Annotated in this window: 51 protein-coding genes and 1 riboswitch (1 of these 52 only partly in view); of the genes, 21 read left to right on the top strand and 30 right to left on the bottom strand. The window is 74.2% G+C overall.

What is annotated here, in order from left to right; genetic code table 11:
• From IE124_RS06535 to IE124_RS06525, 3 genes are all read left to right on the top strand, one after another.
• Window positions 1–318 carry the 3' end of an alkaline phosphatase PhoX gene (locus tag IE124_RS06535; protein WP_189505744.1) on the top strand. 1110 nt of this gene lie to the left of the window's left edge, so the window shows 318 of its 1428 coding nt (coding positions 1111–1428); its start codon lies beyond the left edge, outside the window; its stop codon occupies window positions 316–318.
• Window positions 319–424: 106 nt separating this feature from the next.
• Window positions 425–1120, top strand: coding sequence for a GntR family transcriptional regulator (locus IE124_RS06530; protein WP_189505743.1), 696 nt, complete (start codon window positions 425–427; stop codon window positions 1118–1120).
• Window positions 1121–1289: 169 nt separating this feature from the next.
• Window positions 1290–2309 carry a 1-aminocyclopropane-1-carboxylate deaminase gene (locus tag IE124_RS06525; protein ID WP_189505742.1) on the top strand — a complete coding sequence of 340 codons (1020 nt, stop codon included), beginning with the start codon at window positions 1290–1292 and terminating at the stop codon, window positions 2307–2309.
• Between the two features lie 196 nt (window positions 2310–2505).
• Here the strand turns inward: IE124_RS06525 and IE124_RS06520 are convergent, their stop codons facing one another.
• A complete protein-coding gene (locus IE124_RS06520) occupies window positions 2506–3732 on the bottom strand; it encodes a TerD family protein (RefSeq protein WP_189505741.1) in 1227 nt (408 codons plus the stop codon).
• A 36-nt stretch (window positions 3733–3768) separates the two neighbouring features.
• Window positions 3769–4008 (bottom strand): hypothetical protein, encoded by a 240-nt coding sequence (locus tag IE124_RS06515; protein WP_189505739.1) that lies wholly within the window; start codon window positions 4006–4008, stop codon window positions 3769–3771.
• 55 nt (window positions 4009–4063) lie between these two features.
• Between IE124_RS06515 and IE124_RS06510 the strand changes: the two genes are divergently transcribed.
• Window positions 4064–5038: an AraC family transcriptional regulator gene (locus IE124_RS06510; RefSeq protein WP_189505738.1), complete on the top strand. Its 975-nt coding sequence runs from the start codon at window positions 4064–4066 to the stop codon at window positions 5036–5038.
• A 298-nt stretch (window positions 5039–5336) separates the two neighbouring features.
• On the opposite strand, the gene IE124_RS06505 is transcribed toward IE124_RS06510, so the two are convergent.
• Window positions 5337–6146, bottom strand: coding sequence for an NAD-dependent epimerase/dehydratase family protein (locus IE124_RS06505; protein WP_189505737.1), 810 nt, complete (start codon window positions 6144–6146; stop codon window positions 5337–5339).
• A gap of 249 nt (window positions 6147–6395) precedes the next feature.
• On the opposite strand from IE124_RS06505, the gene IE124_RS06500 reads away from it, so the two are divergent.
• Entirely contained in the window at window positions 6396–7328 is a 933-nt protein-coding gene (locus IE124_RS06500) for a 5-dehydro-4-deoxyglucarate dehydratase (RefSeq protein ID WP_189505736.1), read from the top strand.
• On the top strand, window positions 7325–8506 hold the full coding sequence (locus IE124_RS06495) for a hypothetical protein (protein WP_189505735.1): 1182 nt from the start codon (window positions 7325–7327) through the stop codon (window positions 8504–8506). Before IE124_RS06500 ends, IE124_RS06495 begins: the two co-directional genes overlap by 4 nt.
• Window positions 8507–8611: 105 nt before the next feature.
• Here IE124_RS06495 and IE124_RS06490 read toward each other — a convergent pair whose 3' ends face one another.
• From IE124_RS06490 to IE124_RS06460, 7 genes are all read right to left on the bottom strand, one after another.
• On the bottom strand, window positions 8612–9286 hold the full coding sequence (locus IE124_RS06490; protein WP_189505734.1) for a GntR family transcriptional regulator: 675 nt from the start codon (window positions 9284–9286) through the stop codon (window positions 8612–8614).
• 74 nt (window positions 9287–9360) lie between these two features.
• The gene (locus tag IE124_RS06485) at window positions 9361–9585 is read right to left on the bottom strand and encodes a hypothetical protein (RefSeq protein WP_189505733.1); all 225 of its coding nucleotides are present in this window, start codon (window positions 9583–9585) and stop codon (window positions 9361–9363) included.
• Between the two features lie 145 nt (window positions 9586–9730).
• Window positions 9731–12490 carry a SpoIIE family protein phosphatase gene (locus IE124_RS06480; protein WP_189505732.1) on the bottom strand — a complete coding sequence of 920 codons (2760 nt, stop codon included), beginning with the start codon at window positions 12488–12490 and terminating at the stop codon, window positions 9731–9733.
• Window positions 12487–14553, bottom strand: coding sequence for a SpoIIE family protein phosphatase (locus IE124_RS06475; protein ID WP_189505730.1), 2067 nt, complete (start codon window positions 14551–14553; stop codon window positions 12487–12489). The genes IE124_RS06480 and IE124_RS06475 overlap by 4 nt, the downstream gene beginning before the upstream one ends.
• 20 nt (window positions 14554–14573) lie before the next feature.
• On the bottom strand, window positions 14574–15815 hold the full coding sequence (locus IE124_RS06470) for an MFS transporter (protein ID WP_189505728.1): 1242 nt from the start codon (window positions 15813–15815) through the stop codon (window positions 14574–14576).
• A gap of 49 nt (window positions 15816–15864) precedes the next feature.
• Window positions 15865–16251 (bottom strand): hypothetical protein, encoded by a 387-nt coding sequence (locus IE124_RS06465; RefSeq protein WP_189506402.1) that lies wholly within the window; start codon window positions 16249–16251, stop codon window positions 15865–15867.
• Between the two features lie 159 nt (window positions 16252–16410).
• Window positions 16411–17859, bottom strand: a complete 1449-nt coding sequence (locus IE124_RS06460) for a peptidoglycan D,D-transpeptidase FtsI family protein (protein ID WP_189505726.1) — start codon at window positions 17857–17859, stop codon at window positions 16411–16413.
• Window positions 17860–17959: 100 nt separating this feature from the next.
• On the opposite strand from IE124_RS06460, the gene IE124_RS06455 reads away from it, so the two are divergent.
• Window positions 17960–18349, top strand: coding sequence for a hypothetical protein (locus IE124_RS06455; RefSeq protein WP_189505724.1), 390 nt, complete (start codon window positions 17960–17962; stop codon window positions 18347–18349).
• Window positions 18350–18404: 55 nt separating this feature from the next.
• Here the strand turns inward: IE124_RS06455 and IE124_RS06450 are convergent, their stop codons facing one another.
• Genes IE124_RS06450 through IE124_RS06440 form a run of 3 tightly spaced genes read right to left on the bottom strand, consistent with a single transcriptional unit; the run spans window position 18405 to window position 21285 of the window.
• Window positions 18405–19019: a response regulator gene (locus IE124_RS06450; RefSeq protein ID WP_229832273.1), complete on the bottom strand. Its 615-nt coding sequence runs from the start codon at window positions 19017–19019 to the stop codon at window positions 18405–18407.
• Window positions 19020–19069: 50 nt separating this feature from the next.
• Window positions 19070–20323 (bottom strand): sensor histidine kinase, encoded by a 1254-nt coding sequence (locus IE124_RS06445; protein ID WP_189505722.1) that lies wholly within the window; start codon window positions 20321–20323, stop codon window positions 19070–19072.
• On the bottom strand, window positions 20320–21285 hold the full coding sequence (locus tag IE124_RS06440; protein WP_189505721.1) for a hypothetical protein: 966 nt from the start codon (window positions 21283–21285) through the stop codon (window positions 20320–20322). The genes IE124_RS06445 and IE124_RS06440 overlap by 4 nt, the downstream gene beginning before the upstream one ends.
• A gap of 164 nt (window positions 21286–21449) precedes the next feature.
• On the opposite strand from IE124_RS06440, the gene IE124_RS06435 reads away from it, so the two are divergent.
• A complete protein-coding gene (locus IE124_RS06435; RefSeq protein WP_189505720.1) occupies window positions 21450–21947 on the top strand; it encodes a cupin domain-containing protein in 498 nt (165 codons plus the stop codon).
• A 64-nt stretch (window positions 21948–22011) separates the two neighbouring features.
• On the opposite strand, the gene IE124_RS06430 is transcribed toward IE124_RS06435, so the two are convergent.
• On the bottom strand, window positions 22012–22782 hold the full coding sequence (locus IE124_RS06430; RefSeq protein WP_189505719.1) for an IclR family transcriptional regulator: 771 nt from the start codon (window positions 22780–22782) through the stop codon (window positions 22012–22014).
• Between the two features lie 143 nt (window positions 22783–22925).
• On the opposite strand from IE124_RS06430, the gene IE124_RS06425 reads away from it, so the two are divergent.
• Entirely contained in the window at window positions 22926–24485 is a 1560-nt protein-coding gene (locus IE124_RS06425) for an aldehyde dehydrogenase (NADP(+)) (RefSeq protein WP_189505718.1), read from the top strand.
• A gap of 3 nt (window positions 24486–24488) precedes the next feature.
• Here IE124_RS06425 and IE124_RS06420 read toward each other — a convergent pair whose 3' ends face one another.
• Entirely contained in the window at window positions 24489–25505 is a 1017-nt protein-coding gene (locus IE124_RS06420; RefSeq protein WP_189505717.1) for a zinc-dependent alcohol dehydrogenase family protein, read from the bottom strand.
• Between the two features lie 101 nt (window positions 25506–25606).
• On the opposite strand from IE124_RS06420, the gene IE124_RS06415 reads away from it, so the two are divergent.
• The gene (locus tag IE124_RS06415) at window positions 25607–26518 is read left to right on the top strand and encodes an AraC family transcriptional regulator (RefSeq protein WP_189506399.1); all 912 of its coding nucleotides are present in this window, start codon (window positions 25607–25609) and stop codon (window positions 26516–26518) included.
• Window positions 26519–26671: 153 nt separating this feature from the next.
• Here the strand turns inward: IE124_RS06415 and IE124_RS06410 are convergent, their stop codons facing one another.
• The gene (locus IE124_RS06410; RefSeq protein ID WP_229832219.1) at window positions 26672–28075 is read right to left on the bottom strand and encodes an MFS transporter; all 1404 of its coding nucleotides are present in this window, start codon (window positions 28073–28075) and stop codon (window positions 26672–26674) included.
• Window positions 28076–28388: 313 nt separating this feature from the next.
• On the opposite strand from IE124_RS06410, the gene IE124_RS06405 reads away from it, so the two are divergent.
• The 4 genes from IE124_RS06405 to IE124_RS06390 all read left to right on the top strand — a co-directional run bounded on the left by IE124_RS06405 (window position 28389) and on the right by IE124_RS06390 (window position 32005).
• Complete coding sequence (locus tag IE124_RS06405) at window positions 28389–29309, top strand: GlxA family transcriptional regulator (RefSeq protein ID WP_229832271.1); 921 nt, start codon at window positions 28389–28391, stop codon at window positions 29307–29309.
• 211 nt (window positions 29310–29520) lie between these two features.
• Window positions 29521–30045 (top strand): GNAT family N-acetyltransferase, encoded by a 525-nt coding sequence (locus IE124_RS06400; RefSeq protein ID WP_189505712.1) that lies wholly within the window; start codon window positions 29521–29523, stop codon window positions 30043–30045.
• 67 nt (window positions 30046–30112) lie between these two features.
• Entirely contained in the window at window positions 30113–30823 is a 711-nt protein-coding gene (locus tag IE124_RS06395) for a DsbA family oxidoreductase (RefSeq protein ID WP_189505710.1), read from the top strand.
• A gap of 123 nt (window positions 30824–30946) precedes the next feature.
• Window positions 30947–32005, top strand: coding sequence for an aminotransferase class V-fold PLP-dependent enzyme (locus tag IE124_RS06390; RefSeq protein ID WP_189505708.1), 1059 nt, complete (start codon window positions 30947–30949; stop codon window positions 32003–32005).
• A gap of 70 nt (window positions 32006–32075) precedes the next feature.
• Here IE124_RS06390 and IE124_RS06385 read toward each other — a convergent pair whose 3' ends face one another.
• Window positions 32076–32621 carry a MarR family winged helix-turn-helix transcriptional regulator gene (locus tag IE124_RS06385; RefSeq protein ID WP_189505705.1) on the bottom strand — a complete coding sequence of 182 codons (546 nt, stop codon included), beginning with the start codon at window positions 32619–32621 and terminating at the stop codon, window positions 32076–32078.
• 113 nt (window positions 32622–32734) lie between these two features.
• Between IE124_RS06385 and IE124_RS06380 the strand changes: the two genes are divergently transcribed.
• The gene (locus IE124_RS06380) at window positions 32735–33802 is read left to right on the top strand and encodes an alkene reductase (RefSeq protein ID WP_189505703.1); all 1068 of its coding nucleotides are present in this window, start codon (window positions 32735–32737) and stop codon (window positions 33800–33802) included.
• A gap of 169 nt (window positions 33803–33971) precedes the next feature.
• On the opposite strand, the gene IE124_RS06375 is transcribed toward IE124_RS06380, so the two are convergent.
• Together IE124_RS06375 and IE124_RS35300 are read right to left on the bottom strand one after the other, a co-directional pair.
• On the bottom strand, window positions 33972–35072 hold the full coding sequence (locus IE124_RS06375; RefSeq protein ID WP_189506396.1) for a pyridoxal-phosphate-dependent aminotransferase family protein: 1101 nt from the start codon (window positions 35070–35072) through the stop codon (window positions 33972–33974).
• Window positions 35073–35074: 2 nt separating this feature from the next.
• Window positions 35075–35200, bottom strand: a complete 126-nt coding sequence (locus IE124_RS35300) for a hypothetical protein (RefSeq protein ID WP_268246707.1) — start codon at window positions 35198–35200, stop codon at window positions 35075–35077.
• Here IE124_RS35300 and IE124_RS06370 point away from each other — a divergent pair.
• The gene (locus IE124_RS06370) at window positions 35199–36284 is read left to right on the top strand and encodes an amidohydrolase family protein (protein WP_189505701.1); all 1086 of its coding nucleotides are present in this window, start codon (window positions 35199–35201) and stop codon (window positions 36282–36284) included. The genes IE124_RS35300 and IE124_RS06370 overlap by 2 nt on opposite strands.
• Window positions 36285–36296: 12 nt before the next feature.
• On the opposite strand, the gene IE124_RS06365 is transcribed toward IE124_RS06370, so the two are convergent.
• Window positions 36297–36866, bottom strand: coding sequence for a GNAT family N-acetyltransferase (locus tag IE124_RS06365; protein WP_189505700.1), 570 nt, complete (start codon window positions 36864–36866; stop codon window positions 36297–36299).
• Window positions 36863–39052 carry a penicillin acylase family protein gene (locus IE124_RS06360; protein WP_189505698.1) on the bottom strand — a complete coding sequence of 730 codons (2190 nt, stop codon included), beginning with the start codon at window positions 39050–39052 and terminating at the stop codon, window positions 36863–36865. Before IE124_RS06360 ends, IE124_RS06365 begins: the two co-directional genes overlap by 4 nt.
• Before the next feature lie 90 nt (window positions 39053–39142).
• Between IE124_RS06360 and IE124_RS06355 the strand changes: the two genes are divergently transcribed.
• Window positions 39143–39862, top strand: a complete 720-nt coding sequence (locus tag IE124_RS06355) for a siderophore-interacting protein (RefSeq protein WP_189505696.1) — start codon at window positions 39143–39145, stop codon at window positions 39860–39862.
• Window positions 39863–40182: 320 nt separating this feature from the next.
• Window positions 40183–41190, top strand: a complete 1008-nt coding sequence (locus IE124_RS06350) for an SCO1860 family LAETG-anchored protein (RefSeq protein WP_189505694.1) — start codon at window positions 40183–40185, stop codon at window positions 41188–41190.
• 134 nt (window positions 41191–41324) lie between these two features.
• On the opposite strand, the gene cobC is transcribed toward IE124_RS06350, so the two are convergent.
• Window positions 41325–42998 carry an Rv2231c family histidinol phosphate aminotransferase CobC gene (gene cobC, locus IE124_RS06345; protein WP_189506394.1) on the bottom strand — a complete coding sequence of 558 codons (1674 nt, stop codon included), beginning with the start codon at window positions 42996–42998 and terminating at the stop codon, window positions 41325–41327.
• A 42-nt stretch (window positions 42999–43040) separates the two neighbouring features.
• Here cobC and IE124_RS06340 point away from each other — a divergent pair, with 42 nt between their 5' ends.
• Window positions 43041–43769 carry a ZIP family metal transporter gene (locus IE124_RS06340; RefSeq protein WP_189505692.1) on the top strand — a complete coding sequence of 243 codons (729 nt, stop codon included), beginning with the start codon at window positions 43041–43043 and terminating at the stop codon, window positions 43767–43769.
• Window positions 43770–43771: 2 nt separating this feature from the next.
• Here IE124_RS06340 and IE124_RS06335 read toward each other — a convergent pair whose 3' ends face one another.
• The 7 genes from IE124_RS06335 to IE124_RS06305 all read right to left on the bottom strand — a co-directional run bounded on the left by IE124_RS06335 (window position 43772) and on the right by IE124_RS06305 (window position 52268).
• A complete protein-coding gene (locus IE124_RS06335) occupies window positions 43772–45190 on the bottom strand; it encodes a cobyrinic acid a,c-diamide synthase CobB (RefSeq protein WP_189505689.1) in 1419 nt (472 codons plus the stop codon).
• A complete protein-coding gene (gene cobO / locus IE124_RS06330) occupies window positions 45184–45792 on the bottom strand; it encodes a cob(I)yrinic acid a,c-diamide adenosyltransferase (protein ID WP_189505687.1) in 609 nt (202 codons plus the stop codon). The genes IE124_RS06335 and cobO overlap by 7 nt, the downstream gene beginning before the upstream one ends.
• Window positions 45792–47867: a putative cobaltochelatase gene (locus IE124_RS06325; protein ID WP_189505685.1), complete on the bottom strand. Its 2076-nt coding sequence runs from the start codon at window positions 47865–47867 to the stop codon at window positions 45792–45794. Before IE124_RS06325 ends, cobO begins: the two co-directional genes overlap by 1 nt.
• 76 nt (window positions 47868–47943) lie before the next feature.
• Window positions 47944–49491, bottom strand: coding sequence for a cobyric acid synthase (locus tag IE124_RS06320; RefSeq protein ID WP_189505683.1), 1548 nt, complete (start codon window positions 49489–49491; stop codon window positions 47944–47946).
• The gene (locus IE124_RS06315; RefSeq protein ID WP_189505681.1) at window positions 49488–50462 is read right to left on the bottom strand and encodes a cobalamin biosynthesis protein; all 975 of its coding nucleotides are present in this window, start codon (window positions 50460–50462) and stop codon (window positions 49488–49490) included. The genes IE124_RS06320 and IE124_RS06315 overlap by 4 nt, the downstream gene beginning before the upstream one ends.
• 35 nt (window positions 50463–50497) lie before the next feature.
• Window positions 50498–50637: riboswitch (cobalamin riboswitch) on the bottom strand.
• Window positions 50638–50765: 128 nt separating this feature from the next.
• A complete protein-coding gene (locus tag IE124_RS06310) occupies window positions 50766–50987 on the bottom strand; it encodes a hypothetical protein (protein ID WP_189505679.1) in 222 nt (73 codons plus the stop codon).
• Window positions 50988–50999: 12 nt separating this feature from the next.
• A complete protein-coding gene (locus IE124_RS06305; RefSeq protein ID WP_189505677.1) occupies window positions 51000–52268 on the bottom strand; it encodes an inorganic phosphate transporter in 1269 nt (422 codons plus the stop codon).
• Window positions 52269–52630: 362 nt separating this feature from the next.
• Between IE124_RS06305 and IE124_RS06300 the strand changes: the two genes are divergently transcribed.
• On the top strand, window positions 52631–53758 hold the full coding sequence (locus tag IE124_RS06300; protein WP_189505675.1) for an alpha/beta hydrolase: 1128 nt from the start codon (window positions 52631–52633) through the stop codon (window positions 53756–53758).
• Between the two features lie 125 nt (window positions 53759–53883).
• Window positions 53884–55320 carry a hypothetical protein gene (locus tag IE124_RS06295; RefSeq protein ID WP_370468736.1) on the top strand — a complete coding sequence of 479 codons (1437 nt, stop codon included), beginning with the start codon at window positions 53884–53886 and terminating at the stop codon, window positions 55318–55320.
• 64 nt (window positions 55321–55384) lie between these two features.
• Here IE124_RS06295 and IE124_RS06290 read toward each other — a convergent pair whose 3' ends face one another.
• Entirely contained in the window at window positions 55385–55786 is a 402-nt protein-coding gene (locus tag IE124_RS06290; protein ID WP_189505673.1) for a VOC family protein, read from the bottom strand.
• Window positions 55787–55824 lie beyond the last annotated feature (38 nt).

Below are 55824 nucleotides of genomic sequence, written 5' to 3'. Positions count from 1 at the left end.
CGCCGCACCCTCACCCTCAAGGTGCTGTTCGGTGTGAACGCGGCGCCCGGCGAGGACGGCGCCTTCGACGGCCCCGACAACATCACCGTCTCCCCGCACGGCGGGATCGTCATCGCCGAGGACGGCCGCGGCCTGCAGCACCTCTTCGGTGCGACCGACTCCGGCCGGACGTACCCCATCGCCCGCAACGACCTGAACGAAGCCGAGTTCACCGGGGTCTGCTTCTCGCCCGACGGCGGGACGCTCTTCGCCAACATCCAGGAGCCGGGCATCCTGCTCGCGATCACCGGCCCCTGGCGCCGCCAGCCCCGCCGCTGAGCCGACGGCGGGCCTTCGAGGGGCTCCGAGGTGCCCTTCAGGACCTCTCGGTCTGCCCCTCTGACCCCTGGTCAGGTCCATGGGCTGACATCTAACATGTCAGCCCATGGACGCACTGCGGCCCGTGGGCCGGACCCTTCTGCGCGACCGGGCGTACGAGGCACTGCGCGAGGCCATCGTGCGCGGCGACCTCGCCCCCGGCGCCCTCCTGAAGGACGCCGACCTCGCCGACCTCCTCGGGCTCTCGCGCGCGCCCGTGCGCGAGGCCCTGGCCCGGCTCTGCATCGAGGGGCTCGTCGAGACCAAACCACAGAGCTACACCCGGGTCACCCGGCCGGTCAGCCGGGTGGTCCGGGACGCCGCGTCCGTCGTGCGCGTGATGCACGAGCTCGCCGCCCGCACCGGGGTGCCGCTGCTCGGCCCCGAGGGCGTCCGGACCATGCGCGAGGCCAACGCGCGCTTCGCGGCGGCCGTCCGCGACTCCGACGTCGAGGCCGCGCTCCGCGCCGACGACGAGCTCCACCAGGTCCTCGTCGTCGCCAGCGGCAACCACGCCGCCGCCGCCACCATCGCGCGCTACACCCCACTCATCCGCCGCGTCGAGCGGCGGCTCTTCGGCGACTCCGGCAGCTGCGGCTCAGCCGAACTGCACGCCCGGCTGATCGACGCGTGCGAGAGGGGGGACGCGGAGGCCGCGGTCAGGATCACCACCGAGATCTGGGCGGCGCTCGAACAACTCGCGGACGACGCCGTCGAGGTGGCCGAGGTCACCGGCATCCCGGCGCCGGAGGACCTCCCCTAGGTCCTGTCGTCAAACTCCCGTCGTCCGCCCGCAGGGCAGGCGGGAGTTTGACGACAGGGCCTAGGGGGTGTCGTCACCTTCCCGTCTGCCCGGCGGCGTCCGGCACACGCCCCAGCGCCGTCCGGAGCGTCGACCAGCCAGCCCATCCACCGGACCACCGGGAGCCGTCTTGCCGATCACCGATTTCGCCCGCTACCCGCTCCTCTTCGGGCCCTCCCCGGTCCACCCCCTGGAACGGCTCACCCACCACCTCGGCGGCGCCACGCTCTGGGCCAAGCGCGAGGACTGCAACTCCGGTGTCGCGTACGGCGGGAACAAGACCCGCAAGCTGGAGTACCTGGTCGCCGACGCCCTCGCCCAGGGCTGCGACACCCTCGTCTCCATCGGCGGGGTCCAGTCCAACCACACCCGCCAGGTCGCCGCCGTCGCCGCCCGTGCCGGCCTGCGCTGCGTCCTCGTGCAGGAGAGCTGGGTCGACTGGCCCGACTCCGTCTACGACAAGGTCGGCAACATCCTGATCAGCCGCCTCGCCGGCGCCGACGTGCGCCTCGTGCGGGCGGGCTTCGGCATCGGCTTCAAGGAGAGCTGGGAGCAGGCCCTGCGGGAGGTCGAGGAGGGCGGTGGGAAGCCGTACGCGATCCCGGCGGGCGCCTCCGACCACCCGCTCGGCGGGCTCGGCTTCGCGAACTGGGCGTACGAGGTGGCCGAGCAGGAGAGCGAGCTCGGCGTCCACTTCGACACCGTGGTCGTCTGCTCGGTGACCGGCTCCACGCAGGCCGGGATGGTCGCGGGCTTCGCCGCGCTCGCCGAGGAGGGCGGACCGGCCCGCCGGATCATCGGCGTCGACGCCTCGGCGAAGCCCGGTCCCACGCACGAGCAGATCACCCGGATCGCCCGCGACACCGCCGCGCTCATCGGCGTCGAGCGCGAGGTGACGGCGGCCGACGTCGTACTCGACGAGCGCTACCACGCCGGCGTCTACGGCCTCCCGGACGAGGCCACCCTCGACGCGATGCGGCTCGCCGCCCGCACCGAGGGCATGATCACCGACCCCGTCTACGAGGGGAAGTCGATGGCGGGTCTGATCGACCTGGTGGAGCGGGGAGAGATCGGCCGGGACTCGACCGTTCTCTACGCCCACCTCGGCGGCCAGCCCGCCCTCAACGGTTACAGCGCCCTGTTCTCGTAAGGGAGGGACAGGGCGGGGAGCCCGCCGCTCTCGGCGACGGGCGGGGAGCCTGCCGCTCTCGGCGACGGGCGGGGAGCCTGCCGCTCTCGGCGACGGGCGGGGAGCCTGCCGCTCTCGGCGACGGGCGGGGAGCCTGCCGCTCTCGGCGACGGGCGGGGAGCCTGCCGCTCTCGGCGACGGGCCGGGAGCCCGCCGCTCAGAGCGACTGGGCGGCGGGCTTCACCATGCCCCGGACCGTCCGCGACTTCACGAACTCGCCCATCGCCGTCATCTCCCACTCACCGCTGAACTGCTTGATCAGCTTGGCCATCATCACGCCCGTCTGCGGCTCGGCGGTGGTGAGGTCGAAGCGGACCAGCTCCTCGCCGGTCGCCGCGTCCATGAGCCGGCAGTAGGCCTTCGCGACCTCGGTGAACTTCTGGCCGGAGAAGGAGTTGACCGTGAAGACCAGGCCCGTGGCGTCGGCGGGCAGCCGGCCGAGGTCGACGACGATCACCTCGTCGTCACCCGCGCCCTCGCCCGTGAGGTTGTCGCCGGAGTGCTTGATCGATCCGTTGAGGATCGACAGTTTGCCGAAGTAGCAGCTGTCCAGGTGGTTGCGCTGCGGTCCGTACGCGATGACGGAGGCGTCCAGGTCGATGTCCTTGCCGCGGTAGGCCGGCTCCCAGCCGAGGCCCATCTTGACCTGGGAGAGCAGCGGCTGGCCGCCCTTGACCAGGGACACCGTCTGGTTCTTCTGGAGGCTGACCCGGCCCTTGTCGAGGTTGATCTTGCCGGTGGAGACGGGGGCGGCGGCGGGGGCGGCCGGGGGTGCGGCCGGGGCCGGCGGCGCCGAGGCCGCGATCCGCGGGTCCTGCGGGGCGGTGACGGGCGGCGCGGGCGGGGCCGGCGGTGCGACGGGCGCCGGGGCGGCGGCGGGTTCGTCGTCCACGGAGACGCCGAAGTCCGTCGCGATGCCGGCCAGCCCGTTCGCGTAGCCCTGGCCCACGGCTCGGGCCTTCCACGCGCCGTTGCGCAGATAGATCTCGACGACCACCAGCGCGGTCTCCGTGGCGAGCCGCGGCGGGGTGAAGGTGGCGAGGACGGTGCCGTCGTCCGCGTTCCGCACGGTCGCCGTGGGCTCGATGCCCTGGAAGGTCTGGCCCGCGGCGTCGGGGCTCGCCGTGACGACGATCCTCTCGATGCCGGCCGGGAGCGCGCCCGTGTCCACCACGATCGCGTCGGGCGCGGTGCCGCCGCCGGAGCGGTAGGCCACACCGGGCCCGGCGGGCTGGTTGTAGAAGATGAAGTCGTCGTCCGAGCGCACCTTGCCGTTGGCGCCGAGCAGCAGGCCCGAGACGTCGAGCCGCACCGGGGCGGCGACGTCCACCGCCACGCGCGCGGCGGTGAGAGGGATGTTCGAGCCGGGGGTCATAGCGGTCATGCCAGGGGTAACGATCCGGACGGCTTTGCCGTTCCCTTACCCTCGCCGGGTTCGGCCACCTTGGTTACGCGGGTGGTTCCTGGCCTGCCGCTCGTTGCCGAAGCGGTACGCGCCCGTCCACCGGGCCATGACCAGCTGGGCGTCGCCCGCCTCCACCTCCGCGAGGAACTTCTCCGCCCGCCCGCCGCGCAGCACGCCCGCGGCGCGGCCGTGGTGGGTGAGGACGACGGAGCCGTCGCGGCGGCGCTCGTAGGTGAATCCCTGGGGTCTCGGCATGCCGGGCATCCTGCCGTTCCCGGTCAGATCCGTCATATGAATATTCTTTCGATCCATGGGGACAGTGGGCGGGAGTTCGTTCCGCACGGAGGACGTCGACGAGGCGCGCGAGGAGCTCGACGCGCGCTACTACGCGAACCGCATGGACGTGGTCGACCGGCAGAGGCCCTTCGCGGCGCGCTTCGACACCGTCGCCCTCGGTCCGCTGGTCATCGGCGACCTGAGCTGCGGGACCGACGTGCGGATGAGCTTCGGGGAGCTCGGCGCCTACCACCTGAACGCCCCGCTCAGCGGCCGGATGGAGATGCGCCAGGGCAGCCGTACCGGGATCGTCGCGACGGCCACCGAGGCCCTGCTCCTCGACCCGGCGGGCGACACCTTCCTCGACCGCTGGAGCGGGGACTGCCGGACCCTCTCCGTGAAGATCGGCGCGGCCGAGCTGCGCGACCGCCTGGAGCGCCTCCTCGGCCGCCCGGTGAGCGGCCCGCTCACCTTCGCGCCCCGCCTGGACATCTCGCGCGGCCCCGGTCTCAGCTGGGTCCGCTTCGCCCGCCAGGTCGCCTACGAGGCGCTCGCGGGGGAGGGGCTCGCGCACCACGAGCTGGTTGCGCGGCCGCTCCAGGAGGCGCTGCTCAACGGGCTGCTCCTGGCCGCCGAGCACCCCTGGCGCGAGGCGCTCGCCCACCCGGGGGAGGCGCGCCGCCCGGCCCCGGTCAAACGGGTGATGGACGCGGTGCGGGAGCGCCCGGAGCACCCCTTCACGACCACCGAACTCGCGGCCCTGGCCCGGGTGAGCGTGCGCCGCCTCCAGGAGTCCTTCCGGGAGTACGTGGGGATGTCCCCGATGGCGTACGTGCGGGAGGTCCGTCTCGACCGGGTCCGCGAGGAGCTGCGGGCGGCCGCGCCGGACGAGGTGACCGTGAGCGAGGTGGCCTGGCGCTGGGGCTTCGCCCACCAGGGCCGTTTCGCTGCGCGCTACCGCGAGAAGTACGGCGAGTCCCCGTCCCTGACCTTGCGGGCGGGCGACTGACCGGCGTCCGGGCGTGCGGGCGTCCGAGTGATCGGGCGTCCGGGTGATCGGGCGTGCGGGCGGCCCGGTGTCCGAATGGCCTGGGCGTCCGGGTGAAGGCCCGCAGGTGAGGGGCGTGCGGGGCGCCGCGTGAGCGCGCCGCGCAATCCGGACAGGGGCCGCGTTCAACGGCTCGCGATGATCTTCGTACGCGCTTACCGTGGACACGTCCGGTCTGCCAGCGCGCGACCCGTGACCCGGGCCCCGGCCGGCTCCCCCGTTCAAGTCCGGCCGGGTCCTGCGTACGTCCCCCTCCCCGTCAGTGCGGCCAGCGCGGCGGGTTCACGCAGAAGTGGCCGCCCACGTAGAGGTCGTCGGCACTGCCCTCCGCGGGGAGCCCCTTGTCGGCGATGAGCTTCTCCGCATACGGCTCCGAGTCGTCCTGCGGATCGAAGCCGAGGGCCCGGGCCGTCGAGAGGTCCCACCACGCACGGGTGTTGGCCGAGGAGCCGTACACCACGGTGTGGCCCACGGACCCGGCGGTGAGCGAGGCGTGCAGGAGGCGGGCGCAGTCCGCGGGGCTGAGCCACATCGAGAGCATCCGCACGGACGTGGGTTCGGGGAAGCAGGAGCCGATGCGCACGGAGACCGTCTCGACGCCGTGCAGGTCCCAGTAGAGCTGGGCCAGGTCCTCGCCGAAGCACTTGGAGAGGCCGTAGAAGGTGTCGGGGCGGTGCGGGGTGTCCACCGGGACGAGCGGCTCGCCCTCGTGCGGGCGGCGGGTGAAGCCGACGGCGTGGTTGCTGGAGGCGAGGACGACCCGCCGGACGCCCTCCTCGCGGGCGGCCTCGTAGAGGTTGTACGTCCCGGCGATGTTCGCGGCCATGATCTTCTCGAAGTCGGCCTCCAGGGAGATCCCCGCCAGGTGGACGACCGCGTCGACGCCCCGGACCGCCTCGCGCAGCGCCGTGCGGTCCGCGAGGTCGGCGACGATCGCGTCCGGGGCCCCCTGCACGGGGACGACATCCAGGAGGCGGAGCTCGTAGCCGTACGGGGGCAGCAGCTCCCGCATCAGCGTGCCGACGCCGCCGGCGGCGCCGGTGAGGAGGACGGTGCGGGGTGCGGACATGGAGTGGTTCTCCTCCGTCGAGTGGCGGCGGGCGCCATACAGATGGTTTCTGTTCACAACCGTGGACACGCTAGGGAGCGGTCCGACGGAGCGTCAAGACTCCGTGATGCGACGTGTTCTCCTCTTGACCGGCCCTTCCGGGCTGTTCTAGCGTGCAGCACGTCGGTGTTCAAGAATATGGATGACAGTCAGAACTGTGCACGACTGTGCAGAGGGCCGGCTGTACGCGACGGACTCCTGGGAGCGCCCGTGACCACTGCCCCGCTCGCCGGCCGGCTCGACGGCCTGCTCTTCTTCCCCGTCACCGCCTTCGGGCCGGACGGCTCCCTCGACCTCGACGCCTTCCGCGCCCACGTCCGCGCGGGCGTCGACGCGGGTGCCGCGGCCGTCTTCGCCTGCTGCGGCACGGGCGAGTTCCACGCCCTCACCCCGGAGGAGTTCCGCGTCTGCGTCGCCGCCGCCGTCGAGGAGGCCGCGGGCCGCGTCCCCGTCGTCGCCGGAGCCGGCTACGGCACGGCGCTCGCGGTCCAGTACGCGCGGCTCGCCGAAGAGGCCGGTGCCGACGGACTCCTCGCCATGCCCCCGTACCTGGTCGTCGCCGACCAGGCCGGACTGCTCCGCCACTACACCGAACTCGCCGCCGCCACCTCGCTCGACGTCATCGTCTACCAGCGGGACAACGCGATCCTCACCCCCGAGACCGCCGTCGCCCTGGCCCGCACCGACGGCGTCATCGGCCTCAAGGACGGCCTCGGCGACCTCGACCTCATGCAGCGCATCGTCAGCGCCGTCCGCTCCGAGGGCCTCGACCTGCTCTACTTCAACGGCCTGCCGACCGCCGAACTCACCGGCGCCGCCTACCGGGGCATCGGCGTCACCCTCTACTCCTCCGCCGTGTTCTGCTTCGCCCCCGACCTCGCGCTCGCCTTCCACCGGGCCCTCACCACCGGCGACGACGCGACGGTGGACCTGCTCGTCGACGGCTTCTACCGGCCGCTCGTCGAACTCCGCGCCCAGGGCCGGGGATACGCCGTCTCGCTCGTCAAGGCGGCGGTACGGATGGAGGGTCTCGACGTCGGAGGCGTACGGCCGCCGCTGAGCGAGCCCGCCCCCGAACACCTCGCGGAACTCGCCCGGCTCATCGAGCACGGCCGGGCCCTCCTGAAGGAGGCCGGGGCGTGAGAGCGGCAGCCTTCCTCTACCCCTGGGACGTCGACGGTGACCCCGCCGCGCCCGGACTCCTCGCGGAGCTGGGCGCCGCGCAGGTCACGCTCGCCGCCGCCTACCACTCCACCAGGGCGCTGAGCCCCCGCCACCCGGCCCACCGGATCGTCACCGCCGAGCACGCCGCCGTGCTCTACCTGCCGGACCCGGACCGCTGGGCGGGCCGCGCGCTCCGTCCGTACCCGGCGGGGGACTGGGCGTCCGGCGACTCCTTCGGCCGGGCCGCCGAGGCGCTCGCCGGCACCGGACTCGACGTGCACAGCTGGGTCGTCCTCGCCCACAACTACCGGCTCGGCGCCGAGCACCCCGAGACCTCCGTCGTCAACGCCTACGGCGACCGCTACCCCTGGGCGCCCTGTATCGCCCGCCCCGACGTCCGCGCCCTGCTCGTCGACCTGGCGGCCGAGGCGGCCGTACGCCCCGGAGCGGCCGGCACCGAGCTGGAGTCCTGCGGCTGGTACGGCCTCGCCCATCTGCACGCCCACGACAAGACGTCCGGGGTCCCGCTGGGCGACCGCGAGCAGTACCTGATGTCCCTCTGCTTCTGCCCCTCCTGCCGTGAGGGGTACGGGAACGGCGGCGCCGACCCCGACGAACTGGCCGCCTCCGTCCGCCGGGCCCTCGCCCCCGTCTGGGCCGGCTCCGGCCCGGCGCTCGGCCTCGGCGACCTGGAGGCCCCCGTCCTGGCCTGGCGCGCCGGCACCGCCCGCTCCTTCCAGGAAGCCGCCGTGGCCGCCGTTCGGGCCGCAGCCCCGCCCGGCTTCCGCGTCCTGCTGCACGCCGACCCGGACCCGTACCGCTGCGGCGCCGACGCCGGCACGGACCCGGCACACGTCCTCGCCCTCGCGGACGGCGTGGTCGCCCGCCTCCCGAAGGTCGCCGCCTTCGCTGCCCACGCCGGCCCCGGCACGGTCGTCGCCGCCAACCTCTCCGTCGTCAGCGGCATGGGCGGCGCCCCGGACCACCTGGCCCACGACGCCGAACGGGCCCGCGACGAAGGCGCGACCGAACTGCGGCTCTACCACGCGGGACTGGCCTCGGACACGGACCTGGCCGCGGTCCGGGCGGCCCTGCGGAAGCTCGGCCAGGGGATGTCTTGTCGATCAGCCCGGCATGATCGACAAGACACCCCCTAGGACCCGGCGGGAAAGGTCGGACGGGCCCTGGGGCCGCTCCGCGCGGGCGGCGAGGAGCGGTCGCCCGTCGGCCGGCGCGGCATCCGCGCGCCCTGGCCGGACGGGTCAACCAGCCTGGTTCCAGCGGTCCTTGAGTACGCGCAGCGCCGAGGTGCGGGTGGCCGCGACGTGCGCGCGGGCCAGGGACTCCGCGCCGTCCTCGTCGCGGTCGCGGACGGCCTCGTAGAGCTGCTCGTGGGCCCCGCACATCGGCTCGCCGTCCGACTGCTCCGAGGTGAGCCGGAAGAGCCGGCGCAGCCGGGAGTCGAGCGGGGCCATCAGGTCCATCAGGAGGGGGTTGCCGGAGAGTTCGACGACGGCCCGGTGGAAGTCGGCGTTGAACGAGACGGCCTCGCGGAGACGTCCGGACTCCGCCGCCCGCCGCGCCCGGGTGAGGAGCTCCTCCAGCTCGCGCAGGGCCTCGGGGCTCGCGTGCCGGGCGGCGAGGCGCGCGGCCAGGCCCTCCAGGTTCTCCCGTACGGCGAAGAGGTGCGCGGCGTCCTCCGGGCCGAACTCCGTCACCACCGCACCCCGGCGCGGCTGCACGGCGAGAAAACCCTCCGACTCCAGCCGCTGCATCGCCTCCCGCACCGGCACCCGGGAGACCCGCAGCTCGTCCGCGATCTCCCGCTCCACGAGCCGCGTCCCCGCCGGGTACTCCGCCTCGATGATCCGCTCGCGCAGCTGCACATACACCTGCTCCCGCAGGGACGTACGGGCGTCGGGGCGAGGGGCGGTCATGGGGAGGACTCCAGTCCGGCGGGGTCGGGGCTGCCGTCGCCCGATCTTCGCAGATGGGCGCACCGCCCTCGCCGTCAGACCAGGCGGCCGTCCCTCGCCACCACCCGGCCCCCGCGGACCACCAGGTCGCGGCGGGCCGGTCGGCCGCCCCCGTCGACCCGCTCGACGACTGCGCCCTGCGGCACCTCGTCCACGAGCAGGCCGGCCACGGCGATCAGCTCACGGGCCGGGCCCCCGGAGGGCAGCCGTACGTCGTGGAACACGGTCGCGGTGCCGGTCGGCTGGGGCGGGGTGGTCACGGGGGCTCCTCGGGGCTTCGATGGTGGGCTCGGCCGGTGGTGGCAGCCGTAAGGCGCCGACGCGGCGGCGTCGCCCATCGCGACTGCTGGTATACCGCGAGTCCTGGTATACCGCGGAGCGCTCGGCGGGCATCGGGCCCGCCCCTCACCAGGCCAGGTCCTCCAGCGCGTCCAGGTCCGGCACCACCGTCGCCGCCATCGGCTCCGCGTCCGTGTCGTCCGTTCGCAGCTCGGCCCAGATCGTCTTGCCGCGCCGGCCGTACCGTGTGCCCCAGCGCTCCGCGTACTGCGCCACCAGGTACAGCCCGCGTCCGCCCTCGTCGGTCGTCGTCGCGTGCCGCAGGTGCGGGGAGGTGCTGCTGCCGTCCGAGACCTCGCAGATCAGCGTGCGGTCGTGGAGCAGCCGCACCCGGACCGGGTCGGCGCCGTACCGCACCGCGTTCGTGATCAGCTCGCTGAGGATCAGCTCCGCCGTGAAGGCGAGCCCGTCGAGCCCCCACTCCGAGAGCTTCGCCGCCGCCGCGTTCCGCACGGGCGAGACCGCCGACGGGTCCCGCACCACCTCCCACTCCGCGATCCGTTCCCGGTCGAGCAGCCGGGTCCGCGCCACGAGCAGCGCGATGTCGTCGCGCGGCGAGGGCGAGAGCAGCGTCGCCAGGACGTCCGCGCAGGTCTGCTCCGGGCTCCGGTCCGGGCGCGCGAGCGTGGACCCCAGCAGCGTGAGCCCCGTGTCCAGGTCCCGCCCCCGGTCCTCCAGGAGCCCGTCCGTGAAGAGCACCAGCTTGCTGCCCTCCGGCAGTCGCAGCTCCGTCGTCTCGAAGGGCACGTCTCCCAGTCCGAGCCCCAGCGGCAGCCCCGGCGCCAGTTCCGGGAACTCCACCTGTCCGTCCGGGCCGACGAGCGCCGGTCCCGGGTGCCCCGCGCTCGCCACCGTGCACCGACCGGAAGCCGGGTCGTAGATCGCGTACAGGCAGGTCGCGCCCGTGATGCCCTCTTCCCGCCGCCGCCCCTCGGCGTCCGGGCCCTCCGTCTCGCGGTGGTCGATCCGGCCCGTCAGCTCGTCGAGATGACCCAGGAGCTCGTCCGGGGGCACGTCGAGCGTCGAGAAGTTGTGCACGGCCGTCCGCAGCCGCCCCATCGTGGCCGCCGCGTGCAGCCCGTGCCCCACCACGTCGCCCACCACCAGCGCCACCCGCGCCCCCGGCAGCGGGATCACGTCGAACCAGTCGCCGCCCACCCCCGCCTTCGCCGGGAGGTAGCGGTACGCCACTTCCACCGCGCTCTGGTCCGGCAGCACCCTCGGCAGCAGGCTCCGCTGGAGCGTCACCGCCATGGCGTGCTCCCGCGTGAACCGGCGCGCGTTGTCGATCGCCACCGCCGCCCGCGCCGCCAGCTCCTCCGCGAAGGACAGGTCCTCGTCCCCGAACGGCTCCGGGGTGTCCGCCCGCCAGAAGTTCGCCATCCCGAGGACGACCCCGCGCGCGAGCAGCGGCACCGTGAGCAGCGAGTGCATCCCGTACGCGAGGGCCCGCGCGGCCCCCTCGGGATCCTGCGCCCGCCAGGCCTCCGCCGCGGCCAGCCCGGGCTGAACCACCGCGTGCCCGGCGTCCAGCGCGACCGCCATCGGGGCACCGGTCACGTCGAAGTGGATGGTGTCGCCGACCGGCTGGAGCGGCTGGTCCGGCCGCAGCCCGCTCAGCGCCGTCCGCCGCATCTCCGTCATCGCGGCCGCGTCGCCCGGGGGCTCCTCCCCGCGCAGCACGGGTTCGAGGAGTTCCACCGTCGCGAAGTCCGCGAACCGCGGCACCGCCACCTCCGCCAGCTCCTCCGCGGTGCGCACGACCTCCAGCGTCGTCCCGATCCGCACCCCCGCCTCGTACAGCAGCTGGAGCCGGCCGCGGGCCACCGCCGCCCGGCCGGTCACGGCGGCCAGCTCGGTGGTGTCCCGCATCGTCATGACGCTCCCGGACTCGGTGCCGGCGGTGAGCGTGGGGCGCACGCTCACCGCGAGCAGCCGGTCGCCCGCCCGGTGCACCTCGTCGGTGGCCGCCCGCCCCGAGGTGAGGAGCTCGACCGTACGGGGGTCGAGGCCGAGCTCCGAGACGTGCCGCCGCTCCGCGTCCGCGGAGAGACCGAGCAGCCGGCGCGCCTCGTCGTTGGCGAGCAGCAGCCGGTGGTCGGGGCCCACGATCAGCACTCCTTCGCGCACGGCGTGCAGGACCGCCTCGTGGTGCTCCTTCATCCGGGTCATCTCGGCGGGCCCGAGGCCGTGCGTCTGCCGCCGCAGCCGCCGGCTCACCAGACCCGCCCCGCCCACGGCGAGCGCCAGCGCTCCGACCGCCGCGCCGACGAGCAGCGGCAGCCGCCCCTGCAGCGCGTCCGTGATGCTCTGCACCTCGATGCCGCTGCTGACCATGCCGACGACCTTGCCCTGCTCGTCCACCACCGGGACCACGGCCCGCACCGCGTCGTTCGGCGCGCCCCGGAAGAGCTCGGTGAAGGACTCGCCGTCGACCGTCGCGCGGGTGAGGTCCCCGGTGGCCTTGACGCCGATGAGCTCGGGCTGCGAGTCCGTGTACCGCACCCCGGCCGGGCTCAGGACCGCGATGAAGTCGACGCCCGTCGCCAGGCGGGTGGCCTCCGCCCTGGCCTGGAGCTCCGCCGTCGGATCCGGCGAGGTCAGTGCCTCGTCGAGGCCCGGGGCGTGCGCGAAGGCCTCCGCGACCGAGAGCGACCGGATCCGGGCGTCCCGCTCGGTGTCGCGCTGTGCCTGGTGGAAGATGACGAAGACCGCCGCCGCGATCACCAGGAGCGCGATCAGCGCCTCCAGGGCGAAGACCTGGCCCGCGACGCTCCGCAGCCCCGTCCCGCCGTCCCGGGGCGTCCGGGCCGCCCGCGCGTTCATGCCGTGCTCCGCGCGACGAGCAGCGCCACGTCGTCCGGTGCGCCCGGCCGCCGCAGCGCCTTGAGCAGCATGTCGCAGGTCTCCTCCAGCGGCCCGCGGGCCCCGTCGAGCAGCCCCACGAGCACCGCGAGCCGGTCGTCGATCGCCGCGTCACGGGTCTCGACGAGACCGTCCGTGTAGAGCACGAGGACGTCCCCGGGGCGGAAGGGGATCCGGGCCGTCCGGAAGGTGCCGCCGCCCACCCCCAGCGGCACCCCCGTCGAGAGCCGCACCAGCTCGGCCGGGCCGTCCGCCGGGATCCGCACGGGCGGCAGATGGCCCGCGTTCGCGATCCGGCACCGGCCCAGGCGTGGGTCGTGCACCGCGAAGAGGCAGGTGGCGATGTAGTGCTCCAGGCCCGCCGTGATCCGGTCCAGGTGCCGCAGAACCTGCGCCGGCGACAGGTCGAGGTCCGCGAACGCGCAGGTGGCCGTCCGCAGCCGCCCCATCGTCGCCGCCGCGTCGATCCCGCTGCCCATCACGTCCCCGACGACGAGCGCCGTCTTGTCGTCGGGCAGCGGGATCACGTCGTACCAGTCGCCGCCGACCTCGCTCGACGCCTGCGCGGGCTGGTAGCGGGAGGCGACCTCCAGGCCCGCGCGCTCCGGCGGCGTACCGGGCAGCAGGCTGCGCTGGAGCGTCACCGCCGAGTTCCGCACGCTCTGGTACCAGCGGGCGTTGTCGATGCTGACCGCGGCGCGGGCGGCGAGCTCCGTCGCGAGCAGCACGTCGTCGCCGTCGAAAGGCAGCGGATTGCGGTCGCGCTTGAGGTCGAGCGCGCCGAGCACCTCCCCGCGCGCGATCAGCGGCACCGCCAGGTACGAGTGCACCCCGGCCCGCCGGAGCTGCTCCGCCGCCTCCGGGCTCCGGGCGATCCGGGGCAGGTCGCCGGGCCCGACGTGCTCGACGAGGACCGGCAGCCCCGTGTGCACACAGCGGGTGACCAGCCGGTCCGCCCCGTACATCGCCACCGCCCCGGGCGGGTCCGCGGCCGGCAGCGCCTCTGTCGGCCCCGAGGACTTCACCGCGAGCGCGCGGAACAGCTCGGGGCCCGCCTCGGGCGCCCCGGGCCTGCGCAGCGCCAGGACGGAGTCGAGGACGTCGACGGCCGCGATGTCCGCGAGCTCCGGCACCACGACCCCGGCGAGTTCGTCCGCCGTGCGGTCCACCTCCAGGGTGGTGCCGACCCGCGCCGAGGCGTCCGCGACGAGCGCGAGCCGCCGCCGGGACCGGTCCGCCTCCGCGTCGGCGTCCTGCCGCGCGGTCACGTCGATCACCGAGACCGCGACCCCCAGGACCTGGCCCTCGGGCCCGTCCAGGCGGTAGAGGGACACCGACCAGGCGTGCTCGTGCTCGGGGTCCGCCGGGGTCCGTCCCGTCGTCGGGTGGTCGAGCAGCGGGCGGCCCGTGGCGAGGACCTCGCGCAGCGCCGCCTCCAGCGCCGCCGCGTCGACCCGCGGCAGCATGTCGGCGATCCGGTGCCCGATGTGCAGCTCGGCCGGGACGCCGTTGATCCGCTCCAGGGCCGGGTTCACGAGGACGTACCGCAGGTCGGTGTCGAGGACGGCGAGACCTATCGGCGACTGGGAGACGAGCCGGTCGGAGAGGGCGAGGCCGGTCTCCACGCGCTCGACGACGGCGCGGTCGGCGGCGATCCCCAGGGCGTACAGACCCCCGAGGTCGTCGGTGAGCCGCATGTTCCGGAACTCCACCTCGCGGGTGCTGCCGTCCTTGTGCCGTACGGGGAAGGTGCCCGCCCAGGTCGCGCCGCCGCGCAGCACCTCGCCGAAGAGGCGCAGCGCCTCCTCGCGGTGCTCGGCGCCGACGATCAGCCGGGCGATGTACCTGCCGAGGGCCTCGTCCGCGCGGTAGCCGAAGAGGGTCTCCGCCTGCGGGCTCCACAGCACGACCCGGCCGCGCGCGTCGATGACGATGGCCGCGACCCCGAGCACGTCGAGGAGCCCCTTGGCATCGAACGGCACACTCGCCCGCCCCGCCGTCTCCGGGAAGGAACCGGCCGTCACCCTGCCCTCCTCCCGCCGCCCTATGCGCCTCCCTCCATGCTCCCCGCCCCCTGCCCACCCCGCACCGCGAGCCCGTCCGTCCGGCCGCGGCAGCCGCCCCGGCCCTCTCCGGTGTCGCGCCGGCCCCGCACCGCGAGGCCGGCGGCCCAGGCCGTTCCGGCGAGCGCGAGGACCGGCAGGAGGATCCGGACGTCGAGCACCGCGACCAGCCCGGCACCGAACGCGATGGACAGCGCGTTCGGGGCGAAGACCAGGGTGTTCGCGGTCGCCGTCAGCCGGCCCGCCGCCTCCGCCGGGGCCTCCCGCTGGACCGCCGTCATGACGGCGACGAGCACCCACGGCATCCCCAGCCCGATCACCGCGCTCGCCGCGAGCGCCGTCGCCCCGTACGGCAGCGCCCGCACGCCCACCGCCACCGCGAACAGCCCGAGACCGACGGCGGCCAGCGCCCGCTCCGGGACGCGGCGCAGCAGCGGCCCGGCGAGCAGGCCCGCGAGGACCGAGCCGGCGCCCTGGACCGCGTACAGCACACCGGCGTACGCGGGGGAGCGCCCGAGCCCGCTGTCCACCACGGCGTAGATCGCGGCCCCGTTGACCCCCGCGAGCAGCATCGTGAAGCCGCCCGTCGCCAGCAGCGGCCGCAGCACCGGCGAGGCCCGCAGCAGCCGTACGCCCTCGGCCGTCTCCCGCCACCACTTCCGGCGCCCGGACCGCGCGTGGCGCTCCTCGCGGACCGGCATCAGCGCGAAGAGGACCGCCGCGAGAGCGAAGCTCGCCGCGTCGAGGAGGGCGACCGGGCCGCCTCCGTACCGGGCGAAGAGTCCGGCCGCCACGAGCGGCGCGACGAGCTTCATCGACTCGTTCGCGGTCATCCGGAGCCCGTTGAAGGTGCCGAGCCGGCCCGCGTCGAGCGTCGTCGCGGCGAGCGCCTGCTCGGCGGCCTCGTGGACGGCGCCCTGGGCCCCGTACAGCACGAGCACGGCGAACAGCAGCCACACCCGGTCCGCCGACTCCACCCACAGGAGAACGGGCAGCAGGAGCGCCATCGCCGCGTTCAGGACGACGAGCAGCGGCCGCCGCCGCACCCGGTCGGCGAGCGTGCCGAGCAGCGGCCCGAGCAGGACCGGCGCCCACAGGGCGAAGGCGGCGAGCGCCGCCAGGCTGTCCGAACCCGTCAGGGACTTGACCCAGATCCCCGAGACCAGCCACATGGCCGTCGTACCGAACCCGGACACGACGACGCCTGTCAGATACCAACGCATGACCCGCAGCCTGGTCTCTGAGGAGGCCCTGAAGGATCGGGCGCCTGCCCTATTCCGCCGCTGCGGCGCCCCGCTTCTCGTACCGCAGCGCCGCGCCCGTCACCACGGCCCCGAGCCCCTCCCACAGGCCCACGCCGAGGAAGCCGGCCGGGGCGCGGCCCGTGACGACGGCGAGGGTGAAGACCGCGCAGGTGAGGAGCCGGAAGGGGACCGTCCAGCGGAAGAAGGGCTTCCAGTCGGCGAGCGCGGCCAGGACGTAGTAGACGCCCATGTTGAGCGCGGCCATCGAGGAGGCGGTGAGGAAGACCAGGGTGTGGTCGCCGTCCGCCCGCTCGCCCTCGGGCACCGGGGCGAAGCCCATGACCGTGAGCAGGGCGTCCGGGGCGACCAGGCCCACCACGCCGAGCGCGGCGGCGAGCACGCCGAAGACCGCCATGGTCCAGCCGGACAGGGAACGGGGCAGGCGCACGGCGGTCCTCCGCGAGGGGAAGCAGGGTCAGCGACTCGATGGCGTTCGAATGCGTGCTCGGACGGGCGAGCGTGACCTTGCATATCGTGCGACGGGGGCCCGGAGCCAATCGGACCCCCCTTCACGTCACTTCAGCGCCGCGGCCATCATCTTCTGCGCCACCGGGGCCGCCAGGCCGTTGCCGCTGACCTCGGAGCGGGCCGCGCCCGAGTCCTCGATCATCACCGCGACGGCGACCTGCTTCCCGGTCGAGGGGTCCTTCGCATAGGAGGTGAACCAGGCGTACGGCGTCTTGCTGTTGTTCTCGCCGTGCTGGGCCGTGCCCGTCTTGCCGCCGACCTCGGCCCCGGCGACCGCCGCGTTGGTGCCGGTGCCCTTGTCCACCACCGTCCGCATCGCGCTCCGCAGCTGCTCCGCCGTCGAGGAGGAGACGATCCGCGTGGTGTCCCCGTCGTCGAAGGAGGTGAGGGCGTCGCCGTCGGAGTCGACGACCTCCGAGACCATGTGCGGGGCGGCCAGGAGGCCGTCGTTGGCGATCGCGGCCGACACCATGGCCATCTGGAGCGGGGTGGCCGTCACGTCGAACTGCCCGATGCCGGTGAGCGCCGTCTGCGCCGCGTCCATGCCCGAGGGGTAGACGCTCGCGTAGGCGCGGACCGGGACGTCGAGCTCGGCGTGGTTGAAGCCGAACTTCTCCGCCATCGCCTTCACCTTGTCCTGCCCCAGGTCTGCGGCCATCTTGGCGAAGACGTTGTTGCAGGAGTACTGGAGCGCGGTACGGATCGTGGCGTTCTCACAGGGCGCGGAGGCGTTCTCGTTCTTCAGCACGGTCCGGGTGTTCGGCAGGGTGTACGGGTCGGGGCTCTCCGTCGCCGTGTCCACCGAGCCGTACAGGCCGTTCTCCAGGGCCGCCGCCGCGACGACCAGCTTGAAGGTGGAGCCGGGCGGGAGCGGCTGGCGCAGGGCGCGGTTGACCAGCGGCTTGTCCTCGTCGGCCATCAGCTCCTGCCAGGCGGCACCGTCCGTCGTCCCGGCGATCTTCGACGGGTCGTACGAGGGGGTGGACACCATGGCCAGGACCCGGCCGGTGGCCGGGTCGACCGCCACGGCCGCGCCCTTCTTGTTCCCGAGGGCCTCGTAGGCGGCCTTCTGCACGTCCGGGTCGATCGTGGTGACGACCGTGCCGGGCTTCTGCTGTGCGCGGGTCACCGCGTCCACCGGGTTCTTCAGCCGGTCGTCGGTGCCGTCGAGGACGTCGTCGTAGATGCCCTCCAGCTGCGTGGCGCCGTACGCCTGCGAGCTGTAGCCCGTGACCGCCGCGTACAGCTCGCCGTCCGTGTAGGTGCGCTTGTACGCGAGATCGCCTCCCTCCGTCTTCTTCGAGCCGGTGACCGGCGAACCGGCCACGACGATGTTGCCCAGCGGCTGCGCGTACTGCGCGATGGTCTTCCGCCGGTTCTTCGAGTCGTCCGCCAGCGCCTTGCCTTCGTACGCCTGCACCCAGGTGGCCCGGCCCAGGAGGGCGAGCACCAGGACGAGGACGAAGACCGACGTGTGCCTGATCGTCTTGTTCATCGCACCAAGGGGGACGAACGGGCCGGTGGCGACCGTTCCGGATGTGTCCGGATTCTCAGGGAACCTTCATGCCGGCGGAGGGCGCCCCTACAGTGCGGGCATGATCGAAGACGCGGTACCCGAGGAGTACGTGGCGTGGGCCGTCCTGGTCGAGGAGGAGACCTGCGTGGGCCGTGACGACCACCGCTGGCAGCTCACCCAGCGCCACCTGGTCAAGACGGGCGGCCGGGCCGCCGCCGACGAGCTGGCGCGGAAGCTGGCCATGGAGCACGTGCCCGCCGAGGTGTACCTGCCGTCGGGGGCCACCGCAGGCCGACGGGTGTTCCGGGTCGCCGACGGCTCGTGGCTCATGGAGGTGCGGGGCGGCGGCTCGCCGGTGCTGTGCAAGGTCACCACCGCCGAGCAGGTCCACGTCCAGCCCTACACGGCCACGCTCCAGGAGGAGGTCGCGCCGCCCGCCAAGGGGCGACGACTCTTCGGCCGGAGCTGACGCGCCGGCCTGATGCCCGCGCGCTTCCGTCCTCGGCCCGCCCGCGGTCCCGCCCTCACCCTGCCCGCACGAACCCCGACTCGTACGCCAGGATCACCGCCTGCGTGCGATCCCGGGCGCCCAGCTTCGCGAGGAGCGCCGCCACGTGCGACTTGACCGTCGCGGGGCCGACGCCGATCCGCTCGGCGACCTCGGCGTTCGTCAGGCCCGTCGCCACGTGCCGCAGCACCTCCGCCTCCCGCTCGGTCAGACGCGCCACCCAGGGCGCCGCCGCCGGCGTGCGCCGGGCGTGCTCGGCCGCCAGGCCCCGTACCGCCGCCGGGTAGAGCAGCGAGTCGCTCCGGGCGACCAGGCGGACCGCGCTCACCAGTTCCTCCGCCGCCGCCCGCTTCAGCAGGAAACCGGCCGCGCCGACGCGCAGCGCGTCGTACACGTAGGAGTCGTTCTCGAAGGTCGTCACGACCACGATCCGGGGCGGCTCCGCCATCCCCGCGAGGATCTGCTCGGTGGCCCGGATCCCGTCGATCTCCGGCATCCGCACGTCCATCAGCACGACGTCCGGCCGCGCCGCCCGCACCACCGACACCGCCTCGGCGCCCGTCGAGGCCTCGCCGACGACCTCCAGATCGGGCTCCGCGTCCAGGATGACCCGCAGGGCCGTCCGCACCATCCGCTCGTCGTCGGCGAGGACGACCCTGGTCACGGAGGCGTTCGCCGCGCTCACCGGGGGATCCTCACCGCGAGGCGCCACACGCCGTCCACCGGGCCGGCCTCGGCGGTGCCGCCGAGCAGCCGGGCCCGCTCGCCGACCCCGAGCAGGCCGCGCCCGCCGTCCGGACGGGCGACCGGGGGCCGCTCGGGCAGGGGGTTCTCCATCGTGATCTCCAACTCCTCGGTACGGGCGTCGAGCCGTACGGTGACGGGCGTGCCGCCCGCGTGCCGGGCCGCGTTCGTCAGCCCTTCCTGGACGATCCGGTACGCCTCCCGGGACAGCGCCTCCGGTACGGGATCGAGCGCCCCGTCCACCGTCAGCGCCACCCGCGGTCCGGCGCCGCGCACGAGGGCCTCCAGGGCGTCCAGCCCCGGGCCCACTCCCTCCTCGACCGCAGCCCCGTTACTGTCTCGCCGCAGCAGGCCGAGGACCCAGTCCAGCTCCCCGACCGTGCGCCGGGTGGTCTCCTCGATCGCGGTCAGCGCCTCCCGGACGAACTCCAGGTCGGCCGCGTCGCCCGTGTCGAGGACCCGGCGGGCCGCGCCCGCCTGGAGGGTGACGGCGCTGAGGGCGTGGCCGACCGAGTCGTGCAGCTCGCGGGCGAGCCGGTTGCGCGACTCCGCCTCCGCCGCGCGCCGCTCGGCTGCCGCGAGCCGGTCCGCGGGGCTCGGCCCGAGCAGCCGGGGCGCCAGCCGGGCGAGCAGCGCCCCCGTCGCGGCGGCGGTGGCGGCGAGCGCGAGCAGCATGAGCACCCCCGCGGGGAGCGCCGCCCAGAGAAGCCAGGGCCGGTCGAGCCCCCAGAACCGGCCGAGCTCCGACTCCCGCAGCGCCGGGGAGAACGGCAGCGCCGCCAGCGACACCGCGAACGGCGGCAGGGCCAGGGACGCTCCGCTGACCAGCGCGCCGACACCCACATGCAGCGTGAACCAGCCGGCGGTCCGGGCCTTCGCCTCGCGGCCGCGGGCCGGGCCGTCGGCGAACCGGTCCGCCGGGACCCCGCACAGCGACCGCGCCACAGCCACCGACATGGGCCGGGCCAACGGGAACAGCGCGGTGACCGCGGCGAGCGGCAGCCCGACCGCGTACGCCCCGAACTGCACGGCGAGGCTGCCCCCGAAGAGGCCCCCCGGGGAGTCGAGGAGGAAGGCCATGACGATGGTGCCGACCAGCCAGTACGGCATGAACAGCGCGCCGCCCAGGACCAGATGGAGCCAGCGCAGCCTGGCCCGCTGCCCGAAGAGGGCGACCGCGCACCGCCTCACGCCTCGGCGCTCCGCCGCCGCAGGAAGACGGCCACGCACGCGGCCAGCAGGAACCCGGTGATCATCTGGCCAGCGTAGGACAGCTGTGCGAGCGCCGGGACCTGCTTGGCGACATCGCTCTCGGGCTGGAGCGCGACGAGCGACATGTAGGCGCCCCAGCAGCCCATCGCCCCGGTGGACACCCAGGCGAGGGCGAGGACGGGCCGTACGCCCAGCCGCGCGGGCCGGCGCAGGACGAGGAGGAGCGTGAAGACGACGGCGGCGACGAGGAAGGCGAGGTGCACGGCGCTCAGGACGTAGAAGTCGGGGTCCCGCTCGGCCGCACGCCGGGGGGAGAGGCCCCTGGTCGAGCCGGAGAGCCAGATCAGCTGGACTGTCGCGGGAAGGAGCGCGACCACCGCGCCGGCGAGGGCGAGGGCCCGTGTGCCGGGCCCCGAGGTGCCGGCGGACAACTCGCCGAGCCGGCCGCGCCAGACGTGGCCCCAGCGGTCCCGTGCGTACAGGACGAAGAGGCTGCCGAGGGCGAGGCCCTGGAGGATGAAACCGCCGTAGACGACGGCGAAGACCCAGTCGTCCAGGAAGGGTTCGCGGGGGGCGGCGACCCGCTCGTCGCCGCTGAACAGCGCGACCGCGAGCTGCGCCGGATACCCGGCCATGATCGGGGTGAGGAGTCCGGTCGCCGCCCACATGGGGAAGGCGAGCAGCCAGGCCCGCACCCGCAGGCCCCACTTCTGGGTGAGCAGCAGGGCGAGGACGACGACGGCGGCGTCGGCGAGGACCGAGATCGAGTTGGCGACCGCGAGCAGCGTCGGGTGCTCCAGGAGCTCGCTCCCGGCCGGGATGCCGAGCTCGCCACCCGCCACCCAGACGATCTTGAGCGAGATGTACGGGAGGCAGGCGACGATCGCGAGGACGCGCAGCACGCGGCGGAGGAGGGAGGGTCGGTACCCGGTCGGTGTCATGGCTCCACGCTCCCGTGCGGGGCATGGGCGCCACGTCCTGCCGTGTGCTGAACCGTCTCCGCCGCGCGGGGGAGGGGCCCTCCTACCGGGCGCGAAATTGACCCATGATTCTGATGATCAATTGACCCCTTAGCTGTGGTCAATGGCCCACTAAAGTTGTGATCATGAACGAGATCGCGACCTTCGCCCCGCTCCTGACCCGTGCCGCCACCGCCGAGACCACCGCAGACCCGAGCAGCGTGATGACGCTCCTCGCCGACTCCGACACGACCGGCGGGCAGCTCACCAGCTACCGCTCCTCGTTCGCGAAGGGCGCGGTCGGCGCCCCGGCGCACTTCCACACCAAGGCCTCGGAGATGTTCTTCGTCCTCGGCGGCTCGCTCCAGGTCCTCGTCGGCGAGGAGCTGGCCGTCCTGGAGGAGGGTGACTTCCTCCTCGTCCCGCCGCACACCCCGCACGCCTTCGCGGCGGCACCCGGCGCCGAGGCCGACGTACTCTTCGCCTTCACGCCCGGCATGGCCCGCTTCGACTACCTGCGCCTGCTCGGCCGGGTCATGCGCGGCGAGGCGAGCTTCGAGGAGATCAAGGCGTCCTCGGAGCAGTACGACAACCACTACGTGGACAGCCCGGTGTGGCAGGCGGCCCTGGCCGAGCGGGGCTGAAAGCGGCGGGCACGCGAAAGCGGCGGGCACGCGAAAGCGGTGGGTGCGCGAAAGCGGCGGGTGCTCAGAGGCGGCGCGTCGCCAGCGTCAGCCGGTCCCGCGCGTCGAAGAGCGCGTCCTTGATCATCTGCTCATGGGCCGGGGTGAGCCGAGCCACCGGCACCGAGCAGCTGATCGCGTCCCGCGCCGGGGTCCGGTAGGGGATCGCGATGCCGAAGCAGCGCAGCCCGAGCGTGTTCTCCTCGCGGTCCACCGAGAAGCCCTGCTCGCGGATGACGTGCAGCTCCTCGATGAGTTGCTCGCGGTCGGTGATCGTGTGCTCGGTCAGCGCCGGCAGCGTCTCCGGGAGCAGCTTGCGCACCTGCTCGTCGGTGTGGGTGGCGAGCAGCGCCTTGCCGAGCGAGGTCGAGTGCGCGGGCAGCCGGCGCCCCACCCGGGTGAACGGCCGCAGGTAGTGCTGGGACTGGCGGGTCGCCAGATAGACCACGTTGATGCCGTCGAGCCGCGCGAGGTGGATGGTCTCCGTGGTGTCGTCGGAGAGCCGGTCCAGTGTCGGCCGGGCGGCGGCCACGACCTCGTCGCCGTCGATGTACGAGGTGCCGACGAGCAGCGCCCGCACGCCGATGCCGTACCGCGTGCCGGTGGCGTCCGTCTCCACCCAGCCCAGCTCGACCAGGGTGCGCAGCAGCATGTACAGGCTGGACTTGGGGTAGCCGACGGCCTCTTGGACGGCGGCGAGCGAGTGCATGCCGGGGCGCCCGGCGAAGTACTCCAGCAGCTCCACGGTCCGCACCGCGGACTTCACCTGTGCCCCACCCGCGTCGGCAGTCGCCATGACCCTCGCCCCTTTTTCCGTTGTCCGGTCGTCCCGGTGGCCGCCCCGGCCCCTTGTGGAGACGGTCCGGCCGTCAATAGAGTCCCTCGCAGACGCGTTCATCTACGAGAACGCTGTTCAGAATAGCGAACAGGGGCGTGGCGGTGGCGGCAGAACCAGTGTGGAGTGTGGACCCCCGGACGGGGAAGCCGCGCGAGCAGGTTGCGGTGGAGGCCACAGCGGAGGAGGTCGACCACGCGGTCAGGGCCGCGCACGGCTCCCGGGCCGCGCTCGCCGACCGCGCGGTGCGGGCCGCCTTCCTCCGTACCGCGGCCGACCTCCTCGACGCGGCGCGCGAGCACGTCATCGAGGCCGCCGACGCCGAGACGGCCCTCGGGCCCGTCCGCCTCAGCGGCGAACTCGCCCGCACCACCGCCCAGTTGCGGAGCTTCGCCGAGGTCGTCACGGAGGGCTCCTTCCTCGACGTCCGGATCGACCTCCCCGACCCGGGCGCCACCCCGCCCCGCTCCGACATGCGCCGCTGGAAGATCCCCCTCGGCGTCGTCGCCGTCTACGCCGCCAGCAACTTCCCGCTCGCCTTCTCCGTCCCCGGCGGCGACACCGCGAGCGCCCTCGCGGCCGGCTGCCCCGTCGTGGTCAAGGCCCACCCCGACCACCCGGCCACCTCCGAACTCTGCGCCTCGCTGCTGCGCCGGGCCGCCGCCAAGGAAGGCCTCCCCGAGGACGTCGTCGTCCTCGTCCACGGCTTCGACGCGGGAGTCGAGCTCGTCCGCCACCCGCTCGTCGCGGCGGCGGGCTTCACCGGTTCGGTACGCGGCGGACGGGCGCTCTTCGACGCCGCCGCCGCCCGGCCCGTCCCCATCCCCTTCCACGGCGAACTCGGCTCCCTCAACCCGGTGGTGATCACCCCGGCCGCAGCCGAGGAGCGCGCCCAGGAGCTCGGGGCCGGCCTGGCCGCCTCCATGACCCTGGGCGCCGGCCAGTTCTGCACCAAACCCGGATTCGTCCTGGCGCCCCAGGGCGAGGCGGGCGACCGCTTCCTCGCCGCGCTCACCGCCGGGGTCAGCGAGACCGAACCGGCCGTGATGCTCGACCACCGCATGCGGGACGCCTTCGTCGCCGGGGTCGCCGAGCGCGGCGCCCTCGACGGGGTGCGGACCCCCGTCACCCCGGGCGCGGGCGGCGAGCACACGGTCAGCGCCGGCGTCCTCGCCGTCGACGCCGACCGGCTCACCGGAAGCGGAAGCGGAAGCGGAGGCGGAAGCGGAAGCGGAGGCGAGGGTGGGACCGGGGGTGGGAACGGAGGCGACCACGCCCTCCTCCTGGAGGAGTGCTTCGGACCGGTCACCGTCGTCGCCCGCTACTCCTCCCGCGAGGAGGTCACCGCCGTCCTCGGCCGGCTGCCGGGCAACCTCACCGCCACCCTGCACATCGCGGAGGAGGACGGGGCCGCGGCCCCGCTCCTCGCCGAACTCACCCCGCTCGCGGGCCGCGTCCTCGTCAACGGCTGGCCCACCGGCGTCGCCGTCGCCGCCGCCCAGCACCACGGCGGCCCCTACCCGGCCACCACCTCCACCTCCACCTCGGTCGGCGCGACCGCGATCGAGCGGTGGCTGCGCCCGGTGACCTACCAGTCGACCCCCGACCACCTCCTCCCGCCGGAGCTCCGCGACGGCAATCCGCTGGGGGTTCCGAGGCGCTGACGCTCAGTGCTCCAGCCGCACCACGATCTTCCCGAGGTGCGTGTTCGACTCCATCAGCCGGTGGGCGTCGGCGATCCGCTCCAGACCCTGGAAGGTCTCGGCGATCACCGGCGCCAGGGAGCCGTCGCGCAGGCCCGAGCCGATGAAGCCGGCCGCGCGGCGGCGCCCCTCCTCGGTCCTGGCCAGGGCCCCGTTGGCATACGTGTGCGTGGTCAGCGGCCAGTTGGCCGACAGCTCGACCGGTCGCGGGTCGAGCCAGCCGTAGAGCACGGCGGCGCCGCCGGGGCGCAGGGCGTCGCCGAGCCGGGCGAAGCCGGGCCCGCCGATCGCGTCGAAGGCCAGGTCGGCGCCCGCCCCGCCGGTGATCCGCCGCACCTCCGCGACCAGGTCCTCGGAGTCCGTGGCGATCACATGTGCCGCACCGAGCTCCAGCAGCCGCTTCCGCTTCTCCTCGCCGCGCGTGGTGGCGATCGGCACCGCCCCGATCCGCAGCGCGGTCTGGATCGCGGCCGTCCCCACCCCGCTCGACGCCCCGGTGATCACCACGTGGTCGCCGGCGCGCAGCCCGCCGGTCAGCACCATCCCGCCGTACGCGGTGAAGCACGTCAGCCAGACCGCGGCCGCCGTCACCGCGTCCACCCCCTCGGGCCGGGGCACCACGTACTCCTCCGGCAGCACCACCCGCTCCGCGTACACCCCGTACCGCCCGAAGTCGAAGTTGGCCGCCGCCATCACCGGGTCGCCCGGGGCGTACGCGGTGACCCCCGCGCCGACCGCCTCCACCACCCCCGCCGCCTCGTAGCCGAGCCGTGAACCGGGCAGCGTCGCCGGGTAGTAGTAGGTGCCCGCGCGGAACAGCGCCTCGGCGCGGTTGAGTCCGATCGCCTCGACCCGTACGAGTACCTCTCCGGGGCCGGGGTCCGGCAGAGTCACCTCTTCCACCGTCAGCACCTCGGGTCCGCCGGTCTCGTGGAAGAGAACCGCCCTGGTCGTCCTGCCTGTTGCCGTGTTGGTCGTCATGACATCGACCGTAGGCAGCACCGTCGAGACGATCCATGTCCCCCAGGATCCTGAACATGTCCGATCGTCTCGCCACCGTGTTCGGGCAGTACGGTGCCGGGATGGACGTACTGAGCGATGCCATCGCAGTCATGCGCACCGGACGGCCCCACTCCTCCCGCACGGTCCGCTTCGCGCCCTGGGGCTTCCGCTTCTCCCCGAGCCGGGGCGCCGGATTCCACGTGGTCCTCCAGGGCACCGCCTGGCTGCTGCCCCCGGAAGGCGACCCCGTCCGGCTCGGCGCCGGCGACGTCGTCCTCCTCGCCCACGGCACCGGCCACGGCCTCGCCGACCGGCCCGACACACCGCTCGTCGACGCCCTCCCCGCCTCCGACGGCTCCTGGCCCACCCCGCCCGACCGGGGCCCGATCGGTGCGGACGAGACGCTGCTGCTGTGCGGCGCCTACCAGCTCAGCCGGGCCCGCGCGCACCCGCTCCTCACCGAACTGCCCCCGTACGTCCACCTCCCCGCCCGGGTCGGTGCCCACCCGCGGCTGCGCGCCGCCGTCGACCTGCTCGGCGCCGAGCTCGCCGAGCCGCAGCCGGGATCCGACGCCATCGTCCCCGCCCTCCTCGACACCCTGCTCCTGTACCTGCTCCGTACCTGGTGGCTGACGGAACGCCCCGACCGGTCCACCGGCTGGTCCGCGGCCCTCGGCGATCCGGCGGTGGCCGCCGCCCTCCGTGCCCTCCACGCCGACCCCGCGAGGCCGTGGACGGTCGAGGAACTCGGCGCCCTCACCGGGCTCTCCCGCGCGCCCTTCGCGCGCCGCTTCACCGCCCTGGTCGGCCGCTCCCCGCTCGCCTACCTCACCTGGTGGCGGATGACGGCGGCGGGCCGCCTCCTGCGCTCGGAGGACCTCCCTCTCCGCGTGGTGGCCCAACGCGCCGGCTACTCCTCGGAGTTCGCCTTCGCCAAGGCCTTCAAGCGGGAGTACGGGGTGGCGCCGGGGCAGTACCGCAAGGGCGCCTGAGGCCCTGCGGATGCCTGAGGCCCTGCGGATGCCTGAGGCCCTACGGATGCCTGAGGTCCTACGGGTGCCTGAGGGCCTCCATCCCTCAAACCCCGAGCCTCAGGCCCCCGAGTCCTCAGGCCCTCAGTCCCCGAGCCTCGGTCCCCGAGTCCCTCACGCCCGGCGGCCCGGCAGGCGCAGCGAGGCCAGTGTCGTCAGGGCCAGCAGGCCCGCGCAGATCAGCAGGCTCGTCCGCAGGGCCGTCGCCATACCGGCCGTGTCCCGGGCCGCCAGCGAGCCGAAGACCGCGATGGCGAGCGCGCCCGCCGTCTGCCGGATCGCGTTGAGCAGACCCGCCGCCGTGCCCGCGCGCTCCGCCGGTACCGCCTCCATCATCGAGGCGATCAGCGGCGGCAGCGAGAAGCCCGCGCCCAGGGCGAGCGGGACGAGGAGCAGGGCCTGCGCGACCCGTGGGGTGTCCGCGTCCACCACGAGCAGGCCGAGCAGGCCGGCCACCGCGACCGCCTGGCCCACCACGATCGGCAGCCTCGCCCCGTACCGGGCGGCGGCCTTTGCCGACAGGAGGTTCACCCCGGCGAGCAGCCCCGTCATCGGCAGGAACATCAGCCCCGCGCCCAGCGCCGAAAGGCCCAGCACCTGCTGGAAGAAGAGACTGAAGACGAAGATCATCCCGTAGAAGGCCACGCTGTTCGCGGCGCCCGCCGTCACCGCCACCGCCACCGTCGTGTTCCGGAACAGCCCCAGCGGCACCATCGGATGGCGCCGCCGCGCCTCGATCAGCAGGAAGGCAGTCAGGGAGACGGCCGCGACACCCAGCGCCCACCAGGCCTCCGTACCGCCCTCGATGGCCGCGAAGGTCAGCGCGCCGACCGCCGTCGCCGCCGTCAGCTGCCCCGGCAGGTCGAGCGGTGCGGGCCGCCGCTCCGAGCGCGGCACCCGGGTCAGCAGCGACAGCGCCAGGAGCCCGAGCGGCAAATTGACGAAGAAGATCCCGCGCCAGCTCCAGGCCGTCGTGAGGGCGCCGCCCACGACGGGACCGAGCGCCACCGCGACCGTCCCGCCCGCAGCCCACAGCGAGACCGCGCGGGCCCGCCGCGCCGGGTCGCCGTAGGCCTCGCGCACCAGCGCGAGCGAGGCCGGCAGCATCACGGCCGCCGCCGCGCCCTGCACCGCGCGGGCCGCGAGCAGCGAGCCGAGACCGGGGGCGAGGCCGCAGGCCGCCGAGGCGAGGGTGAAGGCGACGACCCCGACGCCGTACGCCCGGCCCGCCCCGAACCGGTCGGCGAGCGCGCCGCTGGACAACAGGAGCGCGGCGAACACCAGTGTGTAGGCGTCGACCACCCATTGGAGGCCGGTCATGCCCGTGCCCAGGTCGGCGCCGATCGCGGGCAGGGCGACGTTGACCACCGAGGTGTCGAGGGTGATGAGGGCGAACCCTAGCGTCGCGGCGGCGAGCGCCGGGGCGGGGGAGGAGGGGGAGAGCGATGGCGCGGAGGGGGTCCCCCCGGGGGTGCCGCGGCGGACGTCGGGGACTGCGGTGAGCTCGGGCGATGACATCCCCCCACTCTGGTGACCGGCGCGGACGTAGAGTAGTGGCCCGAATGCCATATGCCCGGAGGTTCTGGCCATGACCGTCACCCCGGCCCCGGCCCCGGCCCCGGCGCCTGCCCCCGCCCGGACCCCGACCTCGGCCCAGGCCCCGGCGCCTGCCCCCGCCCGGACCTCGGCCCCGTCCCCGGCCCCGGCGCCTGCCCCCGCCCGGACCCCGAGCTCGGCCCAGGCCCCGGCGCCTGCCCCCGCCCGGACCTCGGCCCCGTCCCGCGTCCCGTCCGTGCAGCGCGTCGCCGTGATCGCCGCCCCGCCCGTCTCGATGTTCAACCTGGCCATCCCGGAGATGCTGTTCGGCAAGGTCGAGCTCGACGGCCGGCCCGGGTACGAGACGGTCATCTGCGCCCCCGACCCCGGTCCCGTCGCCACCACCGGCGGCCTCGACCTGCTCGTCCCGCACGGCCTCGACGCCGTGGACGCGGCCGACACCGTGGTCCTCGCGGGCAGCGGCTCGTACACGCACCCCGACCCGCGCATCCTCGACGCGCTGCGCCGCGCGGCCGCCGCGGGCAAGCGGATCGCCTCCATCTGCACCGGCGCGTTCGCGCTCGCCGAGGCCGGACTGCTCGACGGCAGGGCGGCGACGACGTACTGGGCGTACCGGGAGCTGCTCGCCGAGTGGCACCCGGCCGTCGACCTCCAGGACGACGTCCTCTTCGTCCAGGACGGTCCCCTCCTCACCTCCTCCGGATACGCGGCGGGCATCGACCTCTGCCTCCACGTCATCCGCACCGACCACGGCGCCGCCGTCGCCAACACCGTCGCCCGCCTCGCCCTCGTCGCGCCCGTACGGCCCGGCGGCCAGACCCAGTTCACCCAGACCCCGCTGCCGCCCGAGCGCGGGATCTCCTTCGCCGACACGCGCGCGTGGGCCATGGGACGCCTCGACGAGCCGCTCACCCTTACTGATCTCGCCCGGCACGCCGGGACCTCCGTCCGCACCCTCTCGCGCCGCTTCCACGCGGAGACCGGGGTCAGCCCGCTCCAATGGCTGCTCCACCAGCGCGTCGAGCGGGCCAAGGAGCTTCTGGAGACCACCTCCCTCGGCATGGAGCGGGTGGCCCGCGAGAGCGGCCTCGGTACGGGGGACTCTCTGCGACAGCACCTGCTGCGCCGCACCGGCCTCACCCCGAGCGCGTACCGGAGCTCCTTCAGCCGGGTGTCCGCGGCAGGGGCCGAATGACGGATCCGTAGCCGGTCTGCGTACCGCCGCGGCGGAGCCGATCAGGCCCCGCCGGGGACCGGTTCCGGCCGGAGCCGGGTCGGCCGGAGTCGAGTTGGCCGGAGCCGGGTCGGCCGGAGTCGAGTTGGCCGGAGCCGGGTCGGCCGGAGCCGGGTCGGCCGGAGTCGAGCCGGCCGGAACCGGTCCGCCGGCCGCCGCGTCCTGAACCTTCATGATCCGTACGCTCACGATCCGCCCCGCGACAGCCGCCGACCTCGACGCCGTCACCGCCCTCCACGCCGAGGCCCGGGCCACCTACTACCGCGGCCACCTCCCCGAGTCCGCCTACGCAGGCCCCGAGGAACTGGCCCGCACCCGGGCCGGCTGGGCGGGCGCGATCGACCGCGGCGCCGTGCTCTGCGCGCAGCCGGACGGCGACGGCGACAACGACAACGACGGCGAAAGGACCGGGATCGCCGGGATCGCCGCCTTCGGCGAGCGCGACGGCGTCATGTTCCTCAGCCAGCTGCACGTGGCTCCCGCCCGCTGGCGCCGGGGCGTCGGCGCCGCCCTCCACGCGGCCTGCGTCGAGGCCTGGCGCGCGGCCGGGGCGACCACCGTCACCCTGGAGGTCTACGAGAGGAACGAGCGCGCGCAGGCCTTCTACGCGGCCCACGGCTGGACTCCCCACCCGGAAACCCCGCGCTCCGGCAACCACCTCGTGCTCCGCCTCACACTCGCGCCGGAAACGGAATGAACCGGACCGGCAGTGGCGTTCCCGTCGAGGAACACCCGCACCGGCAACCCCCTCGGAGAGCAATCACATGCGCGTCGAAATCTGGTCCGACATCGCCTGCCCCTGGTGCTACGTAGGCAAGGCCCGTTTCGAGAAGGGCCTGGAGGCCTTCGCGCACCGCGACGACGTCGAGGTCGTCCACCGCTCCTTCGAGCTCGACCCGCACCGCACCAAGGGCGACACCGGCCCGGTCCTGGAGATGCTGGCGAAGAAGTACGGCCGGACCCTCGACGAGGCCCGCGCCATGGAGCAGCACGTCGCCGACAACGCGCACGCCGAGGGCCTCGGCTACCGCACCGACGGCCGCGACCACGGCAACACCTTCGACATCCACCGGCTGCTCCACCTCGCCAAGGCGCGCGGCCGCCAGAGCGAGCTCCTCGACCTCGCCTACCGCGCCAACTTCGCCGAGGAGCGCTCCGTCTTCGACACGGAGACCCTGGCCGTGCTCGGCGTCGAGGCCGGTCTCGACGAGGCCGAGGTCCGGGCCGTCCTCGCCGACGAGTCCGCCTACGCCGACGCCGTACGGGAGGACGAGCGCGAGGCCGCCGAACTCGGCGCCAACAGCGTGCCGTTCTTCGTCCTGGACCGCCGCTACGGCGTCTCCGGCGGTCAGCCCGCCGAGGTCTTCACACAGGCCCTGGAGCAGGCCTGGCAGGGCCGCGTCCTCCAGCCGGTCGGCGGCGAGGCCGAGGCCGAGGCCTGCGGTCCGGACGGGTGCGAGGTCCCGCGGGCCTGACGGCCCGAGACCCCCACTCTGACAGCAATACCCCGTCTGACCTGCGGAGATAAGCGCGTCTTGGGGATTCCCCACGGTCGAATCGCCATTGACGGGTGATCGTGGGGAATCCAGGGTGGGGGCATGGAATCCCTGCACCGGCCGCTCGGCGGCGCCGAGTTCGCGCCCAAGCACACCTATCTGAACACCTCCGCCTGCGGGTTGCTGCCCCGCCGGACGATCGACGCCGTCACGCTCCTCGCCGAGCAGACCGCCGACGGCCGCGCCGACGGCGCGGGCAGCTTCGACATCGTCGACGAGGCCAGGGCGGCCTTCGCGCGGCTCGCCCACGTCTCGCACGAGCGCGTCTCCGTCGGCAGCTCCGTCGCCGTGCACTGCGGGATGATCGCCCAGTCGATGCCCTCGGGCTCCGAGATCCTCTTCCCCGAGGGCGACTTCTCCTCCGTCATCACCCCCTTCACGATCCGCGGCGACCTCAAGACCCGCTTCGTGCCCCTGGAGCTGCTCGCCGAGTCGGTCCGCCCCGAGACCGCGCTGGTCGCCTTCTCGGCCGTCCAGTCGGCGGACGGCCGCACGGCCGACTTCGCGGCGGTACGGGCCGCGGCGGCCGCCCACGGCGCCCGGACGCTCCTGGACGCGACGCAGTCGGCCGGCTGGCTGCCGTTGCACGCGGGCGACTGGGACTACACGGTCTCCGGCGCCTACAAGTACCTGCTCTGCCCGCGCGGGGCCTCCTTCCTCACCGTCACCGAGGAGGCGCAGGACTCGCTGCTCGCGATCCACGCCAACTGGGTCACGGGCGAGGAGCTGTGGGTGAACAGCTACGGCCCCGTCCGCGAACTGGCCCGCTCCGCGCGCCGCTTCGACGAGCCCGTGGCCTTCTTCTCGTACCACGGGGCGGCCCGCTCGCTCGCGCTGCTCGAAGAGATCGGCATCGACCGCATCGAGGCCCACAACAAGGGGCTCGCGGCCCGCTTCCGCGCCGGACTCGTCGAGCTCGGCCACGCGCCGGTCATGGACGACTCGACGGTCGTCGCGGTCCCCGGCCTCGGCGACCGCGCGGACGCGCTGCGCGCCGCCGACGTGCTGCTCTCCGCCCGCGCGGGCAATCTGCGGGCCTCGTTCCACCTCTACAACACGGCGGCGGACGTCGACCGCGCCCTGGACGTCCTGGCCGGCTGACAGGTCAGCCCCAGGACCCCAGGTGCCGGGGCGTCCCCACCGGGACCACACCCCGGCGGGCCCCCGCCCGTCAGCAGCTCTTGGGCAGCGGCGGGCAGTCGCCCTCCTCGCCCGCCTCCTCGTACAGGTTGTCCGCCACGAGTCCGAGCAGGCGGGCCAGCTCCGCCCGGTCGGCCGGGGCGAGCCCGCCGAGCGACAGTTCCTCCAGGCCCTGCCAGGCGCCCTCGACCCCGGCGCGCAGCGCCAGGCCCTCGTCCGTCACCTCGACGAGGACGGCGCGCCGGTCGGCGGGGTCCGGTCGGCGGCGGACGTGGCCGCACTGCTCCAGGCGCTGGAGCATTTTCGTCACCGTCGACGGGTCGAGCCCGAGGGACTGGATCAGCTCCGACTGGCGGACCGGCCCGCAGTCCCACAGGCGCATCATCATCAGCTCCTGGCCCGGGTAGAGGCCGAGCTCCCGCAGCCGCCTCCCCATGGCGATCCGGTGCATCCGGGCCACCCGCGCCAGTGTGTGGCTGACGGGCCCGCCGCGCGCGGCGGTCGGTGGCTCGCCGCACACACCGGTGCGCGCCGCGGCGCGCGGCTCGGTACAGACGGGGTCGGTGGTTCCTGGCATCGGGACTCCTCGGGAAGGCTCTCCCAGAAGATTACCTTGGTCGGCCAATGAATGGGTTACAGTGACAACGGCCCCATTAGTTGGCCGACCACATATTCTGTGAGGGAACCGCCATGACCACTGCCTTCGACCCCGTCGACCTCGCCGGCACCCGCCTCGCCAACCGCATCGCCATGGCCCCCATGACCCGCAGCCGGGCCGAGGCCGAGAGCCGTACCCCCACCGCGCTCGTCGCCGAGTACTACGCCCAGCGCGCCTCGGCCGGCCTCATCATCACCGAGGGCGCCCAGCCGACCGCCATCGGCCAGGGCTACCCCAACACCCCCGGCCTGCACAGCGCCGAGCAGATCGCCGCCTGGCGCGAGGTCACCGACGGCGTCCATGAGCGCGGCGGCCGGATCTTCGTCCAGCTGATGCACGCCGGCCGGATCAGCCATCCCGAGGTCCTCGGCGACGGCCTCCACCCCGTCGGCCCCTCCCCGGTCGCCCCGGCCGGACAGCTCTTCGCCGGATCCGGCCTCATCGACTTCGTCGCCCCGCGCGAACTCACCGCCGAGGAGGTGCGGGAGACGATCGCCGGCTTCGCCACCGCCGCCCGCAACGCGGTGGAGGCGGGCTTCGACGGCGTCGAGATCCACGGTGCCAACGGCTACCTGATCCAGCAGTTCCTCGCCTCCGGCTCCAACCACCGCACCGACGAGTGGGGCGGCCCGGTCGAGAACCGCATCCGCTTCGCCGTCGAGGTCGTCAGGGCCGTCGCCGCCGAGATCGGCCCCGAGCGCACCGGCCTGCGAGTCTCCCCGGCCAACACCTACAACGACATCGCCGAGACCGACACCGCGGAGATCTACCCCGCCCTCGTCGAGGCCATCGACCCGATCGGCATCGCCTACCTGCACGTCACGGAGCCCGCGCCCGAGGTCCGCGAGCTGACCCTCGCCCTGCGCAAGGCCTTCTCCGGCACCCTCATCCTCAACCCGGCCACCGAGGGGCCGACCGGGCCCGACGCCCTGGCCCTCATCGAGGACGGCACCGCCGACCTCGTCGCGTACGGGGCGCTGTTCCTCGCCAACCCCGACCTGCCGGCACGGCTCCGGGCAGGCGGCCCGTACAACACCCCGGACACCGCCACGTACTTCGGCGGCGACCACCGCGGCTACACGGACTACCCCGCGCTGTAAGGCGACGACACAGAGGGAGCGGGGAACGGGGGGACGGGAAAAACAGGAAAACAGGAAAACGGGGGTACGGGGGTATGGGGGAACGGGGGTACGGGGGTACGTGAGAGGGGCGGAGTCCGGTGCCGGACTCCGCCCCTCTCACGTACCCCTCTACGCGTCTGCGTCCCCGCTACTTCCAGGCCTCCGTGACCGCGCGCCGCGCGCCCTCCAGGTCCACCGGGCGGCCCGAGTCGCCGAGCGCCGCGCCCAGCGCCGCCAGCGAGGACTGCACGGCGCCCGGAGTCGCGTCCACCCCGTAGTGGTTGACCCGGATCATCTCCTTGGCCAGCGCCCCGCCGCCCGCGATCAGCGGCAGCGACGGATCCGCCGAGAGGGCCTTCGCGACCAGCTCCGAGGCGTCCACCCCGACCGGCGAGCGCAGCGTCGTCGCGACCGGGGCCGCGTCCTTCGCCTCGTGCACGTACGGCTCAAGACCACCGCCCAGGGCCAGCGCACCCGCCCGGGTCGCCGCCGCGGCCGAGGCGTGCCGGGCCATCAGCGCGTCCAGACCCTCCGCCTCGATCCGCTCCACACACGCCTCGAGTGCCAGCATCTCCAGCTGCGCCGGAGCGTGCAGCAGTGCCTTCCGGCCGCCGTCGATCCACCGCTCCTTCCAGTCCAGGAGCGAGAGGTACGAGCGGCGCGGCGCCGCCGGGTTCGCGGCGAACCGCTCCCAGGCCCGCGCGCTCACCGAGACCGCCGAGACGCCCGCGGGGCCGCCCATCGCCTTCTGCGCGCCGATGATGCACATGTCCACGCCCCACGCGTCCGGCAGCACCGGCTCCGCGCCGATCGACGCCACCGCGTCCAGGTAGAACAGCGCGCCGTGCGCCCGGACGACCTCGCCGATCTCCGCGACCGGGTTGGTGTTCCCGGTCGCCGCCTCCGCATGCACGAGCGACACGAAGTCGATCTCCGGGTGCTCGGCGAGCGCCCGCTCGACCTGCTCGGCCGTCACCGCCGTGTGGAAGGGCACCTCCAGGTCGACCACGGTTGCCCCGCAGTCCCGCAGCCAGTTGCCGAAGGTCTGCCCGTACGGACCGGTGAGGACGTTCAGCGCGGTCGAACCGGCCCGCGCCCCGCTGCGGATGCACCCCTCCAGGGGGAGCAGCGCCTCACCCTGGGTGATCACCACGTCCTGCTCCGTGGAGAGCAGCGCGGCCACCCGGCGCTCGATCGACGCGAAATGCGCGGCGGTCAGCGGGGCCAGGTCCAGGAGCGGGTGTGTCACGGTCACGGTGGTGCCTTCTTCGACTCGGTGCGGTGCATGGTGCGCATGGCGGTGCGGGCGGAACTCCCGATCAGGGTACCGAGGGGGCCCTCCCCGGGCGGGGTCCCGTCCTCGTACAGTGCAGACATGAGCGATCGCGCGGTGCTGCACGTGAAGGGACGGGTGCTCGTCGGCCCCGAGGACGTACGGGACGAACTCTGGTGCGTCGACGGCCGGATCACCTACGACCGGCCCGCCGCCGAGGCGGTGACCGTCGAGGGCTGGGCGCTGCCCGGTCTGGTCGACGCCCACTGCCACGTCGGTCTCGACCGGCACGGCCCGGTCGACGAGGCCACCAGCGAGAAGCAGGCCCTGACCGACCGGGACGCGGGCACGCTCCTGATCCGCGACGCGGGTTCGCCCTCCGACACCCGCTGGATCGACGAGCGCGAGGACCTCCCGAAGATCATCCGCGCGGGCCGGCACATCGCCCGCACCCGCCGCTACATCCGGAACTACGCCCACGAGATCGAGCCCGCCGACCTCGTCGCGTACGTCGGCCGCGAGGCCCGGCGCGGCGACGGCTGGGTCAAGCTCGTCGGCGACTGGATCGACCGCGAGGCGGGCGACCTCACCGCCTGCTGGCCGCGCCCGGAGGTCGAGGCGGCCATCGCCGAGGCGCACCGGCTCGGCGCCCGCGTCACCGCCCACTGCTTCGCCGAGGACTCGCTCCGCGACCTGGTCGAGGCCGGCATCGACTGCATCGAGCACGCCACCGGCCTCACCGAGGACACGATCCCGCTCTTCGCCGAGCGGGGCGTCGCCATCGTCCCGACCCTGGTGAACATCGCGACCTTCCCGCACCTCGCCGACGGGGGCCAGGAGAAGTTCCCGCGCTGGTCGGCCCATATGCGCCGGCTGCACGAGCGGCGGTACGACACCGTCCGCGCCGCCTTCGACGCGGGCGTCCCCGTCTTCGTCGGCACCGACGCGGGCGGCTCCCTCGCCCACGGGCTCGTCGCCGAGGAGGTCGAGGAGCTGACGAAGGCCGGGATCCCGCCGGTCGACGCGCTCTCGGCCACCGCCTGGGGGGCCAGGGCCTGGCTCGGCCGCCCCTCCCTGGAGGAGGGCGCTCCCGCCGACCTCGTCGTCTACGGCGAGGACCCGCGCGCGGACGTCCGCGTCCTCGCGGCGCCGCGCCGGGTCGTCGTCAACGGCCGGGTGATCGGCTGAGCCCCGGCGGGTTCAGCGGCTCAGGAAAGCGAGCCGGGCCCGCTTCTCCGGGATGAAGACCTCCGGCAGGTCCACCTCGGGCAGCACGACCTCCGGGCCAAGCTCGAAGCCGGCCCGCGCCATGCGGGCGATCGCCTTCTCGTTGGCGGCGTCCGGCTCGACCACGATCCGGGTGTGGTCCCGCAGCGAGAAGGCGACGAGCGCGCCGATCAGTCCGGCCGTGAAGCCGGGCCGGGGGGTGGCGCTCGGTGCGATCAGGAAGTGGACGCCGATGTCGCCGGGCTCCACCTCGTAGCACTCGCTCACCCGGTCGGCCTCGGGGTCGTACGTCTGGAAGAGGGCGACCGGCTCCCCGTCCAGGTCGACCAGGAAGCCGTGGTGGGTGGTGAGCGAGTCCAGGTGGGCGTAGATGTCCCGGACCTGCTCGACGGTGGTGCCGTTCATGCCCCAGAAGCGGGCCCGCTCCTCGGAGACCCAGCCGTGCAGGAGCGGGGCGTCGCGGTCGGGGTCGACGGGCCGGACCGTGACGGTCCCGAAGCCCTCGACGACGTGGACGTAGGTGGCGGGGGTGGTGGTGGTCATCCCTGTTCCTTGGTGAGGTTCTGCCAGTCGGTGGTGACGGGGGCGAGTTCGCCGCGCAGCCAGAGGGGGAGCTGGTCGCGGTGGTGCGCGTCGCCCGGCACCCCGGACGCGCCGAACGGCACGATCCAGCCGCTCCGTTCGCGGTCGGCGAGGTCCCAGACGTAGCGGGCGGCGGAGGCGCGGGCGCTGCGGTCGGTCCAGCCGGGCACGCTCGACGTGGAGAGGACGCAGTCGTGGTCCCCGGCGAGGCCCGGCCACTGCGCGTCGTCGGCGTCGGGGAGCGCCTGCCACGGTGCGAGGCGGTGCGTCACGCCCCAGGCAGCGGGCGGCTCACCGGCCCCGACCTCCTCAAGGGCCTCGCGCACGATCCGGTCGACGTCCCCGACGGGCACGGGACCGGCCGTGAGCAGCGTCTCCAGGGCGAAGGCGACCCGGGGCCCGAGGGCCAGCCAGGGGCGGAACAGCTCCGGATACGGGGCGGGTTCGCGCAGCGCCGCGAAGGCCTCGTGGCCGGCGAGCCGGCGGACCACGGCCCCGCGCACGGCCGCGTAGAGCCCGGCGTCGGTGCTCTCCGCGGCCATCCGCCGGTCCCAGCCGAGCAGCCGGCCGCGCACGGCGGAGGCGGCGGGGGAGAGCCCGTCGGCGGCTCGCTCCACGACCGCGAGGAGCCGGGCCGCCGAGGGGTTGTCGGTGTCCCTGTGGACGGCGGTCGTGCTCTCGGGGGTCCACTCCGCCGAGGCGTCGAGGAGCTCGCCGATCCGGGCCGCGCGGTGCGGCGGCGCGAACTCGATGCCGAGGGGCGCGGCGAGCCCCCGGGCGTTGGCCATGACGGCGTGCCCGCCGACCTGGGCGCGGGGGAGCGGCGCGGGCTCGGGCGCCCAGTCGTGGGTCCGGTCCCAGGCCGGCACGATGCGTAGGGAGTTGGCCCGGTCGCGTACGGGCACGTGCCCGGCGACCCGGTGCAGCAGCCCGCCGCGGGTGTCGGCGGCCTGGAGCACGTTCACCGGCTCGACCCACCCGTCGACGGCCGCGTCGACGTCCCCGACGGTCCGGGCGCGCAGCAGCGCGGGCAGCACCCCGAAGCCGAGCTCCCCGGTGACGCGCGGCGGATACCGCAGACTGACGGCCTCCCAGGCGCGGGTGTCCGAGAGGTCTGTGTCGGCGTCCGAGGCGCCGGCGTCGGTGTCCGAGACGTCGGTGCCGGTGTCCGAGGCGTCTGCGTCGGCGTCCGAGGCGTCACTGTCGGCGCTCGGGGCCTGCTGCCCGCCGTCCCCGTCGATGATCACCGGGCCGCGGTCCGTCTCGACCACCTCGATCACGACCGGCTCCCCGCCCGCGACCTCGATCGTCTCCGTGTGCGCGGCGGCCGGGGTCCAGCCCTCCGGGCCGAGCGCCTCCACGCCCCCGTCCGGCAGCCGTCGGAGCCGCTCCCGGTACAGGTCCTGGTAGTCGGCCATGGCGTTGGTGATCGCCCAGGCGACCGAGCCGGTGTGGCCGAAGTGGGCGAGCCCGGGGATGCCGGGCACGGCGAGCCCCACCACGTCGTACGAGGGGCAGGCGAGCCGGATCTGCTGGTAGACGCCCGGGGCCTCGATGAACCGGTGCGGGTCGCCGGCCACCAGGGCCGCGCCGCTCGCGGTCCGCTCGCCGGAGACCACCCAGCCGTTGGAGCCCGCCGTGCCGGGACCGTCCGTCGCGAAGAGCTCCGTCCACTCCTCGCCGAGCCGCCGGGCGACCTCCTCCCGCCACAGCTTGGTGGGGAAGCCGGCGAAGAGGATGTGGGTGGAGAGCCAGACGGCCAGTGGGGTCCACGGCTCCCACCGCCCGGGCGCGAGGCCGGTCTCCGCGAACTCGGGCGCGCGCGAGGCCCCGTCCGCCAGGCCGTCGTTGACCCCGTCCACGTAGGCCCGGACCCATGCGGCCGTCGGTGCGTCGGAGGCCTCCAACCGTTCGAGGCAGCGGCGGGCGGTGTCGGCGATCCGGGCCCGGCGGACGAAGGTGTCCCAGCCGAGCTCGGCGGCGCCGAGGAAGGCGGCCGTGGTGCCCTGGGCCCGGTGCCGCTCGACCTCCAGCTGCCAGGCGCGGTCGCGGGCGGTGACCCGCCCCTGGGCGAAGGCGAGTTCCTCCGGGTCCGCGGCGCGCAGATGGGGGACGCCCCAGGCGTCCCGGTAGACCTCGATGCTCACGAAAGACCCCGATCTCGTCCGTACGTTTTCCGGAACCTTAGGTTAGGCTGACCTAAGTAAATCTACAGGACTCCAGGGGAGGAGATCACGGTGGGGCATGGCTGGCAGGGGGCGGTCCTCAAGCTGTTCCGCGGCAAGGACTTCACGTTCACGGTGACGGGGGCCGAGCAGGTCACCGAGGACTACCGCAGGGTGCACTTCACGGACGGCGGCCTGCTCGCCGCGGCGGGCGTCCACCCGACGATGTGGGTGCGCCTCTGGTTCGACGACGCGGGCAAGCCGCACCAGCGCGCGTACACCCTGGTCGACCCCGACCCGGCCGCGGGCACCTTCAGCCTCGAATTCGCCCTCCACGACGGCATCGCCAGCCACTGGGCCCGCTCCTGCGCCGCCGGCGACTCCGTGGAGGCCACGCTCCAGGGCACCGGCTTCGAGGCGCCCGACCCGCTCCCCGCGCGCCTGCTCGTGGTCGGCGACCCGGCCTCGCTGCCCGCCGTCAACTCCCTGCTCGACGCGCTCCCCGGGGTCCCCGCCACCGTCTGGTTCGAGACGCAGCACGCCTCCGACGAGGAGCTGCCGGTCCGGCTCGACCCCGCGCACCACGAGCTGCGCCGGGTCCCGCGCCAGGGCGGTGGCGCCGATCTCGTCGCCCGGGTGAAGGCCGAGCTGCCCGAACTCGCGGACGCCGCCTCTTACGTCTGGATCGCCTGCGACACGACGACGACCCGCACCCTCGCCGCGTACGCCCGCAAGGAGCTCGCCCTGCCGAAGGAGCGCGTCCACGCGCTCGGGTACTGGCGCGCGAGCTGACCGCTCGCCATGGCGTCGGGTTGACGGTCCGTTACCTCGGGACGTGGCAGCTCGTTTTTCACCTTCCGTCGCACTGTCCGGCCGGTGTCCGCACGCGTCCGCTCGTACGAAAGACGCGGGGCGTGCGGCAACGGTTGTATAGAGAAAAATCGAATATGAACACGGAAACCCCCCTTTGGAGTGAACTCACGTCAGGCGACTGTCGGTTCACTCTCCGTGCGTAAAGATTCCGGTGTCTCAAGTCGCCGAGGCCGCGCCGACCCACCGTCCCCGTGGTGAGCGGCCGGCGACGCCATGTCTCTTGTGGGGGTTCCACCATCTTGAACAGCAACACCTTCCGCACGCCCGTACGCCGCACCGCCGCCGCCGCGACCGTCGCCGCCCTGGCCGTCGGCCCCGTGCTCCTCGCGGCCCCGGCGCACGCCACGGGCGGCGAAGGGCGTGCCACCGCCGTCGTCCTGCGGGCCGGCCTCGACGTCTCCCTCCTCGGCAAGACCGTGGACGTGCCGGTGCGCACCTCCCTCAACGAGGTCGAGGCGCCGGAGACCGAGAACAAGACGGCGCTCTCCGTGAAGGTGAAGGGGGCCGAGGGCGGCGAGCCGATCGACATCCTCGCCGCCGACGTCGCCACCTCCAAGGCCACCGTCGACGAGACGAAGGCCGAGGGGTACGTGAACCTGGTCAAGGCGCAGGTCCACGTCCCCGGCATTCCGCTGCTCTCCCTCATCGAGGTCGAGAAGGTCACCTCCAAGGCGCTGTGCGAGGTGGGCAAGGAACCGGTCGCCGAGTCCAACGTCCTCGGGCACGTGATCGTCTTCGGCAAGAAGACCACTCTCTCCACCGGCGGTCAGACGAAGGTGAGCGTGCCGGGCGTCGGCCAGGTCACCCTGGACCTCTCCCGCACCTCCACGACCTCCGACACCGCTGCCGCGACGGCCCTCGAACTGAAGGTGGAGGTCGACCCGCTGAAGCTGGGCGTGGCCGAGGTCAACGGCACCGTGACGCTCGCCGAGGCCACCTGCGAGACGCCCGACGGCCCGGCCCCGACGGAGGAGCCCACCAAGGAGCCGACGCAGGAGCCCACGGAGCAGCCCACGAAGGAGCCCACCGAGCGGCCTTCCGAGCAGCCCTCGCAGCAGCCCACCGCCGAGCCGAGCAGCGACGGCGGCGTGAAGACCAACAACGGCGGCGTCACCCCCACCGAGAACCTCGCCGAGACCGGCGGCAGCTCCTCCACCACGTACATCGCGGCGGGCGCGCTCGCCCTCCTGGTGGCCGGCGGCGGCGCCCTGGCGGTCACCCGCAGGCGTGCCCGCTCGCGCGGCTGACGGCCCGAGGGGGAGGCGCCGGGGGGTGCCGAAAGGGGTGGCCGGGGAAACGGGGCTGCGGGGAGGGCGGCGGTGACGACGCCGCCCTCCCCGCAGCCCTTCCCGCGCGTGGACGTCCTCCTGTACGCCGGGCCTCAGCCGTTCAGCAGGAGCGCCTGGTCCAGGGCCTGGAGGAATCGGTTCGTCGTGGCCCGGTCCCGGACCGCGAGCCGCAGCCAGTTCCGGTCGAGACCCGGGAAGGTGTCCCCCCGCCGGGCCGCGAAGCCCAGGAGCCGCAGCCGGTCCCGTATCGCGTCCGCCCCGTCGATCCGCAGCAGGACGAAGGGACCCTCGGCCCCGGCGACCGTCCGCACCTCGTCGAACTCCGCGAGACCGGCGAGCAGATGCGCCCGCTCCACACCGATCCGGTGCGCCGCGTGCTCGGCCTCCGCCAGCGCCATCCGCGACATGCAGGCCTCCGCCGCCACCAGGGCCGGCGTCGACACCGGCCACAGCGGTTGCGCCCGTTCGAGCAGGGCGATCGTCTCCGGCTCGGCGAGGACGTACCCGATCCGCAGGCCCGCGAGCCCCCAGGTCTTGGTGAGGCTGCGCAGTACCACGAGCCCCGGCACGTCGGTCCGCCCGGCCAGCGACTCCCGCTCGCCCGGCACCGCGTCCATGAACGCCTCGTCGACCACCAGCGTCCGGCCGGGCCGGGCCAGGGCGGCGATCGTGGCGGCGGGATGCAGGACGGAGGTCGGGTTCGTGGGGTTCCCGATCACCACCAGGTCCGCGTCGTCGGGCACCGCCGCCGGATCCAGCCGGAAGCCGTCCTCCTCGCGGAGCAGCACCCGGCCCACCTCGTGCCCGGCGTCGCGCAGCGCCGCCTCCGGCTCGGTGAACTGCGGGTGCACCACCACGGGCCGCCGCACCGGCAGCGCCCGCGCGAGCAGCACGAAGGCCTCCGCGGCGCCGGCGGTGAGCAGCACCCGGCCGGGCGGCAGATCGTGCCTCACGGCGACCGCGGCCCGCGCGGCTCTGCCGTCGGGATAGGCCGCGAGGCCGGTCAGTGAATCGGCGATTCTCTTGCGCAGCCAGTCCGGAGGGGTGTTCGTCCGGACGTTGACCGCGAGATCGATCAGCTTCTCGTCCCGTACCTCGGCGTCACCGTGGTGGCGCAGGTCGTGGGCGTCGGATTGCGTGTGCATGTCCATGGCCGCCGTCGTGTGGGGGGTGGGGATGGTGGGGGGTGAGCCAGGCTCGCGAGCGATGTACCCGTGAGTCAGGTGCAACAACCGTACGCCTGGGGCATGTTCGTGCGGACAAACCGGTACGCACGTGGCGATCGCACACGTAACGCTCCGCGATTTCCGCTTCGGCACGAGCAGCACGGCCCGCCCGGCATCCCCACGCCCAGCGGCTCCGGCGGACCCGGAAGCCCCCGCCGGCCCGGAAGCCAAGGCCGGCTCATCGGCCAAGCTCGACCCATCAGCCCCGCCGAGCTCGCCGGACCCCGCGGCCCCACTGGACCCCGCGGCTCCCGCTCCCGCCGTGAGCAGCGCGGCCGCCTCCGCCACCGACGGCGTCCCCGTCGCCTCCCGCGGCAGCGCCGACGGATGCGGTACGGGGACGGCGGCCAGCTCTCCGGCCGGGAAGCCCCGCACCGGAACCCCCAGCTCCGCGCCCGCGCCCGCGACACCCGGCTCCGCGGCCCGCGCGTCCAGCGTGGCCAGCGACCGCACCGCCGCCCGCGTCAGCCCCGCCTCCCGCAGCACCGCGTCGACCAGCGCCAGTACGTCGTCCACCGGAACGCCCGGACGCGCCCCCACACCGAGGTGCGCGCACACCGCCGCATCCGGTAGCAAAGGCCCATGGCTGTGGTCGTCGCGCTCGGCGCGTTCCTCATGACGCTCTTCGGCGGGTGGGTCGCCGGGCGGGTCACCGACCGCCGCCACCTCGTCCTCGGCCTCGCCGGCGGGCTCATGCTCGGCGTCGTCGGACTCGACCTCCTGCCGGAGGCCTTGGAGGCCGCGGGGGAGGCGGTGTTCGGCGTCCCGGAGGCCCTGCTGCTCTTCGTCGGCGGCTTCCTCTTCGCCCATGTGGTGGAGCGCCTCCTCGCCGTCCGCCAGGCGGCACACGGGGTCGGGGCCGACGAGAGGGTCCCGCAGGTCGGTCTCACCGCGGCCGCCGCGATGGTCCTGCACAGCCTCATGGACGGCGTCGCCCTCGGCGCCGCCTTCCAGGTCGGCGGGGGCATGGGAGCCACCGTCGCCCTCGCCGTCATCACCCACGACTTCGCCGACGGCTTCAACACGTACACGATCACGAGCCTCTACGGGAACGCCCGCCGCAGGGCCGTCGGGATGCTCGTCGCCGACGCGCTCGCCCCGATCATCGGCGCCGCTTCCACCTTGCTGTTCACCCTTCCGGAGGAACTCCTCGGTGCCTATCTCGGCTTCTTCGGCGGTGCCCTGCTCTACCTCGCCGCCGCCGAGATCCTGCCCGAGGCCCACCACGAACACCCCGCCCGCTCGACCCTGCTGTGCACGGTCGGGGGCGTCGGCTTCATCTGGCTCGTGGTGGGCGTCTCCGGCGGCTGATCTCACGCGCAGTGCTCCACGAAACGCACGGCGGCCTCCGGCGACCCCGCCCAGTGGGTGTGGACGTAACTGGCGTGCACCCCGTCCTGCACGAAGCCCTCGACGCGCCGCTCCGGCTGCCGCAGCCCCCAGGCCGCCTGCGCCCCGGCGCCCGGCTCGATCACGGTCCGGTGGAACTCGTGCCCCCGCATCCGCGCCCCTGCCGGGGCCAGCACGCTGTCGCTCACGGCGACGGCGTCCCGGTACCCGAGGGTGAGCCGCTCCGACATCCGCGCGTCGGCGTCGAGCACCCCGCACATCGGCCGGCCGTCGAGGGACCGCGCCAGATACAGCAGTCCGGCGCACTCGGCGGCGATCGGCGCCCCCGCCGCGGCGAGCTCGGCGACGGCCTTGCGCAGCGGCTCGTTCGCGGACAGCTCGGCCCCGTACATCTCGGGGAACCCGCCGCCTATGACGAGCCCGCTCGTCCCCTCGGGAAGGCTCTCGTCGCGCAGCGGATCGAACGTGACGACCTCGGCCCCGGCCGCCCGCAGCAGCTCCGTGTGCTCGGCGTACGAGAAGGTGAACGCGGCTCCACCGGCGACGGCGACGACCGGCCGCGCCGCGGGCACGCGCCCCGCCGGGGCGACGGGGGTCCCCCCGGACGAAGTACGGGGGAGGGCGGGCACCACGGAACCACCGACGTGCAGCCGCTCGACGACCCCCGGCTCCCACGGGTCGTCGTGCATGTCGGGAGCACTGCGCGCGAGCGCGAGCAGAGCTTCCATGTCACACCCGGCAAGCACCTGCTCCGCCTGCGCCGCCACCGCCTCCACGGCCGCGGCCTGCCGCTCGGCGACGGGCACGAGCCCCAGATGCCGCGACGGAGTCGCGACGGCGGGCGCCCGCCGCAGCACGCCGAGCACCGGCACCCCGGAGCCCCCGAGCGCCTCACGCAGCAGGTGCTCGTGCCGGTCCGTCGCGACCTTGTTGAGGATCACGCCCCCGATCCGCACCTCGGGGTCCCAGGACGCGAAGCCGTGCACGAGCGCCGCCACCGAACGCGACTGCGAGGACGCGTCCACGACGAGCACCACCGGCGCCTTGAGCAGCTTCGCCACCTGCGCGGTGGACGCCAGCTCGCCCTGGTCGGCGGCCCCGTCGTACAGGCCCATGACGCCCTCGACGACGGCCAGGTCGCAGCCGCGTGCCCCGTGCAGGAAGAGCGGAGCGATCTGCCCCGTACCGCACATGTACGCGTCGAGGTTGCGGCCCGGACGGCCGGTCGCGAGCGCGTGGTAGCCGGGGTCGATGTAGTCGGGCCCGACCTTGTGCGGGGAGACGGCGAGCCCACGGCCGGCGAACGCGGCCATCAGGCCGGTCGCGACCGTGGTCTTGCCCGCGCCCGAGGAGGGCGCGGCGATGACGAGACGTGCTACCACTCGATGCCCCGCTGGCCCTTCTGACCGGCGTCCATCGGGTGCTTGACCTTGGACATGTCGGTGACGAGATCGGCGAAGTCGACCAGTTCCTGCGGCGCGTTGCGCCCGGTGATGACGACGTGCTGCTGACCGGGACGGTCGCGGAGGACCTCGACGACCTCCTTGACGTCGATCCAGCCCCAGTGCAGCAGGTAGGCGAACTCGTCGAGGACGTAGAACGTGTACTTCTCCTCGGCGAGGTCCCGCTTGACCTGCTCCCAGCCCTCGCGGGCCTTCTCCTCGTGCGACTGCTCGCCCTCGGCGACCTCGCGCTGGATCCAGGACCAGCCCTCGCCCATCTTGTTCCAGGTGACGGTGCCGCCCTTGCCCGTCTCGCCGAGCGCCTTGAGGGCGTTCTCCTCGCCGACCTTCCACTTGGCGGACTTGACGAACTGGAACACCCCGATCGGCCAGCCCTGGTTCCAGGCGCGCAGCGCCATGCCGAACGCGGCGGTCGACTTCCCCTTGCCGACGCCCGTGTGCACCATCACGAGTGCACGGTTGCGGCGCTGACGGGTGGTGAGACCGTCGTCGGGTACGACGGTCGGCTGTCCCTGCGGCATTAAGCGGCCCTCCATGCGGTCTGCGTTGTCTGTCCTGCTGCCTGTACGTCCTTGACGAGGCCGGCGATCGAGTCGGCGCGCAGCTCGTCCAAGGTGACGGCGGTGCCGCCGAGTTCGCGTGCGAGGCTCCCGGCGAGCCCGAGCCGCACCGGTCCCGTCTCGCAGTCCACGACCACGCTCGCCGTGCCGTCGGCCGCGTGCAGCCGGGCCGCCCGGGCGGCCAGCGCCACCGGGTCGGCGCCCCCGCCGGTCGCCCGGCCATCGGTCACGACGACGAGCAGCGGGCGGCGCGAGGGGTCCCGCAGCCGCTCGATCCGCAGGACGTCGTGGGCCTTGAGCAGCCCGGCCGAGAGCGGCGTGCGGCCACCCGTCGGGAGCTGTTCGAGGCGGGCGGCCGCCGCGTCCACCGACGAGGTCGGCGGCAGCGCGAGGTCGGCGGTACGGCCCCGGAAGGTGACAAGACCGACCTTGTCGCGCCGCTGGTAGGCATCGAGGAGCAGGGAGAGGACGGCCCCCTTCACGGCGCTCATCCGCTGCCGGGCCGCCATCGAGCCGGAGGCGTCCACGGCGAAGAGCACGAGGTTCCCCTCGCGCCCCTCCCGGGTCGCCTGCCGCAGGTCGTCCCGCCGGACGACGAGCCCGGGGCCGGTCCGCCCGCGCGCCCGCTGGTGCGGGGCGGCGGCCTGCACGGTCGCCGCGAGGTGGAGCTTGGTCAGCGCGCCGCGGGGCCGGGTGGCCCCGGTGGTACGGCCGTGCTCGGTACGGGCCCGGGAACGGCGCCCGGCGGCGCCCTCGCCCAGCCCGGGCACGCTCAGCATCTTCGTACGGAAGGGCTCGGCCGCCCGGACGGCCGCGCGCTCACCGGCGCCGGAGCCCTGCGGCGCGGACGCGGGCGCCTCGGCGGGCGCGGGGACGTCAGCGGGTGCGGGGACGTCCTCGGGCGACGTGGTGTCCTCGGGCGCGTCGCCCTGCGGCGGAATGCCACCGCCGTCAGGACCGCCACCGCCCGGACCGCCGTCCCCCGGACCGTCACCGGGGCCCTCCGGCTCCGGATCCTCGTCGTCCCCCTTGAACTGCTCAAGCGTCTCGTCGAGCTTGTCCTCGTCGAGGCCCGGCGCGTCGAAGGGGTTGCGCCGCCGACGGTGGGGGAGGGCCAGGAGCGCGGCCTGTCGCACGTCCTCGGAGGTGACCTGCGTCCGCCCGGCCCAGGCGGCGAGGGCGGTCGCCGCCCGCGCCATGACGATGTCGGCGCGCATGCCGTCGACCTCGAACGCGGCGCAGGTCGCGGCGATCTGGAGCAGCGCGGCGTCGCCGAGGGCCACCTTGGGAAGGAGCTCGCGGGCGGCGACGATCCGGTCCCGCAGCGCGGTCTCCTCGTCGGCCCAGCGCGCGGCGAACGCGGCGGGGTCGTCCTCGAAGGCGAGCCGCCGCCGGACGACCTCCACCCGCTGCTCGGGCACGCGGGAGGCGGCGACCTCGACGGTCAGCCCGAACCGGTCGAGCAACTGCGGCCGCAACTCGCCCTCTTCGGGGTTCATGGTCCCGACGAGCAGGAAGCGGGCCGCATGGCGCACGGAGACGCCTTCGCGCTCGACGTGGGAGGCGCCCATGGCGGCGGCGTCGAGGAGGTGGTCGATCAGGTGATCGCTCAGCAGGTTGACCTCGTCGACGTACAGGATGCCCCGATGCGCCGCGGCGAGGAGCCCCGGCTCGAAGGCCTTCACGCCCTCGGCGAGTGCCTTCTCGATGTCGAGCGCGCCGACGAGCCGGTCCTCGGAGGCGCCGACGGGCAGCTCGACCATCCGCGCGGGACGCTCGATGCCGGGCGCCGTCCCGTGCGGCCCGTCGGGGCAGCCCAGGTCGGGCGAGGCCGGATCACAGCTGAACCGGCAGCCGGCGACGACGGGCACGGCGGGCAGCAGATCGGCAAGCGCGCGGACGGCCGTGGACTTGGCGGTCCCCTTCTCGCCCCGGACGAGCACACCGCCCACCGCCGGACTGACCGCGTTCAGCAGCAGCGCGAGCCGCAGATCGTCCATGCCGACGACGGCGGTGAACGGATACCGGGTGCTCATCGGTCGGTTCCTTCCTCGAGTTCGATCAGCTGATGCGTGTGGTGTCGCGGGCGGACCGCGACGTCGGCGGTGCCCCTCACGGCGCGCCCGGCGGCACGAACGGCAGCCCCGCCGGGGCCCCCTCCTCGATCAGCCGCAGCAGCGCGTCCGTGTCCGCGTGCTCCTCGATCAGGTCGCCGAGCCGGTCCAGCTGCTCCTCCCGGAGCGTGCCGAACGAGGTGTCGGGCGCCGGCACGAACCGTCGGCCGGCCGCCGCCGCGACCTCCCGCAGGAACGCCCGCCGGAATCCGTCGCTCTCCAGCGACCCGTGCCAGTGCGTACCCCACACGGAGCCCACCCGGCACCCGTCCAGGAACGGCTCGCCGCCGAGCACGTCCGCGACACCGTGGTGGATCTCGTACCCCTCGACCCGCTCCCCGAGCGCCTCGCCGACCGGCCGCGCCAGGGTCTTCTCGCGCGCGAACCGCACCCGTACGGGCAGCAGCCCGAGCCCGTCGACGGTCCCGGCCTTGGACTCGACCTCGTCCTCGATCCGCTCGCCCAGCGCCTGGAAGCCGCCGCAGATCCCGAGGACCGGCCGTCCCTCGGCCGCGCGCCGTGCCAGCTCGTCCGCGAGGCCCCGCTCCCGCAGCCACGCGAGCGCCTTCACCGTCCCCCGGGTGCCCGGCACGACGACGAGGTCCGCGTCGACGAGCTCCTCCGGCCGGTCCACGAACCGCACGACGACACCCGGCTCGGCGGCCAGCGCGTCGACGTCCGTGAAGTTCGACATGAGCGGTACGGCGCACACGGCGACCCGCAGGACGTCCGTGCCGACCGGGGGTGCGACGACGGACTCGCGGACGGTGCCCCGCAGCGAGACCCGCAGCCCGTCCTCCTCGTCGATGCCGAGGCCGTGCGCGTACGGCAGGACGCCGAAGGTCCGCCGCCCGGTCAGCCCGTGCAGCATGTCGAGCCCGGGCTCAAGGAGGGTCACGTCACCGCGGAACTTGTTCACGAGGTACCCCGCGACGAGCTGCTGGTCCTCGGGCGAGAGCAGCGCCGTGGTCCCGAAGAACTGGGCGAAGACCCCGCCCCGGTCGATGTCGCCGACCACGACGACGGGCAGCTGCGCGGCCCGCGCGATGCCCATGTTCACGATGTCCGTGCGCCGCAGGTTGATCTCGGCCGGACTGCCCGCCCCCTCGCAGATCACGGCGTCGTACATGCCCCGGAGTTCCTCCAGGCACGCCATGACCGGCTCGAAGAGTTCTTTCTGCCGCCCGCCGTGCAGTGCCTTCCCGGGGGACGACCCCCCGGACCCCCCGAAGAACCCACGAGCGCTCAGCTCGCCCACCGGCTTGCCCATCAGGACGACCTGGCTGGAGCGGTCGCTGCCCGGCTTGAGCAGCACCGGGTTCATCAGGGCCGTCGGCTCGACGCGGGCGGCCTGCGCCTGCATGGCCTGGGCCCGTCCGATCTCGGCGCCCTCACGGGTCACGAAGGAGTTGAGGGACATGTTCTGCCCCTTGAACGGCGCCACTTTCACGCCCTTGCGGACCAGCCAGCGGCAGATGCCGGCCGTCACGACGCTCTTGCCGGCGTCGGACGTGGTCCCGGCGACCAGGAGACCGCCACCCCTCATGCGTTCCTCCGCTTCACAGCACCGATGATCATGCGGCCGCCGACACAGGCGGCCAGGGTCAGTGCGGTCACCCGGCGCGAGAGCCGGACCGCCCGGTCGATGTCGGCGACCTCGACGGGCCGCCCCTCCCCGTTGAGCACGGGCCGGTGCTCGACCCGCCCGCCGTACGAGAGGGTCCCCCCGAGCCGTACGCCGAGGGCGCCCGCGAAGGAGGCCTCGACGGGGCCCGCGTTTGGGCTCGGGTGCTTCGCCGCGTCCGCCCGCCAGGCCCGTACGGCGCCACGCGGGCTCCCTCCGGCGAGCGTCGCGGCGGCGGCCGTGAGCCGTGCCCCGGGCCAGCCGGCCACGTCGTCGAGCCGGGCCGAGGCCCAGCCGAAGCGCCGGTGCCGCGGCGACTTGTGGCCGACCATCGCGTCGAGGGTGTTCACGGCGCGGAAGGCGAGGAGGCCCGGCACGCCCGCGACCGCGCCCCAGAAGAGGGCGCCGACCACGGCGTCGGAGGTGTTCTCGGCGACGGACTCGACGACGGCGCGGGCCATCGCGGGACCGTCCAGGGACTGCGGGTCGCGCCCGCAGAGGTGCGGCAGCCGCTCCCGGGCGACCTCCAGGTCCCCGACGGCGAGCGCCCCGCCGATCGCGCGGGCCTCCCGTCCCAGGGTCGTACCGCCGACGACGGCCCAGACGGAGGCGGCGGTCAGCGCGACGGCGGCGGCGGGCCGGTCGCGGACGGCGCGGGCGGCGAGGGCGCCGAGGGCGACGGTGGAGCCGGCGCAGACGGCGGTGTGCAGGGCGCCCCAGCCGCGGTGGTCGTGGTGGAGGCGCTGTTCGACCGCGGCGGCGGCCCGGCCGAAGGCGGCGACGGGATGTCCGCGGCGGGGATCGCCGACGATCTGGTCGACGGCGAGCCCGAGGGCGGCGCCGTACGCGAATCCGCCCGGAGTAAGGCGGCTGGCTCTGATGCGGCCGGGCATGGGCGCATGTCCTCACTCAGGGTCCGCGCCCTGGATCGACGTGACCGGCGGCGAGAGTTCCTGACTCCCGGACCCCTCGGATCCGGTCACAGTGGCGGGACCGCGCCGGATTCTCACCGGACTTCCTCTGCTGCCGCCGTAATGGCCTCGGCAGTCCACCACGGCCCGCGAACAGCCGTCAACTCACCCTTGACCTGCGACAGGTCACTGTGCGAAGCACCACAGACACGGACCACGAGACGACGGCCGGGCGGCCCGCACCCGAAGGTGCGGACCGCCCGGCCGTGGTGCGAGAGGGGACCGTCAGACGACGATCAGGTAGATGCCGTAGGCCACGGCCGCCGCGCACAGGGCGAAGCAGGCGTAGGCGCCGGTGCGGGCCAGGGTCGCGGAGCCGCCGTTGGCCGCGGCCTCCTCCTGCTTGCCGAGGCCGACGATCCCGAGGGAGAAGAGGCCCACGAGGGCGACGGTCGCCAGGAGGCTGACTCCGAAGACGGAGCCGAGAGCTGCCCAGTCGATCTTCATGTCGTTGGTTCCTTACACCGCTGCGGCGGGGGCCGGGGGAGCGGCCGGGTCCGTGGGGACCGGCGCGGGGATGGTGGTCTTGAGGTCCTCGTCCGCGACGGCGGCGACGGAACCGGCGGCCGGCGGCGGGGTGACGGCCGCGATGGCGGTGGTCACGACCCCCGCGGGCTCCTCGTCCAGGTCGTCGGCGGTGACGTTGTGGTGGTCGACCGGCTTGCGGCGGGAGAGCGTCCAGATCACGGCCGAGCCGGAGACCAGCAGGACGGCGACGGCGGCGATGCCCCAGGGGCCCTGCTTGGTGAGGAACTCGGCGCCGGCGCCGACGAGGCCGGCGGCGGGCAGGGTCAGGCCCCAGGCGACGAACATCCGGGTGGCGGTCGACCAGCGGACGACACCGCCCTTGCGGCCGAGGCCGGCGCCCATCACGGCACCCGAGCAGGACTGGGTGGTGGAGAGGGAGAAGCCGAGGTGCGAGGAGGCCAGGATGACCGTGGCGGCGCTGGTCTGGGCGGCGAAGCCCTGCTGCGGCTGGAGGTCGGTGAGGCCCTTGCCCATGGTGCGGATGATGCGCCAGCCGCCGAGGTAGGTGCCGGCCGCGATGGCGACACCGGCGGAGACGATGACCCACAGCGGGGGGTTCGAGCCGGGGGCCACGACACCCTGGGTGACCAGGGCGAGGGTGATGATGCCCATCGTCTTCTGGGCGTCGTTGGTGCCGTGGGCGAGGGAGACGAGACCGGCGGAGGCGATCTGGCCGGCCCGGTAGCCCTTGGCCGTGGCCTTCGCCTCGGGCTTGGCCTTGATCTTGTACGTCAGCTTCGTGGCGGCCATCGCGGCGAGGCCGGCGACGAGCGGCGCGGCGACGGCCGGGATGAGGACCTTGGTGACGATGGTCGAGCCGTTGACCGCGGACCAGCCGGCCGACATGACCGCGGCACCGATGAGGCCGCCGAAGAGTGCGTGGGAGGAGCTGGACGGCAGGCCCAGGAGCCAGGTCAGCAGGTTCCACAGGATGGCGCCCACGAGCGCCGCGAAGATCACTTCTGTACGAATGCCCTCTTCGTTGATGATCCCGCCGGAGATCGTCTTGGCGACCTCCACGGACAGGAACGCGCCGACGAGGTTCAGCACGGCGGACATGGCCACCGCCGTCTTGGGCTTCAGTGCACCGGTCGAGATGGTCGTGGCCATCGCGTTGGCGGTGTCGTGGAAACCGTTCGTGAAATCGAACACGAGAGCTGTCACGACCACAATGGCGAGCAGCAGCGTGATGTGTTCCATTTACCCAGGCAATCGTTTGACGTCAGTGGCTCGACGAACGTAAGCAACCTGGGTGAACGGAAGATGAACTGGGGCGGGCGACGTGGTGTCCCCATCCGGTGTCAAGGCATTCCGCTTAGCCCTCCGCCGGAGCGGGTGTCCACGATGCGGTCACCCTGCGACCCCGGGTAATCCGGGCCTCCACGGGCCACCGGCACCCCACCCCGGTCCACCCCTGACCATCCCGTTCCGCCCCCTGGACCGGACCATCCGACCGGGGGACCCCGCAGAGGAGACCCACGTCACTCGCCGGAGGGACGTCTGCCGCCCCCGGCCGGGTCCGCCCGGTGGCAGGCCGCCCGCGACCTGCCGACACTGGGAGCGTGCGCCCGGCTACAGCGACGGCAGCGGCCGTCACCACCCTGATCGGTGTCGGTGCGGCCGCGGTAGCGGCCGGCCGGTACGCCAGCGACGTCGCCCTCAAGGTGCCGTCCGGACGACCACTCCCGGGAGACCCCAGACTCACCGTGCACGCCACGGGACCCGAACGGATCACCCTCACCCGCAGCCTCGCCTCGCTGCGCCCCGGCACGTACGGCCTGGAGGCCCCCGGCCTGCACGCCGTCCTCGGCCCCGTCCTCGACCGCGTCCCGCACACCGCCGACACCGTCGTCCGCCGCCTGGAACGCGTCGAGCTCGGCGTCCTCGGCCCCGGCGTCCGCGTCCGCCTCACCCCCCAGCTCCACCGCGGCACGCCGGTCAGCGCCCTCGGGCTCGCCCACGAGGACGTCGAGATCCCCGGCGAGCTCGGCCCGCTGCCCGGCTGGCTCGTCGCCGGCCCGCGCAGCACGTGGGTGATCGCGCTGCACGGCCTCGGCACCACCCGCGAGCACCCCCTGAACCTCGTCCCCTTCTTCAACCGGCGCAAGATCCCCGTCCTCGTCCCCGCCTACCGCGGCGACGAGGGGGCGCCCGCCTCCCCGGACGGTCTCGCCCACCTCGGCGACTCCGAGTGGCGGGACGTCGACGCCGCCATCCGGTACGCCGTCCGCCGCGGCGCCGAGAAGGTCGTCCTGCACGGCTGGGGCACCGGCGCCGCGATGGCCCTGCGCGCCGCCGCCGAGTCGGGCGTACGGGACCGGATCAGCGGCCTCGTCCTCGACTCCCCGGTCCTCGACTGGGAGGCGACCCTCCGCAACCTCGCCGCGGCACGCCACGTCCCCGGACCCCTGCTCCCGCTCGCCGTCCGCGCCGCCCAAGGCCGGACGGGGGTGCACGGGGACCGGCTCCAGGCCGCCTCGGAGCCGGGCGCCCTGCGCGTCCCGGTGCTCCTCCTGCACGGCCCCGACGACACGATCGCCCCCTGGGAGCGCTCCGTCGAGCTCGCCGCCCGCCGCCCCGACCTGGTCACCCTGCAGACGATCCGGCACGCCCCGCACGCGGCGATGTGGAACGCCGGCCCCGTCCGCTACGAGGAGGCCCTGCGCCGCTTCCTCACCCCCTTGCTCTGACGGCGCGCACGTCCCCGCTCCGACGGTGCAAACGGCCCCCGCTCCGACGGCCGCCGCGGCGGCCGTTCTGACGGGGCTGCGGATTCCGATTGGGCTTTCGGGCCGTCAGCGGGAAGACTGCCCCCGTGACGTCTCGAAAGCCCGATGAACCATTGGCGCGCAACTCCAGACTCCGACTCGTCCGCCCGCGGGCGCTGGCCACCGCCCGACGGGCCGTGACGAACCGGCGCACCCGGCCGGCGCCGCGGCCGCCCGAGGGCACTCCGCCCCGCGCGGAACTCGCCCGTCAGGCCCGGCACGTCCTTGCCGACGCCGTACGGATCGCCCGCTGGGCCGCCGTCGAGCGCGGACCCGAAGCCGCCCTCCGGGCCGGCGTCGAAGCCACCCCCGCCCAGGAACGGGCCGCGGCCGCACTGGACCTGACGCCCGGCCAGGTCCGAGCCGGCTGGGACCGCGCCCGGCTCGCGGGGCTCGTCGAACTCCACGGCGACACCGCCCGCCCCGGCTGGCGGCTGCACGCCTGGGACCGGGACGACTCCGCCGTCCTGCGCGGCTGGGTCGCCCTCTTCGACGCCTGGTCGCTGGTCCACCCGGCGCCCGAGGGCGTCGCGCCGAGCGCGGTCGCCGAGGTCGTCGAGGCCGTACCGCAGGTGCTCTCGCTGCTCCAGCTCTCCCAGGGCCCGGTGCTCGTCCCGGTCCTGCTCGACCTGCTCGGCCAGCGCGTCGAGGAGCTCCGCGAGGAGCGCTGCGAGGTCCCGGTCGCCGACCAGACCCCCGGCCCGGCGAGCGTCACCCCCGACCCGGCCCCCGAGGCGTCCTCCGGCACGGACGGGCTCCCCGCCCTCCTCGACTGGGCCCTTGAGGGCCTCGCGGCCGTCGGCGCGCTCACCCTCGATCCCGGCGCGGACGCCCGGCACGCCACCCTGACCCCGCTCGGCAACTGGGCGGTCTGGGTCAAGCTGGAGCAGATCTGCGTCGCCGCGCAGAGCCCCGCGGGCAACATCGAGCAGTCCGCCGAGGACATGCTCCGCGGCTGCGCCCGGCTCACCCCGGGACCGGCCCGCGCCGAGTACCGCGCCTGGCTCGCGGCCCGCACGCTCTCCAGCGCCGTGGCCGAACTCCTCGCCGTCGCGCGGGGCGAGGACGCCCTCCTGCGCGGCCTCGCCTTCGAGGCGCTGCGGGTCGTCGGAGCCCCCGCCGAGGCCGAGGTCCGGGCCACCGTCGCCGAACCCTCCCTGCGGCCGTACGCGCTGCTCTGGCTGGCCGAGTACGAGGGCGCCGACCCCGACGACGCCCAGGAGGTGCTCACCCGCGAGGAGGCCACCTGGCTCTGGGTGGACACGGCGGCGGCCGTCGCCGACCACGGCGAGAGCGAGCTGCTCGTCCGTCACCTCGAATCCGCCGTCCAGGGGACCGTCCCCGCGCTGCTCGACGAGGTCAGGGCCGTCGGCCACCCCAGGACCGTCCAGGTCCTGGTCGCCCTGGCCGCCGCCCACCCGGACCCGGCCCTGTCCAAGGCGGTCCGCAGGGCCGCCTTCCAGGTCCACACCGGGGGCGCCTGACCGGGGCGGGGCATCCGTCCGACGTCCGACGTCCGACGTCCGACGTCCGACGTCCGGCGCCCGGTTACTCCGCGGCGCCGGGCGTGTAGGTCCCGAAGCTCCAGATGTTCCCCTCGGCGTCCCGGGCCATGTAGTCCCGCGCGCCGTACTCCTGGTCCGTGGGCGGCATCACGATCTCGGCGCCGTGGGCGACGGCCCGCGCGTGGTGCTCGTCCACGTCGTCCACGTGCACGAAGACGCCCACCGGGCCCGCGCGGTCCATCAGCTTGTCGAACTCGCTGCCCGTGCCCTTGCTGCCGAGCATCACCATGCCGTTCCCGTACGCCAGCTCCGCGTGGGCGATCAGCCCGTCCTCGGCCTCGTAGACGGCGCTCGCCGTGAAGCCGAAGCCCTCCGTGAGCAGCTTGATCGCCCCCTGCGCGTCCTCGTACGTCAGCGTCGGACAGATGTGGGGTGCCTCAGCCATCCCGACCACTTCCTCTCGATTCAGCCGAATGTGACCTG

The sequence above is a fragment of the Streptomyces narbonensis genome, from assembly GCF_014649015.1.
Lineage (GTDB): Bacteria > Actinomycetota > Actinomycetes > Streptomycetales > Streptomycetaceae > Streptomyces > Streptomyces narbonensis.
The sequence above is the reverse complement of the archived record's forward strand: the minus strand, read 5'-3'. Positions and strand labels throughout refer to the sequence as shown.

What these genes read in the sequence shown, in the direction of transcription:
- IE124_RS06415 (WP_189506399.1), top strand. Translation starts at nt 25,607, where the DNA reads ATGGACGTACTGAGCGATGCCATCGCAGTCATGCGCACCGGACGGCCC.
- cobO (WP_189505687.1), bottom strand. Translation starts at nt 45,792, where the DNA reads ATGCCGCAGGGACAGCCGACCGTCGTACCCGACGACGGTCTCACCACC.
- IE124_RS06515 (WP_189505739.1), bottom strand. Translation starts at nt 4,008, where the DNA reads ATGCCGAGACCCCAGGGATTCACCTACGAGCGCCGCCGCGACGGCTCC.
- IE124_RS06465 (WP_189506402.1), bottom strand. Translation starts at nt 16,251, where the DNA reads ATGGCGGTCTTCGGCGTGCTCGCCGCCGCGCTCGGCGTGGTGGGCCTG.
- IE124_RS06470 (WP_189505728.1), bottom strand. Translation starts at nt 15,815, where the DNA reads ATGCGTTGGTATCTGACAGGCGTCGTCGTGTCCGGGTTCGGTACGACG.
- IE124_RS06365 (WP_189505700.1), bottom strand. Translation starts at nt 36,866, where the DNA reads ATGACCACCACCACCCCCGCCACCTACGTCCACGTCGTCGAGGGCTTC.
- IE124_RS35300 (WP_268246707.1), bottom strand. Translation starts at nt 35,200, where the DNA reads ATGTCTGCACTGTACGAGGACGGGACCCCGCCCGGGGAGGGCCCCCTC.
- IE124_RS06460 (WP_189505726.1), bottom strand. Translation starts at nt 17,859, where the DNA reads ATGAACAAGACGATCAGGCACACGTCGGTCTTCGTCCTCGTCCTGGTG.
- IE124_RS06530 (WP_189505743.1), top strand. Translation starts at nt 425, where the DNA reads ATGGACGCACTGCGGCCCGTGGGCCGGACCCTTCTGCGCGACCGGGCG.
- IE124_RS06440 (WP_189505721.1), bottom strand. Translation starts at nt 21,285, where the DNA reads ATGACACCGACCGGGTACCGACCCTCCCTCCTCCGCCGCGTGCTGCGC.
- IE124_RS06410 (WP_229832219.1), bottom strand. Translation starts at nt 28,075, where the DNA reads ATGTCATCGCCCGAGCTCACCGCAGTCCCCGACGTCCGCCGCGGCACC.
- IE124_RS06310 (WP_189505679.1), bottom strand. Translation starts at nt 50,987, where the DNA reads ATGAAGATCGACTGGGCAGCTCTCGGCTCCGTCTTCGGAGTCAGCCTC.
- IE124_RS06395 (WP_189505710.1), top strand. Translation starts at nt 30,113, where the DNA reads ATGCGCGTCGAAATCTGGTCCGACATCGCCTGCCCCTGGTGCTACGTA.
- IE124_RS06490 (WP_189505734.1), bottom strand. Translation starts at nt 9,286, where the DNA reads ATGACCGCCCCTCGCCCCGACGCCCGTACGTCCCTGCGGGAGCAGGTG.
- IE124_RS06315 (WP_189505681.1), bottom strand. Translation starts at nt 50,462, where the DNA reads ATGCCCGGCCGCATCAGAGCCAGCCGCCTTACTCCGGGCGGATTCGCG.
- IE124_RS06370 (WP_189505701.1), top strand. Translation starts at nt 35,199, where the DNA reads ATGAGCGATCGCGCGGTGCTGCACGTGAAGGGACGGGTGCTCGTCGGC.
- IE124_RS06320 (WP_189505683.1), bottom strand. Translation starts at nt 49,491, where the DNA reads ATGAGGGGTGGCGGTCTCCTGGTCGCCGGGACCACGTCCGACGCCGGC.
- IE124_RS06325 (WP_189505685.1), bottom strand. Translation starts at nt 47,867, where the DNA reads ATGAGCACCCGGTATCCGTTCACCGCCGTCGTCGGCATGGACGATCTG.
- IE124_RS06455 (WP_189505724.1), top strand. Translation starts at nt 17,960, where the DNA reads ATGATCGAAGACGCGGTACCCGAGGAGTACGTGGCGTGGGCCGTCCTG.
- IE124_RS06420 (WP_189505717.1), bottom strand. Translation starts at nt 25,505, where the DNA reads ATGACGACCAACACGGCAACAGGCAGGACGACCAGGGCGGTTCTCTTC.
- IE124_RS06305 (WP_189505677.1), bottom strand. Translation starts at nt 52,268, where the DNA reads ATGGAACACATCACGCTGCTGCTCGCCATTGTGGTCGTGACAGCTCTC.
- IE124_RS06405 (WP_229832271.1), top strand. Translation starts at nt 28,389, where the DNA reads ATGTTCAACCTGGCCATCCCGGAGATGCTGTTCGGCAAGGTCGAGCTC.
- IE124_RS06430 (WP_189505719.1), bottom strand. Translation starts at nt 22,782, where the DNA reads ATGGCGACTGCCGACGCGGGTGGGGCACAGGTGAAGTCCGCGGTGCGG.
- IE124_RS06520 (WP_189505741.1), bottom strand. Translation starts at nt 3,732, where the DNA reads ATGACCGCTATGACCCCCGGCTCGAACATCCCTCTCACCGCCGCGCGC.
- IE124_RS06505 (WP_189505737.1), bottom strand. Translation starts at nt 6,146, where the DNA reads ATGTCCGCACCCCGCACCGTCCTCCTCACCGGCGCCGCCGGCGGCGTC.
- IE124_RS06480 (WP_189505732.1), bottom strand. Translation starts at nt 12,490, where the DNA reads ATGAACGCGCGGGCGGCCCGGACGCCCCGGGACGGCGGGACGGGGCTG.
- IE124_RS06400 (WP_189505712.1), top strand. Translation starts at nt 29,521, where the DNA reads ATGATCCGTACGCTCACGATCCGCCCCGCGACAGCCGCCGACCTCGAC.
- IE124_RS06435 (WP_189505720.1), top strand. Translation starts at nt 21,450, where the DNA reads ATGAACGAGATCGCGACCTTCGCCCCGCTCCTGACCCGTGCCGCCACC.
- IE124_RS06390 (WP_189505708.1), top strand. Translation starts at nt 30,947, where the DNA reads ATGGAATCCCTGCACCGGCCGCTCGGCGGCGCCGAGTTCGCGCCCAAG.
- IE124_RS06380 (WP_189505703.1), top strand. Translation starts at nt 32,735, where the DNA reads ATGACCACTGCCTTCGACCCCGTCGACCTCGCCGGCACCCGCCTCGCC.
- IE124_RS06290 (WP_189505673.1), bottom strand. Translation starts at nt 55,786, where the DNA reads ATGGCTGAGGCACCCCACATCTGTCCGACGCTGACGTACGAGGACGCG.
- IE124_RS06340 (WP_189505692.1), top strand. Translation starts at nt 43,041, where the DNA reads ATGGCTGTGGTCGTCGCGCTCGGCGCGTTCCTCATGACGCTCTTCGGC.
- IE124_RS06450 (WP_229832273.1), bottom strand. Translation starts at nt 19,019, where the DNA reads ATGGTGCGGACGGCCCTGCGGGTCATCCTGGACGCGGAGCCCGATCTG.
- IE124_RS06510 (WP_189505738.1), top strand. Translation starts at nt 4,064, where the DNA reads ATGGGGACAGTGGGCGGGAGTTCGTTCCGCACGGAGGACGTCGACGAG.
- IE124_RS06385 (WP_189505705.1), bottom strand. Translation starts at nt 32,621, where the DNA reads ATGCCAGGAACCACCGACCCCGTCTGTACCGAGCCGCGCGCCGCGGCG.